Source organism: Parabacteroides sp. AF18-52, assembly GCF_003479145.1.
Classification (GTDB): domain Bacteria; phylum Bacteroidota; class Bacteroidia; order Bacteroidales; family Tannerellaceae; genus Parabacteroides; species Parabacteroides faecis.
This window is the reverse complement of the sequence record NZ_QUGR01000003.1, coordinates 173,015-230,685: the sequence shown is the minus strand read 5'-3', so window position 1 is coordinate 230,685 and position 57,671 is coordinate 173,015. Positions and strand designations below refer to the sequence as shown.

Annotated in this window: 44 protein-coding genes (2 of these 44 running past the window's edge); 15 read left to right on the top strand and 29 right to left on the bottom strand. The window is 42.9% G+C overall.

Annotation, left to right across the window (positions count from 1 at the left end; genetic code table 11):
- Positions 1-1,570: the 5' portion of an ABC-F family ATP-binding cassette domain-containing protein gene (locus tag DWX23_RS07745; RefSeq protein ID WP_122352951.1), read on the bottom strand. Its footprint begins 377 nt before the window's first position; only the first 1,570 of its 1,947 coding nucleotides appear in the window; it begins with the start codon at positions 1,568-1,570; its stop codon lies beyond the left edge, outside the window.
- 552 nt (positions 1,571-2,122) lie between these two features.
- Here DWX23_RS07745 and DWX23_RS07740 point away from each other — a divergent pair.
- The 8 genes from DWX23_RS07740 to DWX23_RS07705 all read left to right on the top strand — a co-directional run bounded on the left by DWX23_RS07740 (position 2,123) and on the right by DWX23_RS07705 (position 19,337).
- A complete protein-coding gene (locus DWX23_RS07740; RefSeq protein WP_122352950.1) occupies positions 2,123-5,182 on the top strand; it encodes a TonB-dependent receptor in 3,060 nt (1,019 codons plus the stop codon).
- Between the two features lie 20 nt (positions 5,183-5,202).
- A complete protein-coding gene (locus DWX23_RS07735; RefSeq protein ID WP_122374056.1) occupies positions 5,203-6,834 on the top strand; it encodes a RagB/SusD family nutrient uptake outer membrane protein in 1,632 nt (543 codons plus the stop codon).
- Positions 6,835-6,887: 53 nt separating this feature from the next.
- Positions 6,888-8,444 carry a DUF6057 family protein gene (locus DWX23_RS07730; protein WP_122374055.1) on the top strand — a complete coding sequence of 519 codons (1,557 nt, stop codon included), beginning with the start codon at positions 6,888-6,890 and terminating at the stop codon, positions 8,442-8,444.
- Positions 8,445-8,447: 3 nt separating this feature from the next.
- Positions 8,448-9,926 (top strand): PD40 domain-containing protein, encoded by a 1,479-nt coding sequence (locus DWX23_RS07725; protein ID WP_122374054.1) that lies wholly within the window; start codon positions 8,448-8,450, stop codon positions 9,924-9,926.
- A gap of 347 nt (positions 9,927-10,273) precedes the next feature.
- Positions 10,274-13,381, top strand: a complete 3,108-nt coding sequence (locus tag DWX23_RS07720) for a TonB-dependent receptor (protein ID WP_122374053.1) — start codon at positions 10,274-10,276, stop codon at positions 13,379-13,381.
- A gap of 22 nt (positions 13,382-13,403) precedes the next feature.
- Positions 13,404-15,185: a RagB/SusD family nutrient uptake outer membrane protein gene (locus DWX23_RS07715; RefSeq protein ID WP_122374052.1), complete on the top strand. Its 1,782-nt coding sequence runs from the start codon at positions 13,404-13,406 to the stop codon at positions 15,183-15,185.
- 118 nt (positions 15,186-15,303) lie between these two features.
- Positions 15,304-15,858: a DUF3332 domain-containing protein gene (locus tag DWX23_RS07710; RefSeq protein ID WP_122352946.1), complete on the top strand. Its 555-nt coding sequence runs from the start codon at positions 15,304-15,306 to the stop codon at positions 15,856-15,858.
- Between the two features lie 98 nt (positions 15,859-15,956).
- Complete coding sequence (locus tag DWX23_RS07705) at positions 15,957-19,337, top strand: glycoside hydrolase family 2 TIM barrel-domain containing protein (RefSeq protein ID WP_122374051.1); 3,381 nt, start codon at positions 15,957-15,959, stop codon at positions 19,335-19,337.
- Positions 19,338-20,054: 717 nt separating this feature from the next.
- Here DWX23_RS07705 and DWX23_RS07700 read toward each other — a convergent pair.
- From DWX23_RS07700 to DWX23_RS07685, 4 genes are read right to left on the bottom strand one after another with little or no spacing between them, the layout of a single operon-like run.
- Entirely contained in the window at positions 20,055-20,924 is an 870-nt protein-coding gene (locus DWX23_RS07700; protein ID WP_233564292.1) for a TIGR01777 family oxidoreductase, read from the bottom strand.
- 49 nt (positions 20,925-20,973) lie between these two features.
- On the bottom strand, positions 20,974-21,600 hold the full coding sequence (locus DWX23_RS07695; protein WP_122374050.1) for a hypothetical protein: 627 nt from the start codon (positions 21,598-21,600) through the stop codon (positions 20,974-20,976).
- Positions 21,601-21,602: 2 nt separating this feature from the next.
- Complete coding sequence (locus DWX23_RS07690; RefSeq protein ID WP_122374049.1) at positions 21,603-22,586, bottom strand: TlpA disulfide reductase family protein; 984 nt, start codon at positions 22,584-22,586, stop codon at positions 21,603-21,605.
- 11 nt (positions 22,587-22,597) lie between these two features.
- Entirely contained in the window at positions 22,598-23,374 is a 777-nt protein-coding gene (locus tag DWX23_RS07685; RefSeq protein ID WP_122374048.1) for an EFR1 family ferrodoxin, read from the bottom strand.
- Between the two features lie 90 nt (positions 23,375-23,464).
- Here DWX23_RS07685 and DWX23_RS07680 point away from each other — a divergent pair, with 90 nt between their 5' ends.
- Together DWX23_RS07680 and DWX23_RS07675 are read left to right on the top strand one after the other, a co-directional pair.
- Positions 23,465-23,725 (top strand): hypothetical protein, encoded by a 261-nt coding sequence (locus DWX23_RS07680; RefSeq protein WP_122374047.1) that lies wholly within the window; start codon positions 23,465-23,467, stop codon positions 23,723-23,725.
- On the top strand, positions 23,722-24,033 hold the full coding sequence (locus DWX23_RS07675; RefSeq protein WP_122360620.1) for a type II toxin-antitoxin system RelE/ParE family toxin: 312 nt from the start codon (positions 23,722-23,724) through the stop codon (positions 24,031-24,033). Before DWX23_RS07680 ends, DWX23_RS07675 begins: the two co-directional genes overlap by 4 nt.
- Before the next feature lie 52 nt (positions 24,034-24,085).
- Here DWX23_RS07675 and DWX23_RS07670 read toward each other — a convergent pair whose 3' ends face one another.
- Genes DWX23_RS07670 through DWX23_RS07655 form a run of 4 tightly spaced genes read right to left on the bottom strand, consistent with a single transcriptional unit; the run spans position 24,086 to position 29,989 of the window.
- Positions 24,086-25,342: a TolC family protein gene (locus DWX23_RS07670; protein WP_122374046.1), complete on the bottom strand. Its 1,257-nt coding sequence runs from the start codon at positions 25,340-25,342 to the stop codon at positions 24,086-24,088.
- Positions 25,343-25,378: 36 nt separating this feature from the next.
- Complete coding sequence (locus DWX23_RS07665; protein ID WP_122374045.1) at positions 25,379-28,489, bottom strand: efflux RND transporter permease subunit; 3,111 nt, start codon at positions 28,487-28,489, stop codon at positions 25,379-25,381.
- Between the two features lie 5 nt (positions 28,490-28,494).
- Entirely contained in the window at positions 28,495-29,604 is a 1,110-nt protein-coding gene (locus DWX23_RS07660) for an efflux RND transporter periplasmic adaptor subunit (RefSeq protein WP_122374044.1), read from the bottom strand.
- A gap of 46 nt (positions 29,605-29,650) precedes the next feature.
- A complete protein-coding gene (locus tag DWX23_RS07655) occupies positions 29,651-29,989 on the bottom strand; it encodes a hypothetical protein (RefSeq protein WP_221267787.1) in 339 nt (112 codons plus the stop codon).
- 160 nt (positions 29,990-30,149) lie between these two features.
- On the opposite strand from DWX23_RS07655, the gene DWX23_RS07650 reads away from it, so the two are divergent.
- Positions 30,150-31,703 carry a M28 family metallopeptidase gene (locus tag DWX23_RS07650; protein WP_122374042.1) on the top strand — a complete coding sequence of 518 codons (1,554 nt, stop codon included), beginning with the start codon at positions 30,150-30,152 and terminating at the stop codon, positions 31,701-31,703.
- A gap of 7 nt (positions 31,704-31,710) precedes the next feature.
- Here DWX23_RS07650 and DWX23_RS07645 read toward each other — a convergent pair whose 3' ends face one another.
- The 20 genes from DWX23_RS07645 to DWX23_RS07550 form a co-directional block, all read right to left on the bottom strand.
- Entirely contained in the window at positions 31,711-31,911 is a 201-nt protein-coding gene (locus tag DWX23_RS07645; RefSeq protein WP_122352934.1) for a hypothetical protein, read from the bottom strand.
- A 32-nt stretch (positions 31,912-31,943) separates the two neighbouring features.
- The gene (locus tag DWX23_RS07640) at positions 31,944-32,249 is read right to left on the bottom strand and encodes a DUF4491 family protein (protein ID WP_010802445.1); all 306 of its coding nucleotides are present in this window, start codon (positions 32,247-32,249) and stop codon (positions 31,944-31,946) included.
- A 168-nt stretch (positions 32,250-32,417) separates the two neighbouring features.
- Complete coding sequence (gene secG / locus DWX23_RS07635) at positions 32,418-32,798, bottom strand: preprotein translocase subunit SecG (protein ID WP_122352933.1); 381 nt, start codon at positions 32,796-32,798, stop codon at positions 32,418-32,420.
- 7 nt (positions 32,799-32,805) lie between these two features.
- A complete protein-coding gene (locus DWX23_RS07630; protein WP_122374041.1) occupies positions 32,806-33,576 on the bottom strand; it encodes a hypothetical protein in 771 nt (256 codons plus the stop codon).
- Positions 33,577-33,580: 4 nt separating this feature from the next.
- Positions 33,581-34,093: an LptE family protein gene (locus DWX23_RS07625; protein ID WP_122352931.1), complete on the bottom strand. Its 513-nt coding sequence runs from the start codon at positions 34,091-34,093 to the stop codon at positions 33,581-33,583.
- 1 nt (position 34,094) lies between these two features.
- The gene (locus DWX23_RS07620) at positions 34,095-35,279 is read right to left on the bottom strand and encodes a sigma-54-dependent Fis family transcriptional regulator (RefSeq protein ID WP_122374170.1); all 1,185 of its coding nucleotides are present in this window, start codon (positions 35,277-35,279) and stop codon (positions 34,095-34,097) included.
- Positions 35,280-35,379: 100 nt separating this feature from the next.
- A complete protein-coding gene (locus DWX23_RS07615) occupies positions 35,380-36,207 on the bottom strand; it encodes a lysophospholipid acyltransferase family protein (RefSeq protein ID WP_122352930.1) in 828 nt (275 codons plus the stop codon).
- A 7-nt stretch (positions 36,208-36,214) separates the two neighbouring features.
- Positions 36,215-37,102, bottom strand: coding sequence for a CDP-alcohol phosphatidyltransferase family protein (locus DWX23_RS07610; RefSeq protein ID WP_122352929.1), 888 nt, complete (start codon positions 37,100-37,102; stop codon positions 36,215-36,217).
- A 7-nt stretch (positions 37,103-37,109) separates the two neighbouring features.
- A complete protein-coding gene (locus DWX23_RS07605) occupies positions 37,110-37,838 on the bottom strand; it encodes an SDR family NAD(P)-dependent oxidoreductase (RefSeq protein WP_122374040.1) in 729 nt (242 codons plus the stop codon).
- A gap of 9 nt (positions 37,839-37,847) precedes the next feature.
- Complete coding sequence (locus DWX23_RS07600; RefSeq protein ID WP_007658908.1) at positions 37,848-38,315, bottom strand: adenylyltransferase/cytidyltransferase family protein; 468 nt, start codon at positions 38,313-38,315, stop codon at positions 37,848-37,850.
- A gap of 177 nt (positions 38,316-38,492) precedes the next feature.
- On the bottom strand, positions 38,493-39,608 hold the full coding sequence (gene pdxA, locus DWX23_RS07595; protein ID WP_122374039.1) for a 4-hydroxythreonine-4-phosphate dehydrogenase PdxA: 1,116 nt from the start codon (positions 39,606-39,608) through the stop codon (positions 38,493-38,495).
- A gap of 13 nt (positions 39,609-39,621) precedes the next feature.
- The gene (locus DWX23_RS07590) at positions 39,622-40,659 is read right to left on the bottom strand and encodes a DUF4837 family protein (protein ID WP_122374169.1); all 1,038 of its coding nucleotides are present in this window, start codon (positions 40,657-40,659) and stop codon (positions 39,622-39,624) included.
- A gap of 55 nt (positions 40,660-40,714) precedes the next feature.
- Entirely contained in the window at positions 40,715-41,746 is a 1,032-nt protein-coding gene (gene rlmN, locus DWX23_RS07585; protein ID WP_122374038.1) for a 23S rRNA (adenine(2503)-C(2))-methyltransferase RlmN, read from the bottom strand.
- Positions 41,747-41,868: 122 nt separating this feature from the next.
- Positions 41,869-44,007: a SurA N-terminal domain-containing protein gene (locus DWX23_RS07580; RefSeq protein WP_122374037.1), complete on the bottom strand. Its 2,139-nt coding sequence runs from the start codon at positions 44,005-44,007 to the stop codon at positions 41,869-41,871.
- A 97-nt stretch (positions 44,008-44,104) separates the two neighbouring features.
- Positions 44,105-45,361 carry a hemolysin family protein gene (locus DWX23_RS07575; RefSeq protein ID WP_122374036.1) on the bottom strand — a complete coding sequence of 419 codons (1,257 nt, stop codon included), beginning with the start codon at positions 45,359-45,361 and terminating at the stop codon, positions 44,105-44,107.
- A gap of 7 nt (positions 45,362-45,368) precedes the next feature.
- Entirely contained in the window at positions 45,369-46,034 is a 666-nt protein-coding gene (gene lptC, locus DWX23_RS07570; RefSeq protein WP_122374035.1) for an LPS export ABC transporter periplasmic protein LptC, read from the bottom strand.
- Positions 46,035-46,036: 2 nt separating this feature from the next.
- Entirely contained in the window at positions 46,037-47,401 is a 1,365-nt protein-coding gene (locus DWX23_RS07565) for a lipopolysaccharide assembly protein LapB (RefSeq protein ID WP_122374034.1), read from the bottom strand.
- A gap of 25 nt (positions 47,402-47,426) precedes the next feature.
- Positions 47,427-48,707 carry a hypothetical protein gene (locus tag DWX23_RS07560; RefSeq protein ID WP_122374033.1) on the bottom strand — a complete coding sequence of 427 codons (1,281 nt, stop codon included), beginning with the start codon at positions 48,705-48,707 and terminating at the stop codon, positions 47,427-47,429.
- A complete protein-coding gene (locus tag DWX23_RS07555; RefSeq protein WP_229801129.1) occupies positions 48,694-49,422 on the bottom strand; it encodes a type III pantothenate kinase in 729 nt (242 codons plus the stop codon). The genes DWX23_RS07560 and DWX23_RS07555 overlap by 14 nt, the downstream gene beginning before the upstream one ends.
- A 101-nt stretch (positions 49,423-49,523) precedes the next feature.
- Positions 49,524-50,678: a 6-bladed beta-propeller gene (locus DWX23_RS07550; RefSeq protein ID WP_122374031.1), complete on the bottom strand. Its 1,155-nt coding sequence runs from the start codon at positions 50,676-50,678 to the stop codon at positions 49,524-49,526.
- 941 nt (positions 50,679-51,619) lie between these two features.
- On the opposite strand from DWX23_RS07550, the gene DWX23_RS07545 reads away from it, so the two are divergent.
- The 4 genes from DWX23_RS07545 to secA all read left to right on the top strand — a co-directional run.
- Positions 51,620-51,859, top strand: coding sequence for a GlsB/YeaQ/YmgE family stress response membrane protein (locus DWX23_RS07545; protein WP_122352918.1), 240 nt, complete (start codon positions 51,620-51,622; stop codon positions 51,857-51,859).
- Between the two features lie 30 nt (positions 51,860-51,889).
- Positions 51,890-53,071, top strand: coding sequence for a DUF4105 domain-containing protein (locus DWX23_RS07540; protein ID WP_122374030.1), 1,182 nt, complete (start codon positions 51,890-51,892; stop codon positions 53,069-53,071).
- 16 nt (positions 53,072-53,087) lie between these two features.
- Positions 53,088-54,677: an alkaline phosphatase family protein gene (locus DWX23_RS07535; RefSeq protein ID WP_122352916.1), complete on the top strand. Its 1,590-nt coding sequence runs from the start codon at positions 53,088-53,090 to the stop codon at positions 54,675-54,677.
- Between the two features lie 171 nt (positions 54,678-54,848).
- A protein-coding gene (gene secA, locus DWX23_RS07530) for a preprotein translocase subunit SecA (protein ID WP_122374029.1) crosses the window boundary here: on the top strand, positions 54,849-57,671 show its 5' portion. It continues 564 nt past the right edge of the window; 2,823 of the gene's 3,387 nt are visible here — the first part of the coding sequence; the start codon lies at positions 54,849-54,851; its stop codon lies beyond the right edge, outside the window.

Here is a 57,671-nt window from a genome sequence, read left to right as displayed (position 1 = left end):
CCAAATGTTCCACGACGCGCTGGTTTCCGAATTCATAGACCTTATCGACCAGGCCATCCAGAAATTCGCGGTCATGTGAAACAACGATCACAGTCCCGTCGAACTCACGCAATGCATCCTTCAAAACATCCTTCGAACGCATATCCAAATGGTTGGTCGGCTCATCGAGAATCAGGAGATTGACAGGCTCCAGCAAAAGGCGGATCATAGCCAGACGGCTCCGTTCTCCACCGGACAATACTTTCACCTTCTTATCAGACGCTTCGCCACCGAACATAAAAGCTCCGAGTATATCGCGTATCTTGGTACGTATATCTCCCTCTGCCACATAGTCTATCGTATCGAATACCGTCAGGTTATCGTCCAGCAACTGTGCCTGATTCTGTGCAAAGTAACCGATCTTCACATTATGTCCCAACTGCAATTTGCCCTCATAGTCGATCTGATCCATGATGCATTTTACAAGCGTAGACTTACCTTCTCCGTTCTTACCGACAAAAGCCACTTTGTCTCCCCTGTTTATAGTCAATGTCACATCTTTAAATATCAGATGATCACCGTAACGTTTGGCCACATTCTCCATGATCACCGGATAAGAACCAGACCGGGGAGCAGGCGGAAACTTCAGGCTCAACATCGCCGTATCGACCTCATCGACTTCGATACGTTCTACCTTTTCCAGCTGCTTGATACGCGACTGCACCTGAACGGATTTCGTCGCCTTATAGCGGAACCGTTCAATAAAGGCTTCCGTATCAGCCAACTTCTTCTGCTGATTTTCGAAAGCACGAAGTTGTTGCTCGCGGCGTTCCTTACGGAGTTCCACATATTCGGAATATTTGACTTTATAATCGTATATGCTTCCCAATTCGATCTCGATCGTTCGGAAAGTCGTGTTATCGATAAAGGCACGGTCGTGGGAAACCAAAATCACCGCATTGGCGCGGGTAGCTATAAAATTCTCCAGCCATTGGATAGATTCAATATCCAAGTGGTTGGTCGGCTCATCAAGCAACAATACATCCGGCCGGCGAAGCAATAACTTTGCCAACTCGATACGCATACGCCATCCACCGCTGAATTCAGAGGTCGGACGATCGAAATCAGTACGCTTGAATCCCAATCCGATCAAAGTCCGTTCCAGTTCCGCATGGTAGTTGCTTCCCCCCAGCAACTGAAAATGTTCAGAAAGATGCGTTACCTTGTCTATCAGTTTTTGATATGATTCAGTCTCATAATCAGTCCGCTCTGCCAGTTCCAGGTTCAACCGTTCGATCTCTTTTTCCATTTCCCGGATATGTCCGAAAGCTTGCTCCGCTTCCTCACGAACCGTACGGCTATCGGTTAACTGCATTTGCTGCGGCAGATAACCGATCGTTGTTTCTTTAGGAACACTCACTGTCCCGGATGTCGGAGTCTGCAAGCCTGCAAAGATCTTCAACATCGTAGATTTTCCCGCCCCGTTCTTTCCGACCAGTGCGATACGGTCTTTCTTATTTACCACAAACGAAACGTCATCAAAAAGCGTAAATCCGCCAAATTCAACTGTTAGTCCTTCAACCGAAATCATATTTATTCTGTATTACGGGCACAAAGATACAATTTCTATTTTGACAATATACTAATGGATATAGTAAGAGGTCCGGAATTTATCAAATATACAGAGCTTCCTGAAGGTTTAAAGGAAAGTTAATTCATCTAAAATAGAGAAGAAGCATTTAATTATCACACATGATACCCCCAAATACCAGATAAACTAATGACTGTTTGATAATCAATATTCCGGTAAAAAGACTCTTATACTTAAATAAAGGGGAATAGAAAGCGGAAAGTCTGTAAATGACATAGTTCCTGTAGAACTATTTAATAATCACACTGCAAATATAGTATTTTTTTAATATGTATACTATAAATATTTAAAATTTAGACCTCTTCTTAATAAAAATACCCCCAAACGTTAAATACGTTCATTGCATTTATCTTAACCTGTTTTAATAAAAAGACATACGTAAAACCACAAACAACTACAATACAACCGATTACCAAAGAAATAAAGTATATAGTTCTACAGGAACTCCATACTAATTACACAGTATTAATATTAATCATAATTAAAAAACACATGAATTACAGGTCTATTTTAAAGCAAAACAAACTCCCTTTGCTTTTAATTGCACTTGCTTTTCCTGTTTCAGTAACCACTTCTTCCTTGTACGCCATTACAACAGAAGTATCTATTACCCAACAGAAAAAAGCCATAAGTGGAGTAGTCTTTGATGGTGGAATGAATGAGCCGCTCATCGGCGCCAATGTTGTTGTTAAAGGCACGACAAACGGAACTGTAACCGATTTAGATGGAAAATTTACAATCGAGGCAAATCCTACGGACATGCTGGTAATCAGTAGTATTGGATTCAAAACATTAGAGATCAAAGCATCCGAAGCTTCAAAAGGGAAAATTGTCCTGAAAGAAGATTCTCAAGCGCTGGATGAAGTGATCGTTGTCGGTTATGGAGTACAGAAAAAAGCAAACCTGACAGGTTCTGTCGCACACATTTCTGCCGAAGCTATTGAATCACGAAGTGTAGCGAGTGTATCTGCCGCTTTAGCCGGCCAGATACCAGGTGTAACTGCCATACAAAGCTCTGGTGCTCCGGGATCACAGACGGCCAGTATTACCATCCGTGGTACAAACTCCATCAACGGTGGTAGCCCCTTGGTTATAGTAGACGGAGTACCCGGTAGTATGAACACGATCGACCCGCAGGATATCGAAAGCCTCACTGTATTGAAAGACGCCGCATCTTCCGCTATTTATGGAGTACAGGCTGCAAACGGTGTCATACTGATCACGACTAAACAAGGTAAGAAAGGAGATAAAGCTCGTATCAACTACTCCGGTTCCGTCGCATGGACATCTCCTGTTGCATTGTTAAAATTCCTGGGATCGGGAGACTATGCTATGTTATATAACGAAGCAGTCAAAAATGAAAATCCCAATGCCATTCTCCCCTACACAGACGAAGATATTGAAAACTATCGAAACGGAACTCTGCCTGACACAGACTGGTATAAAGAAACATTCAAAAAGAATGCAATGGAAACTTATCACAACCTCTCCATCAACGGAGGTTCTGAAAAAACAAGTTACAATGCTTCTATCGGATATACACGCCAGGATGGCCTGATCGATGTAAACAAATACGATCGTTTCAACGGACGTATCAGTGTGGACAGCGACATCAATAAATGGCTGAATGCCGGATTGAATGTTTCAGGCTATAGAGGTACTAAAAATGACGGATGGGAAGGATATGCTTCGCTTCGCCAATATGCAAACCGCTTGTCTCCTACCGTTCCGGTCTATAATGAAGACGGTACATATTATTATAGTGGCCTCAATAACCCGGTTGCCCATCTGAACAATACAGGATTTACACGACAAACAGACCAGCAGCTCAACGCAACAGCCTACGCCAAAGTCAATATTTTACCGGAACTGAATGTCAAAGCCTTATTCTCTGTACGCAACGATACCCGTAATAATGAGGGGTTCAAAAAACTACTGGAATATGGTACCGGTAACAATACTTATAACTCCGGTCTGCGCGAAGGATATCAAAAATATTATGACTGGAACTGGTATACAACGCAGGTATTGGCTAATTATAACAAAACTTTCGGAAAACATTCGCTTGCCGTATTAGCCGGTTTTGAACAAATCTACTATAAATACAAATATACGGAGGCTACCCGTAAAGGTGGTGGAAACGATGAACTTACCGAGTCATTGAACACATTGGACAAGTCTTCCCAGACAAATACAAACGGAGGCCACGAAATTGCACGACGCTCCTATTTCGGACGTATCCAATATGATTTCAGCGACAAATATCTGTTTGAAGCTAATCTACGTGCCGATGCATCTTCCCGTTTCCCGAAAGACTCACGCTGGGGATACTTCCCTTCTGTTTCTGCCGGATGGCGTATTACGGAAGAAAGTTTTGTAAAAGATGCCGATATCAATTGGCTGAGCAACTTGAAGCTGCGCCTGGGCTGGGGACAAACCGGTAATGAGGAACTTGCAGACGACGATATCTATCCGGCTATCCCTACCTATGCATACGGCAGCTATATGTTTGGCAATTCTCTTTACTCTACAGCCTATGAATCACGTTATGTAAACTCCGAGCTAAAATGGGCGACAGTAACCAATTACGAAGCAGCCCTGGAAGCAGGTTTCCTGAATAACCGTTTAGGATTTGAATTGTCAGTCTACAAAAAGAAAACCAAAGATATGTTACTCTATTTGCCGGTGCAGGGTGTCCTCGGCATGGATGCTCCGGCACAAAATGCAGGTAGCATGCAAAATACAGGTTTTGACTTAAGCGTTTTCCATAATAACCGGATCAATAAAGATTTCAGCTATGCTATTAACCTGAATGTCGCCTATGTAAAAAATAAAATTACAGATATGTGTGGAACGGAAGGTGAAAATCCGGATGATAGCAAATACTGGTACCTTGAAGGATATGCTTTAGGCTCATTCTACGGCTACGAAGCTATCGGCTATTTCAATACGGAAGAAGAATTAGCGAACGATGCGAAACGTACCGGAACAGAACAACTGGGAGATATTAAATATCGCGATTTGAACGGTGACGGTAAAATCGATGCAGCGAACGACCGCAAAGTGATCGGTAAAGATAAGCCGTCATGGACAGGAGGTCTGAATATAAGTCTCTTCTACAAAGATTTCGACTTTTCTGCATTTTTCCAGGGAGCCTTCGATGTAGATGGTTATTATACAGGAGAATCCGCTTATGCATTCTACAATAGCGGAAAAGTACTGGAACGTCACCTGGATCGCTGGACTCCTGATAATCACAATGCCTCTTATCCTCGTATCACCAAAGATTCACAGGTAAACTTTTCAACCTCTTCTTTCTGGTTACAGGATGCATCTTATGTTCGTCTGAAAAATATTTCATTAGGATATAATATTCCGTCTGCTCTTACTCAAAAGATAGGAGTCGACAAGGTTAAAGTATACCTATCCGGTGAAAATCTATTAACATTCAGTGGTTTGGAAGGTATCGATCCCGAAGCTCCGGCTTCCAATCGCGGAGCCTATTACGGTAATGTTAAAAAGGTGTCTTTAGGTTTAAAAGTTTCATTCTAATTTCTTACGCTTAAACAGATATGAAAAAAAATATATTATCAGTTACCATATCGGCATTATTATTAAGTCTCTGCTCATGTAGCGATTTTCTGGATCGTTATCCGCAGGAAGAATTGTCTGACGGCAGTTTCTGGACAAAACCAGTCGATGCAGAGATGTTTGTTGCAGATATTTACGGGATATTACCCGGTAGCGCAAATGGAGATATAGATGGAGATATTAACTCCGATAATGCAGTACATGGCATCAAATGGGCTGCCGGAGATGTGTCAAAAGGTATTTATGATCCGGCAGGTTTCAGTTGGAGCGGAAGTTATTCTTCCATTCGTGCCTGCAATATCTTGCTGGAAAAAATAGATATGATAGAAGATTACCCGACAGCAGATAAAGAAGCTACCATCGGAGAAGCCCGTTTTCTGCGTGGTTATCTTTATTTCGAACTAATCCAGCAGTTTGGCGATGTCCCTTATGTGGAAAGCAGCCTGGCATTGGATCAGCTGGAAGGAATCACCCGTACTCCCCGCGAAGAAGTTTACAAAAAGGTAATGGAAGATTTCGACTATGCTATTGAAAAGCTACCGAAAGAATGGTCGTCCGACAAATACGGTCGTATAACAAAAGGAGCCGCTTATGCAATGAAAGCACGTGCAGCTTTGTATTACGCTGATTGGGAAGTCGCAGCAGCGGCTTCAAAGGCTGTTATCGACTCCAACCAGTATGAATTGTTCGATGCAGAAGGCACCGGAAGGTATGCCGAATTATTCTGGGAAAGCCAGGAAGCGTGTAGCGAAGCTATTCTGGTCCGCCAGTTTAACGCACCGGATAACACCAACTATATCATCGGATGGGAATGTTTCCCGACAAAAGGCTGGGGAGGTATCAACCCGACACAGAGCCTGGTAGATGCTTTCGAATGTATTGACGGCGCACCGATCAGCAAATCGTCGCTATACAAAGAAAACGATCCGTTTACAAACCGCGACCCACGTTTGGAAGTTTGCGTATTACATGATGGTGAAGAGATGTATGGTACAGTCATCAAAGTTGCTCCATTGAAGTCTAGTGGTAACACCGGTATCGCCCAGCACGGTGATGCTACGGCAACCGGTTATTATCAGCAGAAATGGTTGGATCCGAGTATCGATCCGCAATCGACAGGTTGGGATATGGGAAAGGATTGGCATGTAATTCGCTTCGCAGAAGTATTGCTGACGTATGCAGAGGCTAAAAATGAAACGACTCCTTTGGATGATTCTGCTTTCGAGGCTGTAAATCGTGTACGCCGCCGTGCCGGTATTCCCGAACTGCAAAAGACAGATGCAAGCAAACCGACATACTGCGGGACACAGGACGAGTTGCGTCAACGCATCCGTAATGAATGGCGTGTAGAGTTTGCCCTGGAAGGAGGCAAACGCCAGTGGGATATTCGCCGATGGGGTATTGCCAGCGAAGTATTGAATGCTCCTTTCCTCGGTTTAAAATACAAACTCGTAGACGACCCCAGCTCTCCCGACGGACAAAGATGTATATTGTATGAGGGTGAGAATATAAAATTAACTGGTAGCCGATATTCAGATCACAACTATGTATATCCGGTTCCTCAATCGGAAATTGACCTGAATCCTGCATTAACACAGAATTCCGGTTATTAAAAACTCAAAGGGACCTGGTTGAATCCAGGTTCCTTCTCTCAAAACGACACCTTATGAAAAACAGCCATTGGTTTCTGTTCATCTGCCTTATCGCTTCATTCATGTTTCTATTCATGGACAGCCTGGCTTATATCATACCTTACCATGAACAGCAGGAACTATTTTTGTTCAGTCGTTCTTACCAGGAAAGCTATCTATATGAAAGCGGTGGGCTCGGTCGTTATATGGCAAATTTCATTACCCAGTTTTTCTACTATCCCTATGTCGGAAAAGTCATTTTCACGCTATTATTATCTTTTATTTATCTTCTTCCCTGCCTGATCTGTCAGCGGATCGCAAGACAAAACGATCCATTACATTTAGCAGTATTGATACCGTTATACTTACTGATCCAATTTGAATCTATTGATTTTAAATTTTATCATGCGTCAAATATATTTTGTTACCTGCTGATATTCTATTGTCTTTCTTTTCTCAGAAAAAGATATTTCTATTATTCCTTAATCTCCATCTCATTGATAACCGTGTTCTACCTGGGTTGGATGCCTCTATTAATATCCGTTTCAGTGATTATTATCAGTGGGTTATCTGCTAAATATTTATCCCGTTTCTTTACTGACAAAAAATATTACTATTGTCTTTCTATATGCATTTGTCTGTATGCCGGCAGCACATCGTATCTGTTTATCATCAACTACAACATAAAAGAACGTTTACTGCTTGAAGCAGAAGATCATTTAAAAAAGAAAGAATGGGAAAAAGTATTACATTGTGCCGACAAATTCCGTGGCAATAATCAGCTAATGGAATATTTCCGTAACATGGCACTTTTCCATATCGGACGTATGCCCTACGACTTATTGAAATATCCGCAAACCAAAGGAGTCGCCTCCTTATACCTTCCCTGGACAGGAGAACCCGAAAGAAGTAGATACGGTCATTATATTTATGAACAATTAGGTTATATAAATGAAGCCCACCGTTGGGCTTTCGAAGCGATGGTGGTATATGGAGAAACAGCTCCGATAATAACCAATCTGATCCGGTATAATATAGCAATTCAACGATATGGCGTTGCACACCGTTTCATCAACGTACTAAAACAATCTTTATTCTATAAACGAGACACGGAAATATACGAAAGAATGATTCGGGAAAAACAAAGTCCATTTCCAAATGCACTCTCATATAATCCGGAGGAAAAAGTCCGTTTTGCCAATATATTGAATATAGGTCCGGAGTTAAGCTATTTATGCGACCGGGATTCCTCCAATCAAATGGCGTTTGAGTATTTAATGAGCGACTTGTTACTTAGTAACCAGATTACCCGCTTTGCTGAAAACCTGGGGAGAATACGAACTTTTCCATACGCTTCTTTGCCCCGTCTATACGAAGAAGCACTCTATACTTATAAATTGGGAGTGGACAAAGAAACATATGATAAACTTGGTTTTACGATCAGCGAAGAAACGGAATACCGATTCAGAACTTACTATACTCTTTACCGGAAGAAAGAAATAAAAAAATTAAAAGAACAATTCGGAGATACCTTCTGGTATTATCTCCATTTCCTAAGTCCTTACGGTAATAAGATCATCGATAAACAATAGGTCATGAAACATACACAATACATAGTACTCATATATTCCTTATTATGGATAGTATCCGCTTGTAAACAAACAGGCGTAACACCCGACATACAAACAAGTAAATCAATAAATATCTTTCCGGACTACACGGGAGTCACCTTTCCCTCTAATATTGCCCCGCCCAATTTCCGCATCATGGAAAAAGGAGAAGAATATTATACGGAGATAGGTAATCAAAATCAAATCTATACCCGATTGAGAAGTAAACAACCATCTGTCGTTATCCCGCAAAAAAAGTGGAAAGAGCTTTTAAACGATACTACAGGAAATATGTTTTATATCCGTATCTGTATACAACAGGACAATAAATGGATACAATATCCGGATATTATAAATAATATTTCAAAATCGCCAATCGACCCGTATCTGGCTTACCGTCTCATCTATCCGGGATATGAATTATGGAATCAAATGGGAATTTACCAACGCAATTTAAGCACATACGAAGAGAGTCCGATTATCGAAAATAAATCCGTAGAAAAAGGATGTATAAACTGTCACACATTCTGTAAAAATTCGTCCGAAACCATGATGATCCACATACGTGGTAAAATGGGAGGAACGCTTATAAAGCAACAGGAAAATTTCAGCAGGCTGGATATAAAAACGCCTGAAATGAACAACGGAGGGACTTATGCCGCCTGGCATCCGGCAGGACGGTATCTGGCATTTTCAGTCAATGAAATTCAGCAATATTTCCATTCTACAGGCCCCAAAGCAATCGAAGTAGCCGATTCCGAATCAGATCTGATCATTTTAGATACAAAAACAAACCACTTAATTACCTCACCGGCAATTTATGGCAATGAGTGGATGGAAACATTCCCTGCATGGAATCCTGACGGGACTATGCTTTATTTCTGCCGAAGTAAGGCTATCGATAAAAAAACACCTCTAAGTAATATACGATATGACCTGTACAGAATCTCTTTTAATGCAGAAAAAAGAGACTTCGGCTCTCCTGAATGTGTCTATAAAGCCTCAGAAAAGGGGAAAAGCGTCTCTTTCCCCCGTATTTCACCGGATGGAAAATATCTGATGTTTACTTGTTCTGATTACGGAAACTTTTCAATCTGGCATCCGGAAAGTGAACTGTACTTATTAAATCTGGAAACAAACGAAATACGTAATATGGAAGAGGTGAACAGTACGGATGTAGATAGTTTTCATACCTGGTCGTCTACCGGCGAATGGTTCGTTTTCAGCAGCAAACGACAGGATGGTCTATGGGCTCATCCCTATATCGCCAAATTTGATACTCAAACGGGGATGGCATGCAAACCTTTCGTTTTACCTCAGGAAGACCCGGATTTTTATCTCAAATTCACTAAAACATTCAACTTGCCGGAACTGATCACTGCACCCGTAAAAAACAGAGATCAACTAATCCGTAAAACCCGGAATAATAAAGAGACAGTGAACAGAGAGGTACTTTTTCGGTAGAAAATACAATTAGTAATATCAAAAGAAATTATCCAAGAGAAGAAAAATATAAATCACTTAGTTCTAACAGAACTATTTTATAACGTCGCCACAAATATAGTATATTTTTTATTATCAATGACTAATTATATTAAAATTAATCGCGATTCATAAGGAATAAAGCCCAATATGTTAATTAATAATTATTTAATTAAGTTAATACCATACTTGTCGTTTTTTACCAATTCCCACTAATACACTGATAGGCTTTTGATTACATATTATACACCAGACATAGTTCTGTTAGAACTATGATAACCTTTAATTAGTATTAATTATTAATCAAAAAACACATGAATTACAGGTCTATGTTAAAGCAAAAACAAATTTCTTTGCTTTTAATCGCACTTGCTTTTCCTGTTTCTGTAACCACATCATCCTTGTACGCAGCTACAACAGATGTATCTATTACCCAACAGAAAAAAGCCATAAGTGGAGTCATTTTTGACGGAACAATGAATGAACCGCTGATTGGTGCCAACGTCATTGTCAAAGGTACCACCAATGGAACTGTTACAGATTTGGATGGTAAATTCACTCTGGAAGCAAATCCCAATGACATCCTGGTCATCAGCAGCATCGGTTTTAAAACTATTGAGGTCAGAGCCTCGGAAACTACCAAAGGGAAAATCATCCTGAGTGAAGACTCACAGGCTCTGGATGAAGTTGTCATTGTCGGTTATGGTACACAAAAGAAAGTAAACCTGACCGGGGCCGTCGCCTCTGTAAGTTCTGAAGAATTGAAGGAGCGCGTAAATACGAATGTCTTGGCATCCGTACAAGGACAAGTTCCGGGCGTAACAATCATCAGCCGCCCGGGTGCAGCACCATCCATTAACTTCCGCGGCCGTGGTAACCTGGGTACCTCATCACCGCTCTTCGTGATTGACGGAGCAATTGCCGATGCTACCGTATTTTCTGCTCTTGATCCGAACACTATCGAAAGTGTATCCTTCCTGAAAGATGCCGCCTCTTCCGCTATCTACGGCTCACGTGCCGCTTATGGTGTTGTCATGGTTAAAACCAAAGGAGGTAAGGAAGGTGACCTGAAGATAAACTACAACGGATACTTCGGTGTAAAGATGGCAACCTATACACCGAAAGTTCTTAGCTCCGAATGGTATGCCCGATTGGCAAATGAAGCCGCATTAAATGACAATCCTAATGCACAAGTTCCTTATACAGATGAAATGATCCAGAAATTCCGCGACGGATCCGATCCGGATATGTACCCGAATACCAATTGGTACGATCTGGTATTGGACGATGTATCCACAATCACAAAGCATTCGCTGAGTTTCAGTGGTGGCAACAAAGTAAAATACTACACAGGTTTAGGATATACATTCGATGACAAATTCACACCGGGAGCAAACAGCAACCGTTACAACCTGACAACGAATATATCTTCCGACATCAAGTCATGGGTTTCAATGCGTGCCAACATCAATTATATCCAGGACGACAACAAATCAGATAAAGGAGGAATCAGTTACGTGGAATTACTAACCGTCCCATCCACGTATGTTGCCAAACAAAGCAACGGAGAATGGGGTAGTTATGAAGGAGGAAAACCTGCTTCTACGGTAAATATGTTACGTAACCCGTTACGCAAACAAAACCAGGGTAACTGGTCGAAAAATAAGACAACCAATACGCTTTTGAACCTGGCGCTGGACTTCAAACCCGTGAAAGGTCTTGTTTTAACCGGCGAAATGATCTATAAAGTATATGATTACAAGGGAACTACTTACGATGCCAGTACATCTAAGATCAAAGACTTCAAGACCGGGTTGGAACTGAACGGTTCACAGACAGACGAGTCGAAAATGACTTACGAATGGATCGAACATAACCGATTGACTTATAACGGACTTGCCAACTACGAATGGAGTAATGACAAACATAGCTTCAATGTATTAGCCGGTATTTCTTATGAGCATTATCAATACCAGAAACAAAAATCGTATCGCAAAAACTTCCCGACAAACAATATGACCGACCTGAATGGCGGATCAAGCGCACCGAACGACACCGGTACGGAAGGTGGTTCAAACGAAAATAAAATGCTTTCATACTTCGGGCGTATCAACTACAGCTTTATGGATCGTTATCTGCTGGAAGCCAATTTACGAACAGACGGTTCTTCCCGTTTCCATAAAGATAACCGCTGGGGGATCTTCCCCTCATTCTCTGCCGGATGGCGTATCAACCAGGAAGCATTCATGCAGGATATAAGCTGGATCAATAACCTGAAACTCCGTGCTTCATGGGGTATGTTGGGTAATATTAATAATGTAGGCGACTACGATTATTTCTCCACTTATCAACAAGGTGGTAACTACAATTTTGAAGATGGCATCGTAAACGGCATTCAGGAAGCTAAACCGGCCAATGCTACTTTAGGTTGGGAAAAGGTAACCATTACAGATGTCGGTCTGGATTTCTCTATCTTCAACGGTCTAATTGACTTCACCGGCGACTACTACAATAAAGTGACCAACGATATCCTGCTAGGTTATAACGTACCTTATGAAGTAGGTATTTATAAAGACTTTAAACCTTCACAGAATATCGGTAGCGTCAGCAACAAAGGTATTGAGTTCGGTATCACACACAATAAAACAATCGGTGACTTCTCCTACTCTGTTGGTTTCAACATGAGTAAAAACTGGAATAAAGTAACAGACCTGGGTGCATCCGACCCTATTTATGAAGATCCCTGGATCAAAAAAGTAGGTTATGCAATCGGTACGTTCTACGGATGGCGCACAGATGGCTTATTAAGCCAGGAAGACATCGACAGTGGAAATTATGTAACAGACGGTATGACTCCACAGGCCGGTGACATTAAATATGTCGATAAAAACGGAGACGGAAAACTGGATGCGGAAGACAAAGACTTCCTGGCCTGCGACGTTCCGGATATTACCTATGGTATCAATGTCAACTTACGTTACAAAGGATTTGAACTTAGCGCATTCGGACAAGGTGTAAGCGGCACAAAACAGTATTTCTGGCAAGAACAGGCCTGGGCATTCTCCGACAATGCCAGTCCACGTGAATATCACCTGAAGAGATGGACATTGGATAACCCGAATCCGAACGCTGCTTATCCGAGAATTTATTCCCGTACAAGCGCACACTCGACATACAATAACCGTTTTTCCGAATATTGGTTAATGAATACCGACTATTTCCGTATCAAAACAATTACTCTCGGCTACACATTCAATAAAAAAACACTGGAAGCTCTAAAAATGGATGCCCTGAAAGTATATGTGGCAGCAGAAAATCCGTTCACGATCCGTGCAGACAAAAGAATGGAAGATTTTGACCCGGAAACCGGAAACGGCCGTGGGCAAGATACAAGAGGTGTTTCTTCTATCGCACTGGGAGTTAACCTGACATTTTAATCGATTGTAAAGAATTAGACATATGAAAAATATAAATAAACTATTCAAAAGCATTGCATTCTGTACAATAATAGGTGCAACTGTCGCAAGTTGTGATTTAGAAGTTGAGCCACCCTCAAGTATTGCTTCCGAAACATATTGGACATCGGAAAAGGATGCCTGGATGAATCTGAATGTAATTTACTCCAATACTATTCCGGGTATCGGGGTTTATGACGACACCTATTCACCCGACGCATATTGCCAGTACTCATGGGAGTCAAGCGGTTCTACTTTTCTGCAAAATGGTATGAGTGCCGCTTATGATGCCGGTTGGAACTTCGAAACAATTCGTAAAGCAAACTTATTCCTATCACAAATAGAGAATTGTCCTATGGACGAAGCATTAAAAGCACGTTTCATAGCTGAAGCCCGCATAATGAGGGCATGGCAATATCTGTCGCTTACACAAACTTTCGGAAAAGTACCTCTGATCACGGAAGTACTTCCCTATGATGCTGAAAATGTGACACGTGATGAAATAAGCGTTATCCGTGAATTTATCATGAAGGAACTGACAGAAGGGGCAGCTGGTTTACCTGAAAAATATACAGGAGGTTATCCGAATGAAAAAGGCCGTATCACCAAATATGCAGCATTGTCCCTAAAGGCCAGAGCCGCATTGAATTTCGGAGACTATGCAACTGCAGAAAGTACAGCAAAAGAGATAATGGATAAAGGAGGTTTCTCTTTATTCCGCATCTCTTCATTGAACGAAGCACAGCAGAAAGAAGCCGATGAAATGGATCTGTATATTGATTTCACCAAATTCAATATCGACAAAGAAAAATTCGTAAAGGGTATGTTCAGCTACGAAGCGCTGTGGCACACAGAGAATGGCAATACGGACAACCCCGAATATATCATGACCCGTCAATATGCCGCATCCGACTGGGATTATCAGGACATGGTACGATATACGAGTATGCGCCCCAACCAGCTGGGCGGATGGTCCTCCGTCACTCCTACCCAGAATCTGGTTGACTCATATTGGGCTGTAGATGGTAGCAAACCCAACCTTCCTTCCAAAACAGAACGTGCCGCCAACTATACGGAACTGAGAAAAGAAGCGGATGAATTTATTACTACGGACAATAAAAATACTTTCCGTCTTTTTGTCGAAAATAAAGTAAAAAGCGGAGAGATCAGGAATGAAAAATACATCAGCGAATATCGTAACCGCGACAGCCGCTTGTATGTCTCCATTATGCTGCCTTTCAAAGGATGGTATGAAACGAATTACGGAACAGATTTTGCCTACGAATGGATAAAAGGAGGTAACAATGAATCTAAAACAGGATTCAACTTCCGCAAAACATTGTCTCTGGAAAATGACCCGTCCGGATACGGACAGGCCACAGGCGATTATCCTTGCATCCGTTATGCGGAAATCCTGCTGATCTTTGCAGAAGCCAGAACACAGACAACCGGTTTCGACGGACAAGTACAGGCTGCACTGAACGAACTGCGCGACCGTTGCGGGATGCCGAACGTCCCGACCTCTTTGTCAAAAGAACAGGGGCTTGAATTAATCCGTAACGAACGCAGGATCGAACTGGCTGCCGAAGGTTTCCGCCTGGATGATATGATCCGTTATGGTGCCGCCTATTGTAAAGAGCAGATCAATAATGTGGATATTACCATGCCGGACGGAGAAAAAGTGATCACAATGAAATGGGATGACCGTATGCTATTGAAAGCCATACCTCAATCTGCCATCGATTTGAATCCTCTTCTGAAGACTGATCAGAATCCGGGGTATTAACATCTGAAGCAGTGGATAAGAAGGATCCGGTAATGCCGAAATAATAAAGAAACAGTAAGTTGGGAAACAAAATTATTATTATCTTCGCCCCAAATTAACTACAAATAATTTAAAATTCATGAAGAAAAAAAGTTTAACATTATTAGTGGCTACAACCTTGGCCAGCAGTGTTCTATTTTCATCTTGCATCGGATCATTCGGCTTGACAAACAAACTTTTGGATTGGAACAGAAATATCGACAGTAAGTTCGTCAACGAATTAGTATTTATCGCTTTCTGGATTGTCCCCGTTTATGAAATCTCAGCTCTTGCAGATATACTGGTTCTGAACTCTATCGAATTCTGGAGCGGAAACAATCCTGTTGCAGATGCAGGAACCGTAAAGACAATCAACGGAAAAGACGGTGTATATACTGTCGAAACCAAGAAAGACGGATATCATATCCAAAAAGAAGGTGAAGAAAAAGCAATCGACCTTGTATTCAACGAAACAGACAAGAGCTGGAGTGTGGAAGCCGATGGCGAAGCGACTAAACTGTTAAAGTTTACTGATAACGACGAAGTGGTCATGTATTTGCCGGACGGTAAAGAAATGAACGTAGAATTGAATCAGGCAGGCGTTCTGGCATTCCGTCAGGTAGTTGAAGGCTACTCTTATTACGCTGCTAAATAAAAATACAACACTTAAAATGGGAGACTGGTAATTGGTATGTACATATAATTACCGGCCTCCCATTTTCAATAAGATACTACCAACCTAAATAAATACAAATGAAACACTCGATTAAGAAAGCAATGCTCACCGGAGCATTCGGTTGCTTCCTTCTGGGTACTGCTTTTGCTGCTCATGCGACAGCCTCCCCGGATACGAAGCCGTACTGGCAGGACATTCAGGTCGTTGCCGTAAACAAAGAACTGCCGCGCAGCTCGTTCATGACGTATGGCGACCGTTCGACAGCTCTCACTTCCAGTTTTGAAAAAAGTCCCTACTATTCATTACTGAACGGAACCTGGAAATTCTATTTTGTAGATTCATACAAGGATCTTCCGGCAAATATCACTGACCCATCCACCAGCACAGCTTCCTGGGATGATATTACCGTACCGGGAAACTGGGAACTTCAGGGACATGGTACAGCCATCTATACCAACCATGGCTATGAGTTCAAACCACGTAATCCGCAACCTCCGCTATTGCCTGAAACAAATCCGGTAGGTGTTTACCGCCGCGACTTCGAGATCCCGGCAAACTGGGATGGACGCGATGTGTATCTGCATATCTCCGGAGCAAAATCGGGAGTTTATGTGTATGTCAACGGAAAAGAAGTAGGTTATAGTGAAGACTCCAAGAACCCGGCGGAGTTCCTGATCAATAACTATCTGCAACCGGGAAAAAATGTATTGACACTGAAGATATTCAGATGGAGTACCGGTTCTTATCTGGAATGTCAGGACTTCTGGCGTATCAGCGGTATTGAACGTGACGTATTCCTGTGGTCACAGCCCAAGATTGCGGTAAATGATTTCCGCGTGATCTCTACCCTGGACGATACGTACAAGAATGGTATCTTCAATCTGGCAGTAGACATCAAAAACCATACGAAAGAAGCAAAAGACATCACCGTATCTTACGAACTGCTGGATACAAAAGGTCAGACTGTTGCCACAGCAGATAATAAGCTGTGGGTCGGAGCTAACAGCATCAAGACTGCCTCTTTTGAAAAAAATTTAAATGACGTAGCTACCTGGAGTGCCGAACATCCGAACCTTTACAAGTTATTGATGACTGTAAAGGAAGATGGTAAAGTAACCGAAGTTATCCCGTACAACGTCGGTTTCCGCCGCATCGAGATCAAACCGATTGACCAGATCGCAGGTAACGGCAAACCGTACACCGTACTGTTGTTCAACGGACAACCGATCAAGTTCAAAGGGGTGAATATCCACGAACACAATCCCCTGACCGGTCATTATGTGACAGAGGAACTGATGCGTAAAGACTTCGAACTGATGAAAAAGAACAACATCAACTCGGTTCGTTTGTGCCACTACCCACAGGACCGCCGGTTCTATGAGCTTTGCGACGAATACGGATTGTATGTGTATGATGAAGCAAATGTCGAATCGCACGGTATGTATTACAGCCTGAGCAAAGGCGGTTCACTGGGTAACAACCCGGAATGGCTGTTGCCGCACATGGATCGTACAATGAATATGTATGAACGTAACAAGAACTACCCGTCAGTAACTATCTGGTCGCTGGGTAACGAAGCCGGTAACGGATATAACTTCTATCAGACTTACCTTTACCTGAAAAACAAAGAAAAAGGTTTGATGGACCGTCCGGTCAACTACGAACGTGCCCTTTGGGAATGGAATACGGATATGTATGTTCCTCAGTATCCGAGTGCCGGATGGCTGGAAGAGATCGGTGCAAAAGGCAGCGACCGTCCGGTTGCTCCGTCCGAATATGCTCACGCAATGGGTAACTCGACAGGTAACCTTTGGGGACAGTGGAAAGCTATCTACAAATATCCGAACCTTCAGGGTGGCTGGATCTGGGACTGGGTAGATCAGGGTATTCTTGTAAAAGACGAAAACGGAAAAGAGTATTATGCTTATGGCGGTGACTTCGGTAAAGATATGCCCAGCGACGGAAACTTCCTTTGCAACGGCCTCGTCAATCCGGACCGTACCCCGCATCCGGCAATAGCAGAGGTGAAATTTACGCATCAGAATGTCGGTTTCGAAGCTGTTAATGCAGCAAACGGTGTATTCAAGATCACGAACCGTTTCTACTTCACCAACCTGAAAGATTATATGATCACCTATACCGTAAAGGCCAACAACAAAGTAATCAAGAGTAATAAAGTTTCACTCGACCTGGCTCCGCAGGCTTCACAGGAAATCACTGTTCCTGTAGCCGATTTGAAACCACAGGCCGGTACCGATTATCTGGTTGACTTTGTCGTTACTTCCACAAAACAGGAAGGTGTTATCCCGGCCGGTTACGATATCGCACAGGATCAGTTCCGTTTGCCTATCGAAGCCGAAAAGGTAGCTTATAAGGCAGGTGGTCCTAAACTGACTGTATCTGAAGAGGGAGATAATGTAAAAGTAACTTCTTCTAAAGTCAACTTCGTATTCGATAAAAAAGCAGGTGTCGTTACTTCTTATAAAGTAGGCGGAACAGAATATTTCAACGAAGGTTTCGGTATCCAGCCGAACTTCTGGCGTGCACCTAACGATAACGACTACGGAAGCGGTGACCCGAAACGTTTGGAAATATGGGAACTATCCAGCCGCAACTTCAACGTGACGAATGCTTCTGCCGAGATCGTCGACGGTAATGCGATCGTAAACGTCGATTATAAATTACCGGCCGGCAACCAGTTCCTGATCACTTACAAGATCTATCCTGACGGTGTTATGAATGTAGCTACTCATTTCACTCCGGCTCATCTGGATGGCGTGAAGATCGGTATTTCCGAAGCAACTGCCACGGCAACATTCTCCCCGGGTCGTGATAAGGTAAGCGGTCGCGACAAGATGGTCGTTCCCCGTATCGGTGTTCGTTTCCGTCTGCCGGTTACGATGGATCAGCTGGAATACTTCGGACGCGGTCCGCTGGAAAATTATTGGGACCGTAAAGCCGGTTACATGATCGGACAGTATAAGAGTACGGCTGAAGAGCAGTATTTCCCCTATGTTCGTCCGCAGGAAAACGGTCATCATTGCGATACCCGCTGGATCACTTTAGGCGGCAAAGGCAAGAACTTGTTGATCGTTGCCGACGATGAAATGGAATTTAATGCGATGCGTAATTCCGTGGAAGATTTTGATGCCGGAAAGACTACCAACCGTCCGTACCAGTGGAACAACTTCACACAGGAAGAGATCGACAACCGTCCGAACCTCGGCCCGTACGACAAACCTCGCCAGACACACATCAACGATATTACTCCGCGTAACTTCGTAGAAGTATGTGTCGACCTGAAACAACAGGGATTAGCCGGTTACGACAGCTGGTATTCTCGTCCGGAACCTGAATACACTTTACCTGCCGACCAGGAATACAAGTGGGGCTTCACTTTAATCCCGGCTTCAAATGCGAACAGTGCACAAAAGAAAGCAGGTTATAGCTACAAATAAATAAGTGTCAATATAAACAGGAAAGCGGTCTCCGATTAATGGGGCCGCTTTTTTATTTGTCGTATCTACAATGTAAAGCCAAACCTCATCTGTGAATAAACGGGACACATCAACACAACAAAAGTTTTTCAAAATAATTTCTTCATTCCTTCATCTATTGCTTAATCGATTGATTACCGATATATTACAATGAATGATTTTGGGACAGCATGAAGGTTATGATCTTTCTTTTGGAAAAACACTTCATATTTCTGCTTAAAGTCAGTACTATTCCGGTTGAATCTGTTCGGCAAAGAGTAGCATCTAAATAACAAACAACAAGTAAAGAACTAATTACTTATTATTCCGAAAGTTACTAACTTTCTATTGTTTGTCATCTGTCGAACGCTTATTCGACAGCAGTCAAACAAGCGTTTGCCAACTGTCAAACAAGCGTCCGACAAATGGGAAACAGAAAAAAAGATATAATAACGGACCTAAGAGATTACCGGATATATGCTAGAATACTATAAGTTTACAGACAATCCTTCGAAAGAAACCTACTCCTTTTACAGCATCGAATAATATCATCTATGAATAAAAAAAATCAAAAATAAAGGAAGTATCCTTCATCTTAATTAAATACCTTCATCTATAAAGATTAACAATCAGCAAATTACGTAGCAGATGAAGGAATGAAGGATTTATTGTGAAAAACTTTTGTTGATATGTTTAAGATCACATCATGAAACTATATAAAGCCAGCCGTATATCCGAATAACGGAATATATACCCGGCAGAAAGTAGCCGGGCAGGATAAGCCTGCTGTCCTTTGGTGACCACCTCCGCACCTTCCCCATATACATATTGGAAAACTTTCCGGGGAATAGTCAACCATGCCGGACGATGCATCACCTCGGCAGTAACTTTTGTAAAAGCCCGGTTTGTCAAAGGTTGGGGAGCAACGAGATTCACGATTCCCGACAAGTCCTTATGATCGATAATAAACTGAATGGCATGCAAAACATCTTCTATATGTATCCAGGAGAACCCTTGTTTTCCGGAAGCAATCTTTCCGCCGACAAAGAAACGGAACGGCAACAACATCTTAGGCAACGCGCCTCCGTCTTTTGCCAGGACAACCCCGAAACGTGCAATAACCAGCCGGATATCTCTCGACAGCTTCTGCGCCTCATCTTCCCAACGGATACAGACATCAGCCAGGAAACCCGTTCCTTCCGACGTACTGCTCTCCGAATAAATACCCTTATCCGGATAAATACCGACGGCAGAAGCAGAGATGAACACTTCCGGCTTCACCTCCATCCCATTGATGATCGAAACCAATCGCCGGGTCGTATGGATACGGCTGTTCAGTATTTTACGCTTGGCTTTCCGGGTCCAGCGCTGGTTGATAGTAGCTCCCGCCAGGTTGATTACGACATTGCATCCGGTCAGTGCCTGCCTCAGTTTCTCATCCGACCTCGAACGGAACATCGAATGTTTCAAAGGGACAACAACATTTCCTCCGGCAGATAAAAACTCTGTCAGATGCCGTCCTATAAAACCTGAATTACCGCTGATTGCAATTCTCATCTCCTTCTTCATCTATTTATTATTCAATAATAAAACAAGAAGGATTGATTGTTTGTTGTAACTAATTGGATGACAATTGTATTAAAGGTTGTAATTCTTGTTCAAAAATATCTTTACTGATGATACGGTAATGCGGAGAGTAAGTCTCTTCGAACACTTTACTGTGATGACCGACATATTCACCCCGGTTCAAACGGTCGTCGATCTCTTTCCTATCACTTTCATAGTCCGGTAAGGTAAGCTCCATCGAACGGATAATTGCTTCAATCCGGTTCCATTCTTTTTGCCATTCGGCAACGGTCACAGGCCGGATTCCGTTCACACTACGGATAAATGCATCAAAAAAGGTCTGGTAAGGAATTTGCCCGTTCTTTATGACGGACAGGTTTACCCGGTAGAAGTTGCCTTCCCAACCGGTCGACTCTGCCAGTTCACCTTCTGTTTCCGTATAAGAAGCCATTTCACGGCGCAAATAATTTCCGGCAGCAGTCGTATCGCTGATAATATGTCCGGGACCGAACTTATCCTGAAAGAAATTCTTATACAGATCTTTCAGCGTCGATTTCGGATAAGCCTGCATCTGCCGTTCGACAGCCGTACGGACGGCTTTATCAAAATCAACCTTCTCCGCAGCGGAAACCCACAGGCAGAGAAGGCAGAAAAAGGATATAAGCAGATTTCGTTTCATGCTTATTTGATTACATCTTTTAAAGTATTATGCAATTCTTCACCTGTGATATTCTTGGCAATGATCACACCGTCAGGATCCAGCAAAACATTAGCCGGAATGCCACGGACACCATACAAGGCCGGTATTTCCGAATCCCAGTATTTCAGGTCGGATACATGTGTCCAGGTCAGGTTATCATCAGCGATGGCCTTCAGCCATTTATCTTTATTATTATCCAGGGAAATACCGATGATCGTGAAGTTCTTATCCTTGTAATCCTGGAATGCTTTCACGACATTCGGATTCTCGCGACGGCAAGGAGGACACCAGGATGCCCAGAAGTCCAACAAAACATATTTACCACGGAAGTCGGACAAGGAAACAGCTACTCCAGCCGTATCCGGTAAAGAGAACTCAGGTGCCGTCTTACCGATCTGTACGTTTTCCAATTGACCGATGATGCCATCCAGATCCTTCACATAAGGACAGTTAGCCAAAGCCGGAGAGATTTTGGAACGAGTAGCCTTCAACTGATCCAGCGGTAGCTGATACGTAAAGTAACGGTACAGATAGAAAACTGCAGCCGGAGAGTCAGGATATTTGCTGATCAGGCTATCGATATCGAACCCGTTCTCAAAGACCTTGCTCTGGTTCTCCTGGAAAATCACATTAACAGGAGAATTCTGAACGATAATTGTCTCACCGTCATTACCGATCGTTACATCCATAGTAGTGTTCTCAACAAAAAGTTGTACCGGATAATTCATATCCTCGGTAGCCAGACCATACAACAGAGGCTGGTCTACTTCACCCTTGAAGGTGAATTTACCATCCTTAATCTCGGCTGTATCCACATCAAAGAACATTTTATTACGGAAGGATTTCAGATAGATCTTGCCATCAGGCATATTCTCCACTACTCCGTTTATTACATAACCTTTGGGCGTTTCCTGACAGCTTGCCAACAGGAACAACGCCATAACCATCATTACAAATTGTTTCATTTTTGCTTTGTTTATTGTTTAGTATCGGGATGATGATATCTTCCTTTCTTCAGGGTAATCTTACCATATTCGATGGCACGAACCGGACAGCGATGGATACAAGCGACACATTGTACACAGGTATCAGACCAGACAGGTCTCCCGCCGGTCAGCGTGATCGTTCCGGTCGGACAAACCCGCTCACACAGGCCGCATGAGATACAGTCATCCGTCACCCGAAAAGAATTCTTCCCTATGGCAAAGTTAGTAAAAAGAGGATATATCCAGTAGCTTTTCAGTCCCGGCAGGCTTCCTTTCTTGTATAAATTAACGTTTTTACCTTCCCGAATAGCGGCAACAATAGTATCGACAGCCGAAGGGGCGTCTTTCAGTTTCTCTTGTTCCACCTCTTTGCTATCGACATCGAAACCCGGTAACAGGATATAATTGTTCGGCATAATGACTGAGTAACTATCGGTCAGTATAAGACCTTTCTTTTTCATAACTTTCCGCATTATATCATCCGTATAGCCACATTCGTCGCCACAGGTTGAGATAGAATAAACCGGTTGTTTATCGTATCCGGTCAGCTTCAAACCAGAGATAAAGCGAATTACAGGAACAGCTGGTCCCCAGGAATGCACCGGGTAAACGAACAGCACTTTCTCGTCTTCCCTGAGCGGACAGACAAATTCCTTTTTACCTGTTTTTAACTCCTCTGCTATCGAAACAACAGGCTCTCCCAAAGCGATGCCCAAAGCATTCGCAACCCAACGGGAGTTCCCGGTTCCTGAAAAGTAAAATATCATACGTGTATTTCTTATTTGGTCACAAATGTAAATATAATTCAGAATTAATGCCTTATCTTTGTCAGATAAGAAAACCTAAAGCAAGCAATTATGAATACAACGGAATTAAATTTACGGAAACAATGTTTCACCGAGTTCATCCTCTCGATGAGTGAAGAGGAGTTTACAGAGTTGGAGAATTACGCAAAAGCTTTACAGCAAAGAAAGGTTGCATCTAAAAGTAAACCGTATCCTTGGGCACCGACTCTTGATGAAATGAGATCGGTTGTTGCTGAATCTGAAGAGAACTACCGCCACGGGAAGTTTATCGAAGAAGAGGATATGGATAACTACTTGGATTCGCTTAAATGAAAAAGCTTAGATGGGACCCTATCGCCAAAGAACAAATCACAGAAATATTCAACTTTTATAAGACGCGATACGGAGTACGTACTGCCAAAAAAATTTCTGATGCAATCAGACTAAGCAGTAAAAGACTGAAAGAACAACCCCTGTTAGGATTTAAGGAACCTTTATTACTTACTAATCCTCATGGATATCGTTCGCTTATTGAAGGTAATTATAAAATCGTATATTGCCTGGAAAAGGATAATTATATCAGAATTGCTGCCATATTCGATTGCAGACAAAATCCGGATAAACTGTCCCAAGCCTTATAGATAGAAGCACAGTAAACATCCTTTATACAGATTATTTACTGTGCTTTTCCTATTACATCTCCACATCCCAAACCCCGGCACTCTTCTCTAACTCCACAAGCGCTGTACAATAATTGAACAAAGTCTCTATATATTGTGCCTGCACATCATCATAAGTCCGTTGGGCATCCAGGACCTCCAGCAGGGAGACTTCTCCCCGGTTATAGCTATAGATCTTGCCGTCGATCACTTCCTGGGCCGCATGAAGCATGCCATTCTCATAATGACTGACCTGCACCGTCAATGACTGATAACTGCGGTAAGCCTGCATCACTTCCGTCTGTACCTGTAATAAAGCCTGCTGATACTGCGTTTCCGCCTGCTGTTCACGGAAACGGGCTGCACGCACCGCCCCTTTATTAAAGTTGGAAAACTTCAGAGGAATGGCGATCCCCGCCGTCACCCCCGTAAAGGGAGGAGCCGGAGCTTCTTCATTATGTACCCGGGCATTCTTGCTTACAGCGATGGAAAGGTCTACATCCGTATTCCGTTCCCGCCGTGTCACTTTCAGGGCACGGGCAGCTACTTCCTTATTCTTCAGGGCAGCCACCAGATCGGCACGGTTGATGGAAGCAGTAGAGATCAGGTCGGCAAGCACAAAATCGCGGGATGACAGATGCAGCGAAGCCTCCGGAATATATAAGGTATCCCGGGCAACCGAACCGGTCAGCAGGTTCAGATTAGAGAAAGCGTTATGCAAATCTGTTTCCGCCTGCAATAATTCATTCTTCAGGATACCAGCCTCCAGACGGCTTTGCGTAGCATCGATCTCCATGATCTTCCCTAAAGTGAAACGAACACTGTCACTTTCCGCCAACTGGCGGATATTCTCATAAGCATTCTGCTTCACCTTATACAATTCATATTGTTTCAACGCCTCCAGATAAGAGACCGTAGCATCGGCACGCAGGTTGCGGAAGTAATCGGCAAGGAGCGCCTTTGTCAATTCACTTTCACTCCGGGCAAGGGCTATATTCGCTCCCCGTTTCCCGAAAGAAAACGTTTTGCTCAGTTCTACCTCTACTCCTTCTCCCATCTGCAAGCTTCCGTTCTCATTATTGAAATACGATACGGAAAGGTTCGGGTCGTTGAAGACTTTCGAAGCAACGACCTCCGCTTCGGAAACATCCATATTCAGACGTTCGGCTGCATACTCCAGGTTCCCTTCCGTTACCTTCTCCATATAATTGCGGTAAGAGAGGGGAACCATCTGCTGGGCACTCCCTGCCAAACTTCCGGCAAGCAGGCACATAGTAATATATTGTCGCATATCTTTTATTCTTTTTATCTGCAATTTCTAATTTATTTAAGCTGTCGGCTCTTCCGGATTAACAGCTCCCGCATCTTCATCTAAATAGTGCTTTTCCACCAGATAATACAAAGCAGGAAGTACATAAAGCGTAATAACGGTCGCAAACAGCAGCCCATAGACAATCACCGTTGCCAACGGACGCTGCACATCGGAACCGATCCCCGTACTCAAGGAAGCTGGCAACAATCCCAATACAGCTACCGTTGCCGTCATCAGGATCGGACGGAAACGGTGTTTCGCCCCGGTAATAATGGACTGCTTGAAACCCCGGTCGCGGCTACGCAGGTTATTGATATGGGAAATCATAATCACACCATTCTGAATCGCCACACCGATCAACGCAATAAAACCGACGGCAGAAGACACATTCAGCGTCATCCCCCGCACATTCAACGCCAACATACCGCCGAAAAGAGCCAAAGGAACCACGCACATCATCAAAGCTGCCTGACGGAACTTTCCACAGGCGGCAAACAACAGCAACAGCATGATACCTAAAGCCAGAGGCACGACTGCCGCCAGACGTTTATAGGCACGGTTCTGATTCTCGAACTGCCCTGCCCATTGCAGATGAACGGTATCATGATTATAGGATACCTCTTTATCGATCAGCCGGTTCGCCTTATTCAGAAACTCGGTCAGGTCAACGCCACGCAGGTTGATATGGATAGTCAGATGGCGTTTATTCATTTCACGGGAAATGGTACTGGCACCGGTTGTCATTTTCACCTCTGCCACCTGCGAAAGCGGTATCTTCGCTCCTGCCCCGTTAGTAAGCAACAGATTACCGATACTTTCGGGCGTATCACGACTGGCATCGTCGAAACGGCAGATCACGTCGTAACTTTTGCTTCCGACAAATATCTGTGAGATAGCCTTTCCTCCGATTGCCAGCTCGATCATATCGGCTACATCGGAAAAGTTCAGTCCGTATTGCGCGATACGGTCACGGTCGGCGACTATTTGCAACTGAGGTAACGGCGGTTCCTGATCGATAGCAACGTCGGCAGCTCCGGGAATCGCACGCAGTACATTTACCACTTTGTCGGCTATATGGCGGGTATCGGTGATATCATCGCCATAGACTTTGATTGCCAGGTCGCTATGGGCACCGGCTATCTGGTCCATTACCATATCGATGATCGGTTGCGAGAAGCTGACGGTATAGCCGGGCATGGTCGACAACGTCTCCGACATTTCCTCGATCAGGTCTGCCTTTGTCTTGCCGAACTTCCAGGTGTCGTAGGGTTTCAGACCTACTCCGCATTCGATATGGGAAAGAGAGAAAGCCTCTGCTCCCTCATCATCACGACCTACCTGAGTCATTACATAAGAGACTTCATCAAACTGTTTCACCGCTTTACGCAACTCCGCTCCCATCTCTTTCGACTTCTCGATCGAAATACCCGGAGGTAACTGCACCTGAATCCAGATAGCTCCTTCGTCAAGCGGCGGCAGGAAGTCTTTTCCAACCGTATAACTCAAGACACCGGCAGCTACCAATATAACCAATAACGGCAGTAATACCCGCTTAGGTTTATCCAGCAAAGCAACGATCTGTCTGTGATAGATCTCTCCCAACTTCTCCAGCCAGCGGTTATGATATATCTTACGCGGTTTGCGATAAGCATAAAAAGCCAGTCCCGGTATCAGGAACAAAGCGACAGCCAGAGCACCCAACAAAGCATATCCTACGGTGTAAGCCATCGGCGTAAACAGTTTCTTTTCAATATGTTCGAAAGCAAACAGGGGTAAATAAGCCGTTATGATAATTAATGTAGAGAAAAAGATCGGACGGGCAACTTCTGTCGTACGGCGCAGGATGGAATCTTCAGTCAGTATCTCGTCCGGATGCCGTTCGCGCTTCTTCAGGATAGTTTCCATCATCACGATCGCTCCGTCCACCAAAATACCGAAATCGATAGCACCCAACGAAAGCAGGTTGGCAGGAATATCCGTCAGGTGCATCAGGATAAAGGCGATCAACAAGGATAACGGAATGGTAAGTGCTACCAATAAAGCGCCACGCCAATTCCCTAAAAACAGGATCAGAACCAACACCACCAGCACCATTCCCTCGAACAGTGTGTGGGATACGGTATGCAAGGTCATATCAACCAAATTCGTACGATCCATAAAGACATGCAGGCGGGTTCCTTCAGGTAGGGTCTCATTATTCAGTTCGTCCACAGCCAGATGCACACCTTCCAGCACCTTAGACGGATTCTCGCCGCGAAGCATCTGAACAATACCTTCCACACCATCCGAATGATCACGCACACCATCGAAGAAACCCAGTACGCCCTTGCGTTCCAGATTCCCGTACTTCAATGTTCCCAGATCATTGAGATAGACAGGTATACCATTCTCGGTTTTGATAACAATACGCCCCAGGTCTGTTAGGTCTTTTACCAGACCGATACCACGGATCACGTAACTCAGGTCGCCCCGACTCAACATGCTGCCGCCGGCATTTACGTTATTCTTTTCGATCTTCTCGGTGATATCGCCCAATGTCACATTATATTGTTCCATCTTATGCGGATTCACTTCTATCTGATACTGTGTAGTAATACCGCCATAGTTACTGACATCGGCAACCCCTGTCACTTGTTTCAAACGGGGAATGATCACCCACTTATGCAGGTCGGTCAGCTCACGCAGATCCAGCCGGTCACTTTCCAGTACATACCGGAAAATCTCGCCGGTAGGTGAAGTCAACGGGTTCAATCCCGGAACCGCATCGTAAGGTAGTTCCACATCGACCAGACGTTCCTGCACACGCTGGCGTGCCCAGTAATCGTCGATACCGTCGTCGAACACCAGCACGACAGTAGACAGTCCGAAGGTATTCTTACTTCGCATCACATTCAGCCCTGGCATGCCGTTCATCGCCCTCTCGATAGGGATACTAATCTGTTGCTCGATCTCTTCGGCAGCCAGTCCGGGAACCTGTGTTACAACCTGTACGGTGGTATCGGCAATATCCGGATAGGCGTCAATCGCCAGGTTCGTCCACGAATAATATCCTACTACGGCAAGAAACAGGAATAACACGAACATCAAGCCCCGCCGATGTATCGCCATATAAATTATCTTTTTCATAGGATCTACCGGGCATCAAGTAAATAAAAAGCTCCCGTACTTACAATCGAATCTCCGGGTGTCAGTCCGGAAAGGATCACCGTCTTGCCGTCTTCCGTAACAGAAGTAGAAACTTTCTGCTTCCGGTAACAATTATTGCCCATCGCAAGCAAGACATAAGCACTCTCCTCTTCCTGCAGAATAGCCGAAGTCGGGATACGGATTACCTCCGTACTGCGGTCGCACAATTTGACCGTCCCATACATAGCCGGTTTCATCAGACGCGAACTGTTATCACATTCGATCAAAACCTCTACCGAACGGGTGTCTTCGTCCAGCATTTCACTGACATGATAGATCTTTCCTGAAAACGGCTGGTCAGGCATAGCCAGCAAACGGACTTCAACACTGTCGAGTGCCTGTATCATCCCCATATCCTTTTCTTTCACATGGGCAGCGACCCATACTTTACTCAGGTTAGCGATCACCGCCACCGGTTCGGCATCTTCCTTGATATACTGGCCGATCACGATACGGTCGGTCACGATCTCGCCTGCTATCGGTGAACGAACGATCAGAGGTTGTCCCAGCACCAGTTCGTCCGGCTCTATCTGGAATACCTTCAGGGCGGCTACCGCATTCTCATAATCTTTCTTCTTCAGTTCGTAATTGACTTCCGCCTCTTCCAATTCTTTCTGTACGCCGACTTTGTTCTGCAACAGGTCCTTTTCACGTTTCAGGCTTTTCAGAGCCAGTTCCATCTCTTGCTTGGCCTGGTAATATGCCTTCCCTGTTTCAAAGAAATCCGGCGAACTTATCTCAAAAACCGGACTTCCGGGTATTACCTTCTGTCCCAGGCGTACGAATGATTTGGATATACGTCCGGCAAAAGGAGAAGCGATCTCCGCATAATTGGACGGAATAGCCTTCACGACACCGGAAGTGGTAAATTCCAGGCGGTAAGATTCTTTCTTTACAACATCGGTTTTCAACCGGGATAAGATAGGTGATTTATCCCCTATTTGTATCGTGTCGCCATGCAAAGTTACAGCAATAGCAACCTCATCGTCCTGTTTATTATGGTTACAGGAACATAATACCATTGCCGGAAGCAATAGTAATAGTAATTGTTTCATATTGATTTTCTTGTATTAAATAATTCTGTTTTTCGTTACTGGTAAATTATTTAATACAGAAAGGAGGGGCACGAAGATTGATGTTACGTACAAGACGTACAGGGGTTATATACTTGTGTTGTTGAATAAACACGGCAAGAAGTACCCAAGCTGTTGCCAATGCAAAACACAAGGCAGCGGCTTCCAACATAATATCATCCAATTCCTGGATCGTATTGAAAGCAGTCGAGCTATGTGTATGATGAGGCAAACCGTCCGCTCCCGGCAGGAAGGGATGGGAATGGGTAATAGAATAGGTCGGGAAATAATGGGTATGGGTAAACGCAGTACCACCTACATAGTAACTCATAAAGAGTACTACCAGCAGATATTTCGCTATAGCCATACAGATTGATTTCACACGCTCCCGATTTGGTTACAAAGGTATCTATTTATTTTGGTAATACTTTTACAAATGTGTAACGATTCTGTTATTATTTCCCGTATTTCATTTGGTACACGTTGATTTTATCCATTAATTTGTAATACTTAAAACAAACACTGATATGAAAAGGACTATACTTCTCTTTGCGACCATGGCCTGTATGACCATATCATCTCTTCCGGCACAGGATGCCACCGTAAACAAAATCATAGAAACCGCACGAACGGACAACCGGGTCATGAACCATCTGGATATTCTGACCAACCGTTTCGGCGGACGCCCGATCGGCTCCGATGCGTACGACAACGCCACCGAATGGGTAGCCTCCAAGTTCAAAGAATGGGGACTGGAAGTTGAACTGCAGGAAGCTGGCACGCTGCCGATAGGCTTCAACCGCGGACCGTGGTTCGGCAAGCTACTCGGCGAGAACGGCATGGATCTACACTTTGTTACCCCCTCCTACACCTCCGGCACAAAAGGTCTCCAACGGGGACACGTCTTGATGGAACCTCTTACACAAGCTGAGTTCGACCGGATGAAAGGCCAGTTGAAAGGTGCCTGGGTATTGGTAAACGGTAAAAGTAACGGCTGGCCTATCAACACCTCGGAAGTAGCCGACTATCAGCGTGCCGGTACCATTGCAGAAAACAACACAATTGCTCAAAAGAACCAGGAGATTATGAGAGATAATTGGGAAAATAAAAAGAACACCTCATTGCTACCTCTCAACGAAGAAGAGCCCGCTCTTTTCTACAAAGAGATGTGCGAAGCTGGTGTCTTAGGCTTTATCCAATCGGCCCCTGTTCCACTCCGTGCACTTTATGATAAGAACGTCGTATTCGATCAGGAAATGACAATAGAAAAACTCCCGACAGTTCCCGATATTAAGCTGGATGAACATCAATATGCCACCATTAAACAGATGGTAAAAGAACGCCGTTCTTTCATGCTCGAATTCGATATACGTAACCATTTCCGTCTGGGACCGGTAAAATATTACAATGTAATAGGTTCCATCAAAGGAAGCAAATATCCCGGAGAATATGTTATGTTAAGCGGCCACCTCGACTCTTTTGATGTGGGAACAGGTGGTGTGGATGACGGTTCGGGCGTTACCCCTGTTATGGAAGCAGCCCGCTTGATCGCAACATCCGGAGCCAAACCCAAACGTACCATGCTATTCTGTGCCTTTGCCGGTGAAGAATTTGGTCTGCTGGGTGCTACAGCCTGGGTGAAAGGGAATCCGAAGAAACTGGAAAAAATATCGAATCTCTTCAACCGTGATGGAGGCCCTACTCCTCCGGTAGGAATCAGTGTACCCAAGGCTATGTATGATGATTTTGTAAAGATATGCGAACCTATCCAAAAGATCAATCCGGAATATCCGTTCGAAATCAAAGAAGCAGCTCCTCGCAAACAACCGAAAACACCGGGTGGTACGGATGCTTCAGTCTTCGCTATCGAAGGTGTTCCGACCATAGGCTTTATGGAAAAGGATATAAAAGGGTACAACTTCAGCTACGATGAAATATGGCATACGGAACGTGACTTATACACTAAGAGCATTCCTGAATACCAGGAACATGCAGCGACTGTTATGGCTATCGTCGGACTGGGAGTAGCTAACCTCGACCATCAATTGTCACGCGAAGGATTATATATTAAAGAAGAATAAAAGAAAATCAAGCAACCCTGTTAAACAAGTAAGGCAGACGCCCCTGGGCATCTGCCTTATCTCTTTTACGGTTATAAACCTTTTTCGATACATGCACCCGGTTATGACTGACCGGACGTCCGTGATTCTCCAGTTCCGCTTCGCGGCTTCCTTTACGGTTCGCCTTGATGTACTCGTCCAGCGGAGAGACTTTCTTTTTCTTCTTCATAGCTGTATTCTTTTACGGCTACAAAGATACAATTATTTTTCCGGATATTGTCTCTTCGGATTTTTAGGGAACCATCCTTTCAATACACGCTCCTCTTGTTCGAACACTTCCTTGATCGTCCAGAACGAAGAGAAAGCAAATACCCCGCAGATAGCAGATACAAAAACACTTTCGATCAATAAGGAAGCAACCGTTCCGGCAATTCCTAAAAGAAGGAATATCCACCAGCATTTGGTTCCCCAATAGTATTCCGCTTTAACAACTATCGGATGAAATAATCCGATTATCAGAAAAGTAACGATCCCAATCAGTAGCCCGTCAAAATTTATCATCTCCATATTTGTATTGTTTAATATAAAACAGACAGGTCGGTTTGTCTGTTTAGACAAAGATACAAAAATTAAATACTCGTCCTGATAAATTGTATTTATCGGACAATAATTAAAACAAAAAAGGCACTCCCGGAAAGGAATGCCTTTTTGCATATATTGCTATACAATAAAATCTTATTGAGCCTGGGCAGGAGCTTCTGCCGGAGTTTCTTCTTCAGCCGGAGCATTAGCCGATGGCTGTGCTGTTCCGAAATTAGGAGCTACCGTATTCGGGTCGATTGTAACAGCTTCATTTACCTGTTTTTTGATTTCAGATTGCGTAGTAGTTGTTGCTCTGGGAATAAATGCTGTAATAACGATACTACATACAATAACAAAACCTGCCAGGCCCCATGTTGCTTTTTCCAAAAAGTCTGTGGTTTTACGTACACCCATAATTTGGTTAGATGAAGAGAATCCCGAAGCCAGACCTCCCCCCTTTGAGTTCTGGATCAATACTATCAGGATCAGAAGTATTGAAGCGATCAGGATTAGAATAGAAATAAATACGTACATTTTAGTTTTATTTTTTAGTGTTAATAATCAATTTTTCCAAAAATCTAATTTGGTCTGCAAAGTAAGCATTTTTTTCTGGATAATTCAAATATAAGTTTTTAATAATTTGCAATGCCTTCTCATACCGTTTCTGTTTAACATAAATATGGGCTAAAGTCTCGGTAAAATAAGAATCATCGTCCAACGAACGAGGTTGCTCACTCTCCTCTTCTTTCAACGGAGTCAGGGAAGAGAGATCATCCGACTGCAGAGTTAGTGACAAACCGCTACCCGGTGCTCGTTGTTCGTCGTTTTTAATGAAAGAATCGATCAGATCATGATGCTGAAGTCTGGCAGTCGGCTCCTCTTCCACCGGTGTCTCATCTTTGGATAACGACCAATAAATATAATCCGACGATACGGATGGTTGAAACAATAAACTCTCATCTGCCGGTTGTTGTTCCCCCTCGCTCTCACGATCAGCCAGAAAGGCTTCTATTAAAGAGAAAGAATCCGCAGCGGAAGTCTCTTCCTTATCCGATGCTGTTCTAAACGCCATGCCATAACGTTCTCCTTCGATCAATGTAAATAATTTTCTTCTATCCGGTATATAAACTGCCATCCTTTTCAATTCTGCGGCAAAACGTATATCGTTCAATACAGCCAGATTCTTCAGGTAAAGCATCCGGGCTATATGAAAATAGGGATATTCATCCACTATCTGACGCAACGGGGAAAGTGTCTCCTTCGTCAACAGAGAGGGATCTTCTATCAATAGATATAAGTCTGCAGCTTTCATAATTTTACCAATTGGCTACGGTTGCATTATAAATCTGATCCGTCAACTCATCGACAATCTCCGTACATAACTCAGCCTGTACATCCTGCAACATCCGGGTCGCATCGAACTCGCGATAAGCCGAAAAGCTCTGTTCGAAATCTTCCTCCGGATTTGTCCGGTTAGAATATCGGACACGCACAGTGATCGTCAACTTCGTCTGGGATGACCAGGCATCTTCCTTGACAGCCATCGGAGTCAGTTCATAACCGGTAATTTCACCTTCCAGATCCAGATCACCATTGTTATTGACCATCTGAAGGCGGGTCTGACGGATATAAATATCCTTCAACGCTTCGGTAAACTCCTGCGATAACGGAGGATACACCAAAGGAGCCTGGTTCGGGAAATCCTTGACAGTAATTGTTTTTACTTTCGTATAGTCAATCGAAGCTCCGTTGAACTTATAGGAAATAGAACAAGCCGTTACTATTACCCCTATCATCAGACAGAGCCAGATCACATTCTTTTTCAACATATTATTCCAAATTATATTCTTTAATCTTTCTGTAAAGAGTACGTTCTGATATTTTCAGGTCGGCCGCCGCATTCTTCCGGCGTCCGTTATGTTTCTCCAACGCCTTACGGATCATATCTTTCTCAACATCTTCCAACGAAAGTGTCTCTTCTTCCTCTACCGCTTCCGCTTCCTGGATCGGTGCCGAATGTACCGGATGGATCGGATGTGCATAAGTAGTCTCGTCGGCTACCGGCATAGGCATTTTTCCTCCCATGATATCGTGAACCAACTTTTTCAGTTCATTGACATCATTCTTCATATCGAAAAGTACCTGGTAAAGTATCTCGCGTTCACTGTTGAAAAACTTCTGGTCACTCTCCTGTTTCTTGACCAGTACCGGATATTTTTCCACATTCAGATCCGGAAGATACAAACGCAGCACGCTGGCTGTAATATCACGGTTTTCCTCGATCACAGAAATACGTTCCGTTATATTCTTCAACTCGCGAACGTTTCCCGGCCAGCGGTAAGAGGTCAGCAACTGGCGTGCCTCGTCATCCAACCGGATCGGCGGCATTCGATATTTCTCGGCACAGTCTCCTGCGAATTTACGGAACAGCAGGATGATATCCTCCGGACGTTCGCGCAGCGGCGGTATCTGGATAGGTACCGTATTCAAACGATAATACAGATCTTCACGGAATTTCCCGTCTGCCACAGCCTGCACCAGGTTCACATTAGTTGCAGCGACAATCCTCACATTGGTTTTCAGCACTTTCGAAGAACCGACCTTAATAAATTCGCCGGTCTCGAGAACACGCAACAAACGGGCTTGCGTCGGAGTAGGCAGTTCCCCTACTTCATCCAGAAAAATAGTTCCTCCGTCGGCTACTTCAAAATAACCCTTCCGGTCTGCCAACGCTCCGGTAAAAGATCCTTTTTCATGTCCGAACAATTCGGAGTCTATGGTACCTTCCGGAATAGCCCCACAGTTCACGGCTATATACTGACCATGTTTACGCGGACTATTCTGATGTATGATCTGAGGAAAAGTTTCTTTACCGACACCACTTTCTCCCGTAATAAGCACAGACAAATCAGTCGGAGCCACCTGGAGAGCGACATCGATTGCCCTATTCAGGCCAGGGCTATTTCCTATAATTCCAAAACGCTGTTTTATTTGCTGGACGTCAACCTTAATCATCATATCTATTGAATATCTGTAATTATTTCAGTTTGTCTGCCAAAATTACAAATCTTAATTCAAATTCCAGCTATCAAGAGTGGATTCTATCAGCGGATTCTTATTTTTTAGCACCATAAGTACGGTTGAATAGAAATTCAGCCAGTGCCGTATCATCCGTAAAATTCTTTATTTCGTCAGGCGAAATAGGTTCACCTACATACACATCAACTGTTTTCCCCCGTTTGTTAAAAGCCTCGGCAGGAATACGCAGAGTACGTATCTTCCAACTGATACTACCCAACCAGTAAAAGAATCGGGAATTTAAAAAATCAAAATAAACGGGATATATCGGAACATTAGCTTTGCGGATCAGACGGATCACGCTGTGTGTCCAGGGAAGATCATGGATTCCCTTGTCTTCCTTATTATAAAAAGAAATCGCCCCAGCCGGAAAGAACCCCATCGGATGCCCTTCTTTCAGGCGTTGCAAAGAATAGCGTACGCCATTTATATTGGCCGGGTTCGGACCATTGCCGGTAGAATCGGGCAGGACTGAAACAAAATTATCCTTCATGGCACCGATCTTTACCAGGATCTCGTTCACCATAACTTTAAAGTCCGGACGACGGGCTGCCATGATATCGATCAGTATAATACCATCGACCGAACCTATCGGATGATTCGATATTGTTATAAATGCCCCTTCTGGCAAATGATCCAATATTTCCGCATTATGCAATTTATACTTGATATCGATCAGGGGGTCATTCAGTAATGCAGTAGTAAACGCTGATCCACGCAAATGGCAGTTATTGGCATGTACCTTATTTACCTTGTCAACACTTAACCATTTAATCAGTAATTTGCCAAGGAAGGTGCCTATACGGCTTCTGAAGAACGGGGCAGCTTCCTGCAAATCATTAATGTCTACTACGCTCTTTTTCATATTCTATTTATTCAATAAACGATGCGCACATTTTTTCGTGTTTGCGCATCGACATGAGCAATACAAAATTCAATACGATTATTTCATACAGGAAATAAACCCAGACCTCACCTACCAACACAACGATAAACATAACGATCGTACGTCCGTTAAATGTCAGCAGATCTATATAACGCATTAAGTCACGACTTTGTTTACGAAAAGCAACCCGTACATTTTCCGGAATATCATCCCCGTATTTGGCATGAAGACTCTGTAACATACGCTGCAAAGAAGGAGTGGCTTTCACCTGAAGTAGAGTATATCCCCTGTAAAGAAAATAAAATGTTTTATTGATACCCAGTTTCATCTCTTTATGACGGGCTATCACCTGCTCCAGAGACTGGAATTCTGCCCCCTTATCCTTACTGATGAAATAAAGGTGTAATGTTTTATAATAATCGGTTATATTCGCCTGTACCAGATGGGATAAGCCGGAAATAACGGCTAAAGCGAAAAACCAGTAAGTACCATATTCGTGAGATAAACGGAGAGCAAAACCGACATAGATAGAAGCAAACCAGATATCACCGGCAAATCCGTCAAGTATTCGCCCGATAGCAGACTTAATGCCGGTCAGACGTGCCAGTTGACCGTCTACGCAGTCGAGTATATTAGCAAAAATCAATAATAAAATACCACAGATATTATAAACCAGATTATCATGATAAAACATGAAACCGACGGCCGCTCCTACAAATATGGAAATGACCGTCACCATATTCGGGGTAATACCCGTGCCACGCAACATACGAGCGATACGGAAACCGATCGGACGATAAAACGCCCGGTCAACCACATTTTCTGTTTCTATCGATTTCAGTGATGCTTCGTATTCTTTATCCAAATTACTCATCGATCTATTATTTATACGAATATCCGCCGTCTACAACGACCACTTCGCCATTAAAATAACTATTTTCTATTAACATCTTATACACTTCGGCCAACTCTTCCGGATCACAAAAACGTCCTAAAGCAACCTTGTTCTCTATATTCCTCCGTATCTCGGCCGGTTTAGTCTTCTGCCATTCGGTATCGACAAACCCGGGAGCAACTGCGTTCACACGCAACTCATAAGGTGTCAGGAATTTGACCATATTCTTTACCAAAGCATGCACAGCACTTTTGGTTACCCCGTAAGCCAGAGAAACCGAATGCGGCTGAATACCCATCAAAGAACCGGTAAAGACCACACTGCCCCCTTTATTGATCAATTGAACAATACGTTGTAATAAGAATACAGGGAAATGTACATTCGCAAAAAAGACCCGTTCCCAATCTGCAAGCGACAAGTCTTCAAATGAATCGCGACAAGTCAGTCCTGCATTAAAGACAACAGCATCCAACAGCAAATTATTCTCCCGCAAATAAGCATCTATTTTATCAATGGATTCTTTCTTTGTTATATCAGCCTGTAGTACAGACACATTGATCCCGAATTGCTGCCGCAAACAGTCTTGTGTTTGTTCGGCTTTTTCCGGATCAGAGGCATAAGTAAGCACAAGGTCATACCCGGCTTTTCCCAGACAGAAAGCCACCGCTTTACCTATACCCTTCGTACCACCGGTAATTAAAGCACACTTTTCCATGAGTTCTTTTTATTCTTCCCCTTTTCCCTTTACAGTAGCAGGTTTAGCATGTCGTTGATATTTCAGGTTCTCTTCGTAGGAATCATGAATCGTTTTCTTCAAATTAGATGAAGATACGCCGGTTCCATATGGGAAATAGAAAACCTGTACACCTAAATCTTTCAGATAATCGTATTTGCCGAACCAGTCGTCACCAACCACGAAAGCATCGATATTCAATTTCTTTACAATTTCTGTATGATCCAACGTATGCTGCGGTATGACAATATCCGGAGTTTTCAACGCTTCAATGATTTGAAGACGTTCATTGAACGGGATAATGGGATTCGCTTTATAGGAAGAAACCAGTTCGTCCGTGCTTACTCCTACGATAAGGATATCAGCCAGACTACGAGCATAATTGATCATCCGGAGATGATTATAATGAAACATATCGAATGTTCCGGAAGTATATACGATCGTTTTATCTTTAAACATAATTCATGTTGCAATTTTGAACCACAAACTTACGCAAACTTTTCCTATCAAAAAAAGATTGAAGTCAAAAAGCGCAATATAGACCAGATTATTATAAAATACAACAGGTATAAAGAGCCAGCTTTTATAACAAATATCCCCCGGAAAACAGTTTTCCGGGGGATATTTATTCATTACTTATTGAGGAGAAACCTCTGTATCGTCATCTTTGGTAAGATCCAGCTTTTCATTATCGCCGCCCTTATCAAAATACTGTTTACGGAGTGGATTAGCCGTCGCTTCACGATAGATAGACCGGTTGCGGTAAATATCCAGAGCTGTATATAAAGCCTGACGGAACGATTCTTCGGAAGCGAGATTCTGTCCGGCAATATCATAGGCGGTACCATGTGCCGGAGAAGTCCGCACGATCGACAAACCTGCCGTATAATTAACACCGTCATCCATCGCCAGCGTTTTGAACGGCGCCAGTCCCTGATCATGGTACATTGCCAGTACACCATCAAATTTATCATACATCTGGGAACCGAAAAATCCGTCTGCCGCATACGGTCCAAAAGACATCACACCTCTTTTTTCTGCTTCTTCCATAGCGGGTATGATGATCGTTTCTTCTTCTTTACCCAACAAGCCGTCATCCCCGGCATGCGGATTCAAAGAAAGTACGGCAATACGAGGCTTCACGATACCGAAATCCTGTTTGAGCGATTGATTGAATATACGTAACTTCGACACAATATCCTCCACAGTTATTTTGGAAGGAACCTCGGAAAGAGGTATATGCCCAGTTACCAAAGCGACACGCAGACCGTCCTTCATCAGGATCATCAAAGCTTTCCGCCCTACTCCGCCAAAACGTTCTTCCAGATATTCGGTATGTCCCGGAAAATGGAACTGTTCGTTCTGGATATTATGTTTATTGATAGGGGCCGTCAGCAATACATCCACCACCCCTCTTTTCAGATCGGTAACGGCAGCCTCTAAAGCCAGGAATGCAGCTTCTCCGGCGATCGATGTCGATTGCGATAATTCCACTTTTGTTTCATCATCCACACAGTTAATGATATTCACCCGGTTAATACCGGCATCTTCGGCCTGAGAGATGATATTCATATTCACAGGAGGCAACTCCAACGCTTTCCGGTGATAAGCTGCGATCTTCGATGATCCGTATATGATCGGAGTACAAAGTTCTGCAACCCTGGCATCTGAGAATGTTTTCAAGATCACCTCATATCCGATGCCATTTATATCTCCGTGGGTAATGCCCACCTTAATCAATCGTTCTTCCATGTATTATGTTTGTTTATTTCTTACTTTCCGGAATGTCCAGCTTCTCTTCTACCGATTTATCAAACTCACCCGGCAGACGAAGTGTATATAAAGCAGCTTCGATACGGCGGATAAAGTTACGTTTATCTGTTTCAGGAGCAAAGACAAAACCTTCGGCAACAACTACGCGGTTATTTTTTTCATCCAGACGGACATGACTGACAAACGGTCCTCCCATCATATCGCCAACCATCTTCCATAAACCACGTAATACGCCGCAATACTTTCCATTCACTGTGATCGGGGTGTATTCAACTCCGAACCGCGATTCCGTTGTCATGTAAGAATCCGGGAAAGCACCCGGCAAATTCGCTTTCAATACGGAGTCACGCTTCTCTACCAGATATTCGGCCGTAAATGTATTCGGATCCGTATAAGGGAAAGTATATACAATCAAATCCGTACGTCCGGTATTGGCATTATTGGATGCCCAGAAAAAGTCCGTAGTATCCCGGTAATAAGTCATGTTAGCCGGTGCATTCAACATCAGATCATAATGATCCTTCAGGTTATCCATAACTACCGAACTATAATCTTTCTCCAGCTGTGCTATAGCCCTGTTCATTTCAACCTTCACGAAGAAATCGACAAGCGCCCTCGGATGCGCCTGTGCATACTCTATTATCGCTTCCGGAGAAGGGGCATTCAGAGTGACAACTACCTGTCCTTTTGCCCAACGATCGTTCTCATAGTTCAATGAGGTCTTCGTATAAATAGAAGGATCAATATTGACAATCAGAATATTGCGCACATAAGTCAATAACCCGTCAAATTGCGAAGGATCTACATAAGTTATTTTCAATGCTGGTTCAGACTGAGGAAGACCTGGGACATCAGATGTCAGCTCTTGTTTAATAGCCTTTCCCGAAGGGCCATCCCAGTTTGCTTTTTTCATTACTACAACAACCTCATAAGCGAGGCCAGTAGCCCGTTTTCCAACCGGACCAGAGCTACATGATCCCAGCAATACCAGGAACATATATAAGCTAATCAGTAAAGAAATCTTTTTCATACCCATTCGTTTTTATTACACAAATATAGTTCTTTTCCATTAAATGACTTGTCTTCTATCCATTTTGTTGCTTTTTTGCTGTCGACAGCATCCCGCAGGCAGCAAATATATCTTCTCCTCTTGAAGCCCGGATCGTACAAACGAGCCCTGCTTTATTCAAAGTATCACGAAAGATTTCCATTTTCGCTAAATCCGAACTTTCCAACGGGACATCAGGTATAGCGTGGAAACGAATCAGGTTAATCCTGCATTCCATTTCATTCAGTAAACAAATCAGAGCTTTAGCATGTTTCGGACTATCATTTAAATTTTTAAAAACTATATATTCAAAAGAAACACGGCGCTGATGAGTGAAGTCATATTGTTTGATCAGATCGATAACTTCCTGTGCCGGATATGCTTTTTCTACCGGCATCAAAGATAAACGCTCTTCATGGAAAGGAGAATGCAGACTGACAGCCAGATGGCAATCGCTCTCTTCCAGAAAACGTTTCAGTCCCTTCGCAACTCCGATAGTAGAAACAGTTATCCTCTTGGGACTCCAGCCATACCCATAGGGAGACGTGAGGATCTCAAGCACTTTGAACAGTTCGTCTACATTATCCAATGGTTCTCCCATTCCCATAAAGACCAGATTAGTCAGCGAATCCGACTCGGGAAGGGACTGGATCTGATTCAAAATCTGATTCGAGGTGAGATTGACTGTAAAACCCTGTTTACCCGTCATACAGAACAAGCAGTTCATCTTACAACCCACCTGTGAAGAAACACATAACGTAGCCCGGTCATCGGTCGGTATATAAACCGATTCGACAAAATTACCAGGACCTGCAGCAAATAAATATTTGATCGTACCATCCACCGATTTCATACAATCGACCGGAGGTACCGCTCCTATCTCGAAAGACTCTTCCAAAAGGCTTCGTTTGGCAATAGCAATATTACTCATTTCCGCAATGGACGTAATTTTCTTCTTATACAGCCAATCAGCCATCTGCTTTGCTGCATAACCGGGCAAGCCGACCTGTGCAGCGACCTCTTTCAGTTCGTTCAGCGTCATGCCTAACAATCGTCTTTTCTCTTGCATTGTATTTTGTTCTATAACGATTAATTCAGTTACAAAGATAAAAAAAGCTGCCGGACTTTTTTGAATAAGTCCGGCAGCTTTCCTTCAAAAGGATATACCTGATCCTTTTTATAGCTATTTATTTAGAAGAAACGGATACGGTTGTCTTCTACATCTGCCTTGTTAACCAATGACTGGATAGCCTGGAATCCGAAACGATAAGCATTTGAAGCATCCAAAGTCTTGATTTCTTCTGCTTCGTTGTATTCTTTAGCTTCCTTATTTCTGTCATATACTTTAAATACATATACTCCATTGTTTCCGGCAACCGGTTCGCTAACCTGACCCACTTCTGCAACAGAAACCATTGCATTCAGTTTCGGTTCTACACCGATTCCTGCAATACGACGAGTTCCGAAGTTGATAAACTTAACAGAATCGACTTTCGATCCCATCACATCAGCATAAGCTTCTACAGATGTCAAATTCTTTGCTTTCAGATCTGCAGCAATCTTTTCACCCTTCTTCTGAGCAGCGATTTCAGCTTTCAGCGCTGGAGTCAAAGAAGCAACAGAACGGTAACCTTCTTTCAATGTACCTTCTACTCCGGCAATCACGAACTTATCATCACATTCAAAAATCTCAGAGATTTTACCTTTATCGTTCTGGAATGCCCAACGGATAACCGGACGAGAATTCTTGATACTACCCAAAGTCTGGTTATCTCCTGTAACTGTTACACCAGAGATCAGGTTGTAGCCAGCTTCTTTAGCAGCTTCATCCAATTTAGCCAAATCGGTATTCTTAGAAATGAACTGGTTCAATTCATTATAGATATTGCTATATGTTTTTGAACTCGGAGATACAGTCATGTCGATGTCAGCCACTTTATATTTGTTCACATTGGCTGTTTTTTCCGTAACCTTCACCAAGTGAGTTCCGTATAATGACTTCACTTTTACAACTTCATTAACCGGAGCTGAGAAAACAGCATTTTTGAAATCTTCATTTACACCTCTCAGTGCAGTGATTTCAGTAAACCATCCCAGTTCGCCGCCGTTTTCAGCAGCCTGGTCAGCAGAGAACTGTTTTGCCAGTTCTTCAAAGTTTCCGCCATTCTTCAATACGTTCATCAAACTGTCAGCCAAAACAGTCGTACGTGCTTCGTCACCCGAGTTAGCTAACATGATGTGACTTACCTTTACAGAGTCAGGAGCCATCTTTTTATCAACCAGCTTGAACATTCTGTATTTGTCATTGTCAAATACCGGGCCATACACAGCACCAACTTCAGAAGTCGTTGCAAATTGTTTCATTTCAGGATCGAAAGCATTTTCTGTAAAGAAAGCATCCATGTAAGGAACTTCAGAGTTTTCATTTACAATATCAGCAACCTTTTCAGAAGTCTTAAATTCTTCTTTCAGAGATTCGATATCTGCACTGGCTTTGTCATAATCCTCCTGGCTTGGACGAATATCAACTGCGATATATTTAATAACCTTACCTTCTTTTTGTTTGTAAAGTTCTTTACGCTGATTATACAGCTTTTCGATTTCGCTCTTGCTCACTTCAATCGTTGAATCAGGAATACTAGCGTATGACTGCATTGCATAAACGATATCAGAGTTTTCTGCTGCATTGTCGAATGCTTCTTTAGCATCCAAAACATTTGCAGAAACAGCTTTACTCAGCAACGTAGTATATTTTTGTTCCAGACGCTGACGTTTGATATTCTTTTCCCAGAACAACCAGAAATTACGAGCCTGAATCAATTGAGCCTGCTGATCTGCCGGATAACTGGCAATATTGTCATCATCGATAGTTTTCAGGAAGTTCAACAGAGCAGACTTGTCAAATGCTCCGGTCTGCGGATTCACAAACATCTGCATCTGCTGGATCATCGGTGAAATGTTTTCACCCTGAACCATGTCGAACAACTCTTCCGGGCTTACCCCCATACCTAATTTATCTGTTGCTTCGTCAAGTACGACTTCCTGTACCATAGCGTCGAATACCGACTGACGGATCTGATTCATGTATTCTTCGGGAAGACTGCTCTGACCTGACTGCATTTTATACATCTCAGTCATTTCATCAATGCGTCCCTGATAATCCTGAATTTTAATTACTTCCCCGTCAACCTTAGCAACTCTCTCCTGAGTTTGTCTGAAATAAGTAGAACCGGAGTTCAAAAAGTCTCCAATGATAAAAGCGAACAATGCCAAACCCACAACGAGTACAAGCAGTCCTGCTTTGCTTCTGATTTTTTCCAGCGTAGCCATTTATCGTTATTTATTTTTAAAGTTTATATTTTACAGTTTAAGGGCACGAAGATACGAAAAAAAGGATTTGTTACATCTTTTATTCCACTTTTTTTCATCAATTGCCTACTTTCATTCGTACAAGTTCTATTTTCGTCGCCGTTACTTTTATTATTTTGAAAGTATATTTATCAATTACGATTGATTCATTCAATTTAGGAAATTTTTGATAGAAATGCAGTATGTAACCGGCGATCGTTACATAATCGTCTGATTCCGGCAATTCCAGATTAAACTTTTCATTTAAGGTATCGATCTCCATACGCCCCGATATCAGGTATTCGTCATCCGAAACCTTACGGGCAACATACGATTTCATATCATGCTCATCCTCTATCTCACCGAAAATTTCTTCAACCAGATCTTCCAGTGTCACAATCCCGGCTGTCCCGCCAAACTCATCCACTACAACGGCCATGCTCTTTTTCTCCTGCATCAGGACTTTCATAAGCTTATTGGCGGCCATTGTTTCGGGAACAATCGAAACAGTCTTAATATTCTGTGTCCAGTCTTCCGGGTTCTTAAAGAGTTCCGACGAATGGATATATCCTATAATATCGTCGATATTTTCATTATATATCAAAATCTTGGACAATCCTGTCTCGATAAATTTAGAACGTAGCTCATCGATGCTGGCTGTCGTATCACATGCAACGATCTCTGTCCGCGGGACAATGCAGTCACGTAAACGAACATTAGAGAAATCGAGTGCATTCTGGAATATTTTCACTTCGGTATCCATATCCGAATTCAAGGGTGCATCTTCAATACTCTGCTGAATAAAAAAATCCAGATCGACTTTACCCAGAGTACGCCTGCTGGACTGAGTGATATTCTTCACTCCCACCAACTTCAGTATCAAATAAGAAATCAGAGCCGAAAACTTTGAAATCGGATATAATATAATGTATATAATCAGTAAAGGAACCGAAAACAAGTTCAAGGAGAAATTCGGATTCAGCTTGAAAATCGTTTTTGGTATAAACTCTCCCGTAAACAGGATCAACAATGTAGAGATAATCGATTGGATCAGGACGATCAAAGCCTCATTAGTAACGAACCGGGCTATAAACGGTTCCAGTATAATTGCCATTTGCAGGCCATAAACGACCAATGCAATATTATTACCCACCAGCATCGTTGAAATAAACTGGTTGGGATTCCGATAAAATATATCCAGTATTTTACCGGCAATATTTTTATTCTTTTTATCCAGTTCATGCCGCAATTTATTGGAAGAAATAAACGCGATCTCCATGCCTGAAAAAAAAGCTGAAAAAGCCAGCGAAATCAATATGTACGTTAAAGCATTCACATCAACTTTATTTTATTGAATCTACCTTTGCCACCTCTACAGCCGTCGAGTCAACTGTAGTTGTATTTACATTCGATGTATCACGAGGTGTTTCGCTTACAGGGAAAGTACCCTGAGAATCAAAGATCGTGTACTTCGTCATATTTTGATTAGACTCAAAACCAATACCTGTAATGATCTTATCTCCTTCCTGCAATTCAAAATACTCATCTGTATGAATCTTATCCTCCTTCTGGTCGATAAACAAAATGGATGTATCCAACCTTTTACCTTCCAGACTCAAGACACTCACATGTCCTATCAGTTTATACAATGTCTTTTTATCCCAATAATAAGCCGTATCCGCTTTTACACTTGCCTCCACATTAAACAGAGAGTCAAATTTTTCTACATAAACCCCCTGGGGTAAATAATGATAAGGTTCTTTGGCCTTACCAAATACCAGCCATTCTTTCGCATTCATCCGGTAACGCGTGATACCGGAGTCCGAAACCAAGCTGACAACGTCGGTCGTTCTCATAGTATAGGTATTTTCCGGGTCGAATTCAACCTCGACCACCTCTTTATTCTCCTTGCCACAAGAAGCCATAAATAAAAGAAGCATAACAACTACCACGAAGATAGTTGTTATGCCATATTTGTTCGTTTTACCAAGAAAACGCGTTTCCGTCATAATTATCTGATTCTTGTTGTCTCGCCGATCCAACCACCTACAGTAAATGCTTTACCTTTTTCCAAATCCGGATGCATAAATACTTCCTCTGTTGAAGGTAAATGAGCACGGTAAGTACCGATCAGTTTATTTGCTTCTTCTATAGAGCTTTCATCAACCTGTTTTGCTTTTTCCCACTGGTCGATAGCTACATTATAAGCTGCTCTTGCCAAAACACCGTCATTCGGGAACACGTTCTTAACTGTTGCAGCATACATCTGTCCGATCAGGATATAAGGAGCACCATAGCTTCCGTTAATAGATATAGCTTTCTTTGCGTATTCTCTTGCTTTGGAATAGCCCTTCTGGTCGAAAGACAATAAAGCCATCATATAGTAATCTTCAGCTTTTGAAGAAGGGTCTGTCTCCATATTGGCAGCTTCTTCAAAATATTTGATAGCCTTATCATAATCTTTATTCTTTACAGCCTGTTTAGCAATACCGATAGCAGCATCTGCACTAGGTTCCAACTGATAAGCATAACCTGCAGCAGCAAAGAATGCATCAATTTCCTGACAACGTACACGTCTCAGCAAAGTTACGATCTCTTTCAAAGCAGCTAAATCACTTTTGCTTTCTTCTACTTTAGGAGCATATAAGTTCTGCAATGTTTCGCAATCGGCAGCACCACTGTTTGCAAACGCACCGTTCACACTTGTTTTAAAAGTAGTCAGGTTGTTAACTTCTTTTTCATTGTTAGCAGCCTGTGCAGCCTGTAACTGGGTATCCAGGATTTTAGAAGCTTTCAGATAATCTTCTACATACTGTCCTTTATGATTAGGATCATCAGCCATCTTCTGATAAGAAGCAAACATATACAAAGAAACACCTAATGCTTCGGTATTGTCGCCATATTCGTTGATGATCTCACCTAACCAGTTATACAGTTTATTATAATCGGCCTTTTCGCCCATCTGCTGGATATAATCCTGCGCTTTACGGGAAACGATCCAGTCTTTACCGTAACGTTTGTCATCACCGAAGTATTTCACACGCTTGTCATATACAGCCATCAGATCATCGATCAATGCAGCTTTTTTAGCCGGATCTTTCTCATTGGCAATCTTCCATGCCATGATCTTTACACCATGCAGATAAATATCCTTTGTTGCCGCAGGACATTCATCATAAACAATTTTCCAAAAATCGTATGCATCCTTGAAGTTTCCAGCCTTTGCATAAGGGACGAATAAGCTGATATTGGTTACACAACGAATACTGTCTTCACCAGATCCGAACTGTGTGCCATTATCTACTCCTTTCTGTGCATACGCGCCAAATGCTCCCATGGAACATGCAGCGGCAATTAATAATACCTTTATTTTCATATCTGTTTTAATTTAAGTTAGCAATTTAAATTTTCTTCTTCCAGAACCACATTTCATTAAATGTATAATTAATAGTAAAACGGAAATACTGTTCATCGATCATGTTTTTCCCACCAGGTTTAATCTTATTGTATTCAAAAGATATATTTAATAACGAACGGTTATCAATCAAAGGCAATCCAAAACCAACACTCACACCATATTCATTATATCCGTTACCCTTATAGGCAGCATCTTCTGTATTATTTATCATCAAATAAGAATTGCTGTAATGAGCACCGGCACGGTATCTTACACGGCTGAAAAAATTACGATTCTGATAGTTCGGAATGATCTCACCACCGGCAGCTACCCGGACACGGTCTTTAAAACTATCTTTTGATCCTGAATAAGAAGCCTTATCCCATGTTTCGTACAGTACGTCCGCAGCTAATGTCAGTTTATCCTTTTTCACATACGATGCACCAAAACCAATCGAATTCGGTATATCGAAAGCTAGACTCTTCGTCGTATCGGAAGCTACAACTTCGGCTGAACCGGAACTATTCACATTATACGTTGTATTGATATACGTCGAGTTCAGATGATTTTTCGGAGAAAAAACTAAACCCAATGTAATCTCTTCCCTTTTACTGATAGGGTGAGTATACTGAATACCAAAATCCAGTTTTATATCCCGCACTTCCAGATTCTGATTCCGAACAGTATTATATCCTGAACTGTTTACAAATGCATTTGCCTGTTCATGCTTGATATTACCAAAGAGGTATCCGACATTTGCTCCGACTGAAAGACGCTTCTTCCATATATCTATAGACAAACCAGCATACAAATCGTTTAATCCACCGGAACCATTAAATGATTCCACATAATTGGAACCGTCGCTATTCGTTCGTACAGCACCAAAACTATATCCGACATAAGAATAGGGTAAAATACCGACACTCATGGCAATACGTTCATGCAGAGGAAACTGCAATGCGATATATTCAACGTTTCCATTAATATTGTGTTGCTTATTGATTCCATCGTCAAACCAGGACAATTGTCCGGATGCTCCGAAATCAAAAAGAAATGTCAATGAATCCATACAACTGTAAGAAGCAGGGTTCATCGGGTTTATCTGTTTCGATGATCTCAATCCGAAACCTACACCACCCATTGCCCGTCCTGCTCCAAACGAGCGATCAGCCAATTCACCGTAACCGAAGCGGGTATATGGCGAGTTAGTGTTATTTTGTGCCGCGAGCGACAACTGTGTCAATATAAGAATGCTTGCTATTAGTAGCTTATTAATCTTCAACATTATACTCTAAGATTCTATTTAATCCTGTCAACACTAAATTAATGTCTGCAAAGATGGAGTTTTTTAGCCGTCTTTCAAAATAAAACGAATGACCGCCTGTTAAAAAAACCAAAAGATTAGGATATTTTATCCGTAACATCTCGATGTACCCATCCATCTCGTAGACTATTCCATTTACTACTCCTGCTTGAATAGCACTCTCAGTATTTGTTCCCAATAAAGGGATCTCCTCCTGTTCCGTCACCAAAGGTAGTTTTTTTGTATAAAAATTCAAAGCTTTGAAACGCGTAGTCATACCCGGAGAAATATTTCCCCCCAGATAAATGCCTGAAGCTTCGATCAGTTCGTAAGTGATTGCTGTGCCAGCGTCGATGACCAGCAGGTCTTTTCCCGGTTCCAGGTAATTAGCCCCAACTGCCGCAGCCAGCCGGTCTTTTCCCAAAGTTTCAGGCGTTTCATATTGAACCGAAATAGGCAATCGGATAGTCTCATCCAAAAAGATGAAACGCTGAAGTTTCCCCCGAAGGTAATCGTTCAGCTCTTCGTTCTTGCCTATCACTGTCGACAATATTCCATGTTTAAAATCGTATTTCCCAAAGAGAGACTCCAATTCATCAACATCGAATTTCTTGTATACAAAAGAGGCTTCCATATGCCGTCCGTTGTATACCGCAACTTTTGAAGAGGTGTTTCCTTGTTCTATAATTAAATTCACGTGACTGAAATTTTCCGCAAAGAAAAGCAAAATTGGTGAAATAACAGGCATAACTAAGGTACAACCTGTAAAATAATCAGCAAAAAAACTTTCAGATGCTCCTATTTCTTTTGCTTTACCAACATAATCACCGGATTGTCTTCTTCATCCAACTTCGAGGCAATTTCTTTCAATTTGCCATCTTTCAGTTGGCCTTTCTTGTAAATCTCAACAAGTCGGGATGCATTTAAACTGGTGGCATTTTCGATTTCACGGTTAATTGATTTCGCTGTCATAGCTACAGTTCTTTTTTCTGCATAATCGTCATTGTATACGGCAACTTGGAATATGGCTTTTTCTTCTTTGTCGTACACCAGTTCATCCGTATAGAATCCATTCCCCTTTTCAAAGTTAAATACATTTTTAAGGGTTTGCATAAAATGATAACGGTCGGTAGAAATACCCATATAAAGAAAAACTTCTGGCTGCATGGTCTGTACAGAAGGGGTTCTTGCAATAAAGGGGGCTAATGTTCCATCCGGTGCATAGCGATATAATGTATCAGCTGATGTCTCCACAAGTGTCCAAGTGTCGTGGCTCAGGCGGATTGGGTAAGAATAGCTTGCTACAAATCTATCGCCATCTGCCACAATCGGTGTGTTAATCGTTTTAAAAGGAATAAAAATTTCCCGCGTCACACTTCCATCCAGTTTGGATATAATAATATGGTATGATTTGCTTCTATCCTCTCCTTTACTATGATAATCTGACATGTCATAGCAAATCAAATTATATTTGTCATAATCAAATATAGATGAAATCTCCCGATCAAGATTCAAACACCGCTTGAATCCTCCGTAAGGATCGTACACTAAGATTTTATTACCCTGCGACTTTACGAATATTTCACCATTGCCTTCATCTAATATAACCTCATTCATCCTTGTATATTCTTCCGCCCCTTGCCCTTGCCGATTTATCTTCCTTACCCCTTTACCGGTTTTTCGGTCAAAAAGAAAAATATCCCCATCATTATTTCTATTTGTCACCAATAAATATTCTTTTCCAACATCCCGTACCAAACCTTGCGTGAGAAACTCGTCAGTGGTTTCCAACGCAATATATTCCACATCCATAAAATCCTGAAGAACCAGTTCTTTTTTAGGATAGTTTGTTGTGACATCAACAGAAATGAGATCATCTGCCTGCTGTTTATTTTTTCCACATCCTGCTACTACAAACAGGATAAAAACTAAAATTAAATTTTGATTCTTCATATAAGTACTAATGTTTTCTTTTTAATCTCCGAAAGCTACATAATATTACGAATAAATCGTAATCAAAAGAGTGAATAATATTTAATCATCACACATTTCGTACCTATTTTAATTTAATGGTTTGAAATAAACAGAGTGTTTTTCTTAATTTTCTTTATAACAATGACTATCAATGAATTTGCATCATATGCAGCAAATGAATCAAACCCGCCACCTATAGTCAGATCCATAGGCCCCGGTCCAATAGAAGAGTTTACCCAAAATCAGATTCTGATATATTCTTTCATACAAATTAGCAAAAAGATATTTATAACCATATTTTAATATCAAACAGATTCACAGTACACAAATATACTTACATACACATTATCCGGAATAACTGTTTTAGCGAATACATATACACATTAATTAACATTCATCTCTCTTATTCCCGCTTTTTTACCTAACTAAATTTGGATTAAACAAAAAACCCATCTCGTTTTAAACGAGTTTTTTTTCATTTTAAATGAGAAGGGGGTTCGTTTTAACAGAAAAACGTGTTAAAGAACCTTTAATATCGAGAAGTTGGTATGTTTTTTTGTTCTGGATTTTATGCTTTCAGGCATATTTTTACCACAGACCACTCTTAGACATGGCACAAAATCATCTTTCACAAATCATCCGGAAACCGATATACCAGAACATAAAGTCACAACAATATATACATCACTGCTATATTCATCGACCAGTCCCTTTTTTATCAACAAAAAGACATAATAAAACCATCGGAGAATCGTCTAAAAAAGCCTTTACTCGTCCCCGGACTCATATATTCAAGTAATGAAACAGATGAAATATCATTTTGACAAAAAGAAGAACAGATTTACTCTCAACCGATTCATTTGTTTAAACATAAGTCCCCGATCCCTTGTTTATTAATAACAACACTAAATTAGGTTATTATGGGAATTATAGGTTCGATTATTATTGGTATCCTTGCCGGTTTTCTGGCTGGGAAGATATTGAAGGGAAGTGGATTCGGGTTGATTGTAAACCTGATAGTAGGTATCATCGGCGGTGTATTGGGCGGATGGATATTCGGGCTGCTGGGATTGAGCGTGAACGGAGTCATCGGAAGCCTGGTCATGTCGACTATCGGTGCCATCGTTTTATTATGGATCGTTTCTCTATTTAAAAAATAGCTTTACCTTTGTGCGATAAAAATTTATCGTATGAAAAAGAACTTGCTTCTGCTTTTTCTGCTCCTTTGCCTGATCCCGGCAAAGGCGCAAAACAGATTAAGCGACGAAGCGCAGATCAGCATATTGACGGCAGCTCCATCCGATGATGAAGTCTACACCTTGTACGGACATACAGCCATACGGGTAATAGATACTTTGCATAAGCTCGATGTCGTATTCAACTATGGTATTTTCGACTTTTCAAAACCCAACTTCATTTATCGCTTCACGAAAGGGGAAACGGATTATAAACTGGCTGCGTACAATTTCTCACATTATATAATAGAATATCAGATGCGGGGAAGCGAAGTGACCGAGCAGGTACTGAACCTCACCCCGGAAGAGATCAATAAGATATGGAATGCACTGATCGTCAATGCACAGCCGGAGAACGCCGTTTACCGGTACAATTTCTTTTTCGACAATTGTGCCACCCGACCGGTCGCTATCGTTGAAGAACAGGTGAACGGGAAAGTTAAATATAACGATCCGCCCGAACCGCAGACATTCCGCGATCTTATTAATTATTGTACGCGAAATAACTCATGGCTGACATTCGGATGCGACCTGGCATTGGGAAGTCCGACCGACCGGACCGCCACGCCGCATGAAATGATGTTCCTACCGGTTTACCTGAAAGAGGAATTCGAAAAAGCAACCATTGTCAATCCGGACGGAAGCGAAAGAAAACTGATCAAACAGACAAACCGACTTTCGGAAGAAGTGATCGACGACACCAACGGTACGAAAGAATGGTTCACCCCTATGTTATGCAGCATGATTATTTTCCTGCTGGTACTGTCGATCACATTTGTCGAATGGAAGAGAAAAACCTATTTCCGTCTGATGGACTGCATCCTCTTTTTCCTTGCAGGAGTGGCCGGTACGGTATTATTTTTCCTCTGTTTCATATCGACGCATCCATGCATCTGGCCAAACTGGTCGATCGCGTGGTTACAACCTTTCGACCTGGTAGCTGTTATTTTGTTTGCAGTAAAAAAGTTCAGAAAGGCTGCATATTATTATCATTTTATTAACTTTGCGGCGCTTACGCTGCTGTTGGCGGGTTGGTACTTCATCCCACAACACTTAAATATAGCATTTATCCCGCTTGTAGCCACGCTTTGGCTACGTTCCGGATACGGTATATACAGATGGCGGGCACATATTTGAACAGATGGAGAATCGAATGAGAAAAATAATAACGTCGCTTATCGCAATCCTGGTAGTTACCAACCTGGAGGCACAACAACGTACCCCCAAACTTGTGGTTTGTATCACCGTAGACCAGTTAAGAGGCGATTATATCGAATATTTCTACAATACATTCGGTGAACGCGGTTTCAAACGGTTGATGAACGAGGGTTTGGTATATAACAATATCAAATTTGAATTCACGGATGTCGACCAGGCAAGCGCTTTCGCCACCTTATTTACCGGAAGTAATCCTTGTTTTCACGGAGTTACCGGAAATAAAATCTACGATTTCGACAACGATAAAGAAACTTCAGTCCTTTACGATAAAGACTATCTGGGGAATTATACACGTGAGAACTATTCTCCCAAAAAGATGTTCAGCTCCACGATCGGAGATGAGCTGAAAATCGCATCCAAAGGAAGAAGCGACGTTTTTGCGATCGCTCCCGATCCTGAAAGCGCCATCCTTTCCGCAGGACATGCTGCCAACGGAGCATTCTGGATGGATGACATAAACGGGAAATGGGCTACAACCACCTATTACAAAGGAATCCCCTGGTACGTAGATCGTTATAACAATGGGGTAGAATCTTTGTCTGCCCGCCTGGACCAGATGGTATGGACACCTTCCCTCCCACTGGACAAGTATAATGCTTTTCCTTATGTACTGGATGAAATCCCATTCAAATATACCTTTAATGAGAAGACAAACGATTGTTTTCCAAAGTTGAAAACAACACCTTTCATTAATAAGGAGATCAACCGCCTGGCATTACAGTTCCTGGAATATGGGGCTTTCGGCACACGAAGCTGCCCGGATATGCTGGCAGTTACGTACTATGCCGGTAATTACAAAGGGATACTAAGCAAGGATTATACCCGTGAAATCCAGGATACCTACTATCAACTGGATAAAGACCTGGAACAGTTGCTGGATGCTATCGACAAGAAAGTCGGTCTAGCCAATACATTGGTCGTATTTACCGGTTCCGGTTATTACACCAGTGAAGAGGAGTATGCGGACGGGCTACAGATAAACGGCGGCGAATTTCATCCGAAACGTTGCGTAGCGCTGCTCAACATGTATTTGATGGCTATCTACGGCCAACAGAGCAATTGGGTAAAAGGTTTCTATAATAACCAGATCTATCTGAACCGTAAGGCTATTGAAGATGCCAAACTCAGCCTGACAGAGATTCAGGATAAGTGCGCCGAGTTCCTGATGGAATTCAGCGGAGTTCAGCATGTAACAACCGAGCATGCCCTTCGAACCGGTGAATGGAACGAAGGAACGGTTAAATTCCGTCAGGGTACTCATCACCTGAAACGTGGTGACCTGATCATCGAATTACAACCAAGCTGGATCATCAACAACGACAATCCGAAAGAAAAAGTTAAAATAATTCGTAACAACGCAGTCATCACTCCGCTTGTATTTATCGGTAACGGCATCAAGCCGGAACATATCTACCGCGAAGTAAAAGCCACAGAGGTAGCCCCCACGGTAACCCATGTGCTGAGGATACGGCCACCTAACGCTTCTCAAAGCTTACCCCTTTGGGAGTTGACGATCAAAAGATAAGACCTGACCGGTCATTCAATATTGTTGTTAACCTCCCACTACTCGATAAACAAAATTTGACAGGTATTAATTTTGGCATGGAATTTGATAGAAATATATCATTCCGGTGATCAAATTAATCCGATCGTCAACAAATAAACACTTTACGAAATAAATAAATTAATATATATCATGGGATTTAATGAATTTATGACGAAGCTGTTCGGCAATAAGTCGCAGCGAGACCTGAAAGAGATCACTCCGTACGTGGATAAGATCAAGGCCGTATATCCGTCAATCCAAAAGCTCTCGAACGATGAACTGAGAGCAAAAACAGATGAAATCAAACAACGTATTCAGGATTATGTAGCTGCTGAACGGGCTCAGGTAGAAGAGCTTCGCAAAGGCATCGATGATAAAGAACTGGAAGAACGTGAAGCTATCTGGACTGAAGTAGATAAAATCGAAAAGGCAATCACCGACAAGATGGAGATCGTTCTGGAAGAATCTCTTCCGGAAGTTTTCTCTATTATGAAAGAAACAGCCCGCCGCTTCACTGAAAACGAAGAAGTGGTAGTTACTGCAAGCGATTTCGACCGCGATCTGGCGACCAAACACGATTTCGTTCGTATCGAAGGTGACAAGGCAATCTTCCTGAATCACTGGAAAGCCGGTGGTAATGAGATCGTATGGGATATGGTACATTACGATGTTCAGCTGTTCGGTGGTGTCGTTCTGCATAAAGGTAAGATCGCCGAAATGGCAACCGGTGAAGGTAAAACATTGGTAGCAACCCTGCCGGTATTCCTGAACGCCCTGACACGTAACGGTGTACACGTTGTAACCGTGAATGACTACCTGTCAAAACGTGACTCGGAATGGATGGGACCGCTTTATATGTTCCACGGACTTTCCGTAGACTGTATCGATAAACACCAGCCGAACTCGGATGCCCGCCGCGCTGCTTATAACGCCGACATCACATTCGGTACAAACAACGAATTCGGTTTCGACTACCTGCGTGACAATATGGCGATCAGCCCGAGCGACCTGGTACAACGCAAACATAATTATGCCATCGTCGATGAGGTCGACTCCGTATTGATCGATGATGCCCGTACACCGTTGATCATCTCCGGTCCGATCCCCCGTGGTGAAGAACAACTGTTCGAACAGTTCCGTCCGAACGTGGAAGTCGTGGTAAACGCACAGAAAGAGTTGTGTTCCAAAATGCTGATCGAGGCCAAGAAAAAGATGGCCAGCAGCGATCCGAAAGAAGTAGAAGAAGGTTCTATCCAATTATACCGTTCATTCAAAGGATACCCGCGTAACAAAGCGCTGATCAAATTCCTGAGTGAACAGGGTGTGAAAGCCCAGATGTTGAAGACTGAAGAATACTTCATGTCGGAAAACATGCGTCATATGCACGAAGCTACCGATGAACTGTACTTCGTGATCGATGAGAAAAATAACAGCATCGAACTGTCGGATAAAGGTATAGACCTGCTGACAGGCCGTTCCGACGACCCTACTTTCTTCGTTTTGCCGGATATCACTTCCGAACTGTCACAGTTGGAAAACTTCAAAGGCTCGGAAGAAGAAAAGCAGGCTAAGAAAGACGAGATCCTTGCCAACTACTCTGTAAAAAGCGAACGCGTACATACTATTAACCAGTTGTTGAAAGCCTACACATTGTTTGAAAAAGACGATGAATATGTGGTGATGGACAACAAGGTGATGATCGTAGACGAACAGACCGGACGTATCATGGACGGCCGCCGTTACTCTGACGGTCTGCACCAGGCTATCGAAGCCAAGGAAGGTGTAAAGGTTGAAGCTGCTACACAGACATTCGCTACCATTACTCTGCAGAACTATTTCCGTATGTATCACAAGCTGTCGGGTATGACCGGTACAGCCGAAACGGAAGCAGGCGAGTTCTGGGACATCTATAAACTGGATGTAGTGGTGATCCCGACAAACCGTCCGATTGCCCGTAACGATATGAACGACCGTATCTACAAGACCAAACGCGAGAAATATGCTGCCGTGATCGAAGAGATCAGCGCATTGGTAGAAGCGGGACGTCCGGTACTGGTCGGTACGACTTCAGTCGAAATCTCCGAGTTGTTGAGCCGTATGCTTACCCTGCGTAAGATCAAACATAATGTATTGAATGCGAAGTTACACCAGAAAGAAGCCGAGATCGTTGCTTTGGCGGGTCAGAGCGGAACGGTGACTATCGCAACCAACATGGCCGGTCGTGGTACCGACATCAAGCTGTCGCCGGAAGTAAAAGCCGCTGGCGGTTTGGCCATCATCGGTACGGAACGTCACGAAAGCCGCCGTGTAGACCGCCAGTTGCGTGGTCGTGCAGGACGTCAGGGTGACCCGGGTTCTTCTGTATTCTACGTATCACTGGAAGATAACCTGATGCGTCTGTTCGCTTCCGACAAGATTGCCGGACTGATGGACAAACTGGGCTTCAAGGAAGGTGAAGTACTGGAACACAATATGCTGAGCAAATCGGTAGAACGTGCACAGAAGAAGGTAGAAGAAAACAACTTCGGTATCCGTAAACGTTTGCTGGAATATGACGATGTGATGAACTCACAACGTAACGTGATCTATACCCGCCGCCGTCACGCCTTGATGGGAGAACGTATCGGTCTGGACGTACTGAATACGATCTACGATACTTCTATTGCCATTGCCGACCAACATTCGGACGGAATCGACTACGAAGGATTCAAGCTGGAACTGTTCAAGACTTTCGCTATGGAAAGTCCGTTCACAGAGGAAGAATTCAAGAGCATGAAAGGCGGACAGTTGGGTGACAAGTTGTTCGAACAGGCTTTGCAGACATTCAAACGCCGTATGGAGCGTATGACACAGGTAGCCCACCCGGTGATCAAACAGGTTTACGAACACCAGGGCGCTATGTACGAAAATATCATGATCCCTATCACCGACGGTAAACGTATGTACAATGTTTCATGTAATCTGAAAGAAGCA

Excerpts from the sequence above, each read along its gene's own strand:
- DWX23_RS07670 (WP_122374046.1), bottom strand. The coding sequence starts at position 25,342 with ATGCGACAATATATTACTATGTGCCTGCTTGCCGGAAGTTTGGCAGGG.
- DWX23_RS07535 (WP_122352916.1), top strand. The coding sequence starts at position 53,088 with ATGAGAAAAATAATAACGTCGCTTATCGCAATCCTGGTAGTTACCAAC.
- DWX23_RS07645 (WP_122352934.1), bottom strand. The coding sequence starts at position 31,911 with ATGAAGAAGAAAAAGAAAGTCTCTCCGCTGGACGAGTACATCAAGGCG.
- DWX23_RS07590 (WP_122374169.1), bottom strand. The coding sequence starts at position 40,659 with ATGAAAAAGATTTCTTTACTGATTAGCTTATATATGTTCCTGGTATTG.
- DWX23_RS07685 (WP_122374048.1), bottom strand. The coding sequence starts at position 23,374 with ATGATATTTTACTTTTCAGGAACCGGGAACTCCCGTTGGGTTGCGAAT.
- lptC (WP_122374035.1), bottom strand. The coding sequence starts at position 46,034 with ATGACGGAAACGCGTTTTCTTGGTAAAACGAACAAATATGGCATAACA.
- DWX23_RS07615 (WP_122352930.1), bottom strand. The coding sequence starts at position 36,207 with ATGAAAAAGAGCGTAGTAGACATTAATGATTTGCAGGAAGCTGCCCCG.
- pdxA (WP_122374039.1), bottom strand. The coding sequence starts at position 39,608 with ATGGAAGAACGATTGATTAAGGTGGGCATTACCCACGGAGATATAAAT.
- DWX23_RS07620 (WP_122374170.1), bottom strand. The coding sequence starts at position 35,279 with ATGATTAAGGTTGACGTCCAGCAAATAAAACAGCGTTTTGGAATTATA.
- DWX23_RS07690 (WP_122374049.1), bottom strand. The coding sequence starts at position 22,586 with ATGAAACAATTTGTAATGATGGTTATGGCGTTGTTCCTGTTGGCAAGC.
- DWX23_RS07650 (WP_122374042.1), top strand. The coding sequence starts at position 30,150 with ATGAAAAGGACTATACTTCTCTTTGCGACCATGGCCTGTATGACCATA.
- DWX23_RS07655 (WP_221267787.1), bottom strand. The coding sequence starts at position 29,989 with ATGGCTATAGCGAAATATCTGCTGGTAGTACTCTTTATGAGTTACTAT.
- DWX23_RS07710 (WP_122352946.1), top strand. The coding sequence starts at position 15,304 with ATGAAGAAAAAAAGTTTAACATTATTAGTGGCTACAACCTTGGCCAGC.
- DWX23_RS07695 (WP_122374050.1), bottom strand. The coding sequence starts at position 21,600 with ATGAAACGAAATCTGCTTATATCCTTTTTCTGCCTTCTCTGCCTGTGG.
- DWX23_RS07610 (WP_122352929.1), bottom strand. The coding sequence starts at position 37,102 with ATGAGTAATTTGGATAAAGAATACGAAGCATCACTGAAATCGATAGAA.
- DWX23_RS07660 (WP_122374044.1), bottom strand. The coding sequence starts at position 29,604 with ATGAAACAATTACTATTACTATTGCTTCCGGCAATGGTATTATGTTCC.
- DWX23_RS07715 (WP_122374052.1), top strand. The coding sequence starts at position 13,404 with ATGAAAAATATAAATAAACTATTCAAAAGCATTGCATTCTGTACAATA.
- DWX23_RS07580 (WP_122374037.1), bottom strand. The coding sequence starts at position 44,007 with ATGGCTACGCTGGAAAAAATCAGAAGCAAAGCAGGACTGCTTGTACTC.
- DWX23_RS07605 (WP_122374040.1), bottom strand. The coding sequence starts at position 37,838 with ATGGAAAAGTGTGCTTTAATTACCGGTGGTACGAAGGGTATAGGTAAA.
- DWX23_RS07665 (WP_122374045.1), bottom strand. The coding sequence starts at position 28,489 with ATGAAAAAGATAATTTATATGGCGATACATCGGCGGGGCTTGATGTTC.
- DWX23_RS07680 (WP_122374047.1), top strand. The coding sequence starts at position 23,465 with ATGAATACAACGGAATTAAATTTACGGAAACAATGTTTCACCGAGTTC.
- rlmN (WP_122374038.1), bottom strand. The coding sequence starts at position 41,746 with ATGCAAGAGAAAAGACGATTGTTAGGCATGACGCTGAACGAACTGAAA.
- DWX23_RS07625 (WP_122352931.1), bottom strand. The coding sequence starts at position 34,093 with ATGTTGAAAAAGAATGTGATCTGGCTCTGTCTGATGATAGGGGTAATA.
- DWX23_RS07540 (WP_122374030.1), top strand. The coding sequence starts at position 51,890 with ATGAAAAAGAACTTGCTTCTGCTTTTTCTGCTCCTTTGCCTGATCCCG.
- DWX23_RS07725 (WP_122374054.1), top strand. The coding sequence starts at position 8,448 with ATGAAACATACACAATACATAGTACTCATATATTCCTTATTATGGATA.
- DWX23_RS07550 (WP_122374031.1), bottom strand. The coding sequence starts at position 50,678 with ATGAAGAATCAAAATTTAATTTTAGTTTTTATCCTGTTTGTAGTAGCA.
- DWX23_RS07705 (WP_122374051.1), top strand. The coding sequence starts at position 15,957 with ATGAAACACTCGATTAAGAAAGCAATGCTCACCGGAGCATTCGGTTGC.
- DWX23_RS07600 (WP_007658908.1), bottom strand. The coding sequence starts at position 38,315 with ATGTTTAAAGATAAAACGATCGTATATACTTCCGGAACATTCGATATG.
- DWX23_RS07565 (WP_122374034.1), bottom strand. The coding sequence starts at position 47,401 with ATGAAAATAAAGGTATTATTAATTGCCGCTGCATGTTCCATGGGAGCA.
- DWX23_RS07740 (WP_122352950.1), top strand. The coding sequence starts at position 2,123 with ATGAATTACAGGTCTATTTTAAAGCAAAACAAACTCCCTTTGCTTTTA.
- DWX23_RS07640 (WP_010802445.1), bottom strand. The coding sequence starts at position 32,249 with ATGGAGATGATAAATTTTGACGGGCTACTGATTGGGATCGTTACTTTT.
- DWX23_RS07545 (WP_122352918.1), top strand. The coding sequence starts at position 51,620 with ATGGGAATTATAGGTTCGATTATTATTGGTATCCTTGCCGGTTTTCTG.
- DWX23_RS07560 (WP_122374033.1), bottom strand. The coding sequence starts at position 48,707 with ATGTTGAAGATTAATAAGCTACTAATAGCAAGCATTCTTATATTGACA.
- DWX23_RS07630 (WP_122374041.1), bottom strand. The coding sequence starts at position 33,576 with ATGAAAGCTGCAGACTTATATCTATTGATAGAAGATCCCTCTCTGTTG.
- DWX23_RS07735 (WP_122374056.1), top strand. The coding sequence starts at position 5,203 with ATGAAAAAAAATATATTATCAGTTACCATATCGGCATTATTATTAAGT.
- DWX23_RS07675 (WP_122360620.1), top strand. The coding sequence starts at position 23,722 with ATGAAAAAGCTTAGATGGGACCCTATCGCCAAAGAACAAATCACAGAA.
- DWX23_RS07730 (WP_122374055.1), top strand. The coding sequence starts at position 6,888 with ATGAAAAACAGCCATTGGTTTCTGTTCATCTGCCTTATCGCTTCATTC.
- DWX23_RS07700 (WP_233564292.1), bottom strand. The coding sequence starts at position 20,924 with ATGAAGAAGGAGATGAGAATTGCAATCAGCGGTAATTCAGGTTTTATA.
- secG (WP_122352933.1), bottom strand. The coding sequence starts at position 32,798 with ATGTACGTATTTATTTCTATTCTAATCCTGATCGCTTCAATACTTCTG.
- DWX23_RS07720 (WP_122374053.1), top strand. The coding sequence starts at position 10,274 with ATGTTAAAGCAAAAACAAATTTCTTTGCTTTTAATCGCACTTGCTTTT.